At 39.4% G+C, this 57,671-nt stretch carries 41 protein-coding genes, 3 tRNA genes, 2 pseudogenes and 1 other annotated feature (2 of these 47 only partly in view); of the genes and pseudogenes, 2 read left to right on the top strand and 44 right to left on the bottom strand.

The genetic code is table 11. The annotated features are described in order from the left end of the window. The 14 genes and pseudogenes from ACFSGI_RS06225 to ACFSGI_RS06160 all read right to left on the bottom strand — a co-directional run. A protein-coding gene (locus ACFSGI_RS06225; RefSeq protein WP_204823306.1) for a uracil-DNA glycosylase crosses the window boundary here: on the bottom strand, positions 1 to 388 show its 5' portion. It extends 284 nt beyond the left edge of the window; only the first 388 of its 672 coding nucleotides appear in the window; its start codon is at positions 386 to 388; the stop codon falls past the left edge of the window. A 271-nt stretch (positions 389 to 659) separates the two neighbouring features. After that, a complete protein-coding gene (locus ACFSGI_RS06220) occupies positions 660 to 4,625 on the bottom strand; it encodes a GH32 C-terminal domain-containing protein (RefSeq protein ID WP_204823305.1) in 3,966 nt (1,321 codons plus the stop codon). Between the two features lie 31 nt (positions 4,626 to 4,656). Further along, positions 4,657 to 6,933: a GH32 C-terminal domain-containing protein gene (locus ACFSGI_RS06215; RefSeq protein ID WP_204823304.1), complete on the bottom strand. Its 2,277-nt coding sequence runs from the start codon at positions 6,931 to 6,933 to the stop codon at positions 4,657 to 4,659. Beyond that, positions 6,930 to 9,386: a PfkB family carbohydrate kinase gene (locus ACFSGI_RS06210; protein ID WP_204823303.1), complete on the bottom strand. Its 2,457-nt coding sequence runs from the start codon at positions 9,384 to 9,386 to the stop codon at positions 6,930 to 6,932. Before ACFSGI_RS06210 ends, ACFSGI_RS06215 begins: the two co-directional genes overlap by 4 nt. A gap of 24 nt (positions 9,387 to 9,410) precedes the next feature. Then, positions 9,411 to 11,033, bottom strand: a pseudogene (locus ACFSGI_RS06205) (ABC transporter substrate-binding protein). Positions 11,034 to 11,135: 102 nt separating this feature from the next. Further along, positions 11,136 to 12,032 (bottom strand): carbohydrate ABC transporter permease, encoded by an 897-nt coding sequence (locus ACFSGI_RS06200; RefSeq protein WP_204823302.1) that lies wholly within the window; start codon positions 12,030 to 12,032, stop codon positions 11,136 to 11,138. A gap of 13 nt (positions 12,033 to 12,045) precedes the next feature. Beyond that, on the bottom strand, positions 12,046 to 12,999 hold the full coding sequence (locus ACFSGI_RS06195) for an ABC transporter permease (protein ID WP_204823301.1): 954 nt from the start codon (positions 12,997 to 12,999) through the stop codon (positions 12,046 to 12,048). A 172-nt stretch (positions 13,000 to 13,171) separates the two neighbouring features. Next, positions 13,172 to 14,140: a LacI family DNA-binding transcriptional regulator gene (locus ACFSGI_RS06190; RefSeq protein ID WP_204823300.1), complete on the bottom strand. Its 969-nt coding sequence runs from the start codon at positions 14,138 to 14,140 to the stop codon at positions 13,172 to 13,174. A gap of 171 nt (positions 14,141 to 14,311) precedes the next feature. Beyond that, entirely contained in the window at positions 14,312 to 16,990 is a 2,679-nt protein-coding gene (locus ACFSGI_RS06185; protein WP_379283931.1) for a glycoside hydrolase family 2 protein, read from the bottom strand. A gap of 37 nt (positions 16,991 to 17,027) precedes the next feature. Next, the gene (locus ACFSGI_RS06180; RefSeq protein WP_204823298.1) at positions 17,028 to 17,855 is read right to left on the bottom strand and encodes a carbohydrate ABC transporter permease; all 828 of its coding nucleotides are present in this window, start codon (positions 17,853 to 17,855) and stop codon (positions 17,028 to 17,030) included. 6 nt (positions 17,856 to 17,861) lie between these two features. Continuing rightward, positions 17,862 to 18,746 carry a carbohydrate ABC transporter permease gene (locus ACFSGI_RS06175; protein ID WP_204823297.1) on the bottom strand — a complete coding sequence of 295 codons (885 nt, stop codon included), beginning with the start codon at positions 18,744 to 18,746 and terminating at the stop codon, positions 17,862 to 17,864. Between the two features lie 131 nt (positions 18,747 to 18,877). Continuing rightward, positions 18,878 to 20,128 (bottom strand): ABC transporter substrate-binding protein, encoded by a 1,251-nt coding sequence (locus ACFSGI_RS06170; RefSeq protein ID WP_379282709.1) that lies wholly within the window; start codon positions 20,126 to 20,128, stop codon positions 18,878 to 18,880. Between the two features lie 288 nt (positions 20,129 to 20,416). Further along, complete coding sequence (locus ACFSGI_RS06165) at positions 20,417 to 21,463, bottom strand: LacI family DNA-binding transcriptional regulator (RefSeq protein ID WP_204823296.1); 1,047 nt, start codon at positions 21,461 to 21,463, stop codon at positions 20,417 to 20,419. A gap of 240 nt (positions 21,464 to 21,703) precedes the next feature. After that, entirely contained in the window at positions 21,704 to 23,098 is a 1,395-nt protein-coding gene (locus tag ACFSGI_RS06160) for a glycosyl hydrolase (RefSeq protein WP_204823295.1), read from the bottom strand. A 766-nt stretch (positions 23,099 to 23,864) separates the two neighbouring features. Between ACFSGI_RS06160 and ACFSGI_RS06155 the strand changes: the two genes are divergently transcribed. Then, positions 23,865 to 24,587, top strand: a complete 723-nt coding sequence (locus ACFSGI_RS06155) for an SGNH/GDSL hydrolase family protein (RefSeq protein WP_204823294.1) — start codon at positions 23,865 to 23,867, stop codon at positions 24,585 to 24,587. Positions 24,588 to 24,674: 87 nt separating this feature from the next. Here the strand turns inward: ACFSGI_RS06155 and ACFSGI_RS06150 are convergent. The 3 genes from ACFSGI_RS06150 to ACFSGI_RS06140 all read right to left on the bottom strand — a co-directional run bounded on the left by ACFSGI_RS06150 (position 24,675) and on the right by ACFSGI_RS06140 (position 26,365). Next, positions 24,675 to 24,760, bottom strand: a tRNA-Leu gene (locus tag ACFSGI_RS06150). Between the two features lie 94 nt (positions 24,761 to 24,854). Continuing rightward, positions 24,855 to 24,940, bottom strand: a tRNA-Leu gene (locus ACFSGI_RS06145). A 153-nt stretch (positions 24,941 to 25,093) separates the two neighbouring features. Next, the gene (locus ACFSGI_RS06140; RefSeq protein ID WP_204823293.1) at positions 25,094 to 26,365 is read right to left on the bottom strand and encodes a GAF domain-containing sensor histidine kinase; all 1,272 of its coding nucleotides are present in this window, start codon (positions 26,363 to 26,365) and stop codon (positions 25,094 to 25,096) included. A 293-nt stretch (positions 26,366 to 26,658) separates the two neighbouring features. Between ACFSGI_RS06140 and ACFSGI_RS06135 the strand changes: the two genes are divergently transcribed. After that, a complete protein-coding gene (locus ACFSGI_RS06135; protein WP_204823292.1) occupies positions 26,659 to 26,859 on the top strand; it encodes a hypothetical protein in 201 nt (66 codons plus the stop codon). 181 nt (positions 26,860 to 27,040) lie between these two features. Here the strand turns inward: ACFSGI_RS06135 and ACFSGI_RS06130 are convergent. The 27 genes and pseudogenes from ACFSGI_RS06130 to ACFSGI_RS06000 form a co-directional block, all read right to left on the bottom strand. After that, positions 27,041 to 27,114, bottom strand: a tRNA-Ile gene (locus tag ACFSGI_RS06130). A 256-nt stretch (positions 27,115 to 27,370) separates the two neighbouring features. Further along, positions 27,371 to 28,012, bottom strand: coding sequence for an orotate phosphoribosyltransferase (pyrE, locus tag ACFSGI_RS06125; RefSeq protein WP_204823291.1), 642 nt, complete (start codon positions 28,010 to 28,012; stop codon positions 27,371 to 27,373). After that, positions 27,999 to 28,748, bottom strand: coding sequence for an orotidine-5'-phosphate decarboxylase (gene pyrF, locus ACFSGI_RS06120; protein WP_379282705.1), 750 nt, complete (start codon positions 28,746 to 28,748; stop codon positions 27,999 to 28,001). The genes pyrE and pyrF overlap by 14 nt, the downstream gene beginning before the upstream one ends. Positions 28,749 to 28,894: 146 nt before the next feature. After that, positions 28,895 to 32,194, bottom strand: coding sequence for a carbamoyl-phosphate synthase large subunit (gene carB, locus ACFSGI_RS06115; protein WP_204823290.1), 3,300 nt, complete (start codon positions 32,192 to 32,194; stop codon positions 28,895 to 28,897). Position 32,195: 1 nt separating this feature from the next. After that, positions 32,196 to 33,326 carry a glutamine-hydrolyzing carbamoyl-phosphate synthase small subunit gene (carA, locus tag ACFSGI_RS06110; protein WP_204823289.1) on the bottom strand — a complete coding sequence of 377 codons (1,131 nt, stop codon included), beginning with the start codon at positions 33,324 to 33,326 and terminating at the stop codon, positions 32,196 to 32,198. A gap of 73 nt (positions 33,327 to 33,399) precedes the next feature. Continuing rightward, positions 33,400 to 34,725, bottom strand: a complete 1,326-nt coding sequence (locus ACFSGI_RS06105) for a dihydroorotase (RefSeq protein WP_204823288.1) — start codon at positions 34,723 to 34,725, stop codon at positions 33,400 to 33,402. Positions 34,726 to 34,764: 39 nt separating this feature from the next. Then, on the bottom strand, positions 34,765 to 35,670 hold the full coding sequence (locus ACFSGI_RS06100) for an aspartate carbamoyltransferase catalytic subunit (RefSeq protein ID WP_465264550.1): 906 nt from the start codon (positions 35,668 to 35,670) through the stop codon (positions 34,765 to 34,767). 2 nt (positions 35,671 to 35,672) lie between these two features. After that, the gene (pyrR, locus tag ACFSGI_RS06095; protein WP_204823286.1) at positions 35,673 to 36,236 is read right to left on the bottom strand and encodes a bifunctional pyr operon transcriptional regulator/uracil phosphoribosyltransferase PyrR; all 564 of its coding nucleotides are present in this window, start codon (positions 36,234 to 36,236) and stop codon (positions 35,673 to 35,675) included. A gap of 594 nt (positions 36,237 to 36,830) precedes the next feature. Further along, complete coding sequence (locus ACFSGI_RS06090) at positions 36,831 to 37,742, bottom strand: RluA family pseudouridine synthase (protein WP_204824919.1); 912 nt, start codon at positions 37,740 to 37,742, stop codon at positions 36,831 to 36,833. Between the two features lie 128 nt (positions 37,743 to 37,870). Beyond that, a complete protein-coding gene (gene lspA / locus ACFSGI_RS06085; protein ID WP_204823285.1) occupies positions 37,871 to 38,362 on the bottom strand; it encodes a signal peptidase II in 492 nt (163 codons plus the stop codon). Between the two features lie 217 nt (positions 38,363 to 38,579). Further along, positions 38,580 to 41,675, bottom strand: coding sequence for an isoleucine--tRNA ligase (ileS, locus tag ACFSGI_RS06080; RefSeq protein WP_204823284.1), 3,096 nt, complete (start codon positions 41,673 to 41,675; stop codon positions 38,580 to 38,582). Positions 41,676 to 41,756: 81 nt separating this feature from the next. Continuing rightward, positions 41,757 to 42,059: a binding site (T-box leader), on the bottom strand. A 201-nt stretch (positions 42,060 to 42,260) separates the two neighbouring features. Next, positions 42,261 to 42,764: pseudogene (locus tag ACFSGI_RS06075) on the bottom strand (DivIVA domain-containing protein); the annotation flags it as partial. 158 nt (positions 42,765 to 42,922) lie between these two features. Continuing rightward, entirely contained in the window at positions 42,923 to 43,705 is a 783-nt protein-coding gene (locus ACFSGI_RS06070; protein ID WP_204823283.1) for a YlmH family RNA-binding protein, read from the bottom strand. A gap of 66 nt (positions 43,706 to 43,771) precedes the next feature. Beyond that, positions 43,772 to 44,044 (bottom strand): YggT family protein, encoded by a 273-nt coding sequence (locus ACFSGI_RS06065; protein WP_371748221.1) that lies wholly within the window; start codon positions 44,042 to 44,044, stop codon positions 43,772 to 43,774. A 4-nt stretch (positions 44,045 to 44,048) separates the two neighbouring features. Next, on the bottom strand, positions 44,049 to 44,498 hold the full coding sequence (locus ACFSGI_RS06060; protein ID WP_204823282.1) for a cell division protein SepF: 450 nt from the start codon (positions 44,496 to 44,498) through the stop codon (positions 44,049 to 44,051). 2 nt (positions 44,499 to 44,500) lie between these two features. After that, positions 44,501 to 45,190: a YggS family pyridoxal phosphate-dependent enzyme gene (locus ACFSGI_RS06055; RefSeq protein WP_204823281.1), complete on the bottom strand. Its 690-nt coding sequence runs from the start codon at positions 45,188 to 45,190 to the stop codon at positions 44,501 to 44,503. A 7-nt stretch (positions 45,191 to 45,197) separates the two neighbouring features. Continuing rightward, positions 45,198 to 46,043 (bottom strand): peptidoglycan editing factor PgeF, encoded by an 846-nt coding sequence (gene pgeF, locus ACFSGI_RS06050; protein ID WP_204823280.1) that lies wholly within the window; start codon positions 46,041 to 46,043, stop codon positions 45,198 to 45,200. Positions 46,044 to 46,255: 212 nt separating this feature from the next. Then, positions 46,256 to 47,401 (bottom strand): cell division protein FtsZ, encoded by a 1,146-nt coding sequence (gene ftsZ, locus ACFSGI_RS06045; protein WP_204823279.1) that lies wholly within the window; start codon positions 47,399 to 47,401, stop codon positions 46,256 to 46,258. A 63-nt stretch (positions 47,402 to 47,464) separates the two neighbouring features. Continuing rightward, complete coding sequence (gene ftsA, locus ACFSGI_RS06040; RefSeq protein WP_204823278.1) at positions 47,465 to 48,721, bottom strand: cell division protein FtsA; 1,257 nt, start codon at positions 48,719 to 48,721, stop codon at positions 47,465 to 47,467. A 366-nt stretch (positions 48,722 to 49,087) separates the two neighbouring features. Continuing rightward, a complete protein-coding gene (locus ACFSGI_RS06035; RefSeq protein ID WP_204823277.1) occupies positions 49,088 to 49,873 on the bottom strand; it encodes a cell division protein FtsQ/DivIB in 786 nt (261 codons plus the stop codon). A gap of 160 nt (positions 49,874 to 50,033) precedes the next feature. Continuing rightward, positions 50,034 to 50,939, bottom strand: a complete 906-nt coding sequence (gene murB / locus ACFSGI_RS06030) for a UDP-N-acetylmuramate dehydrogenase (RefSeq protein ID WP_204823276.1) — start codon at positions 50,937 to 50,939, stop codon at positions 50,034 to 50,036. A gap of 18 nt (positions 50,940 to 50,957) precedes the next feature. Next, positions 50,958 to 52,079: an undecaprenyldiphospho-muramoylpentapeptide beta-N-acetylglucosaminyltransferase gene (gene murG, locus ACFSGI_RS06025; protein ID WP_204823275.1), complete on the bottom strand. Its 1,122-nt coding sequence runs from the start codon at positions 52,077 to 52,079 to the stop codon at positions 50,958 to 50,960. A gap of 111 nt (positions 52,080 to 52,190) precedes the next feature. Continuing rightward, the gene (gene murD, locus ACFSGI_RS06020; RefSeq protein ID WP_204823274.1) at positions 52,191 to 53,669 is read right to left on the bottom strand and encodes a UDP-N-acetylmuramoyl-L-alanine--D-glutamate ligase; all 1,479 of its coding nucleotides are present in this window, start codon (positions 53,667 to 53,669) and stop codon (positions 52,191 to 52,193) included. 3 nt (positions 53,670 to 53,672) lie between these two features. Next, positions 53,673 to 54,641 carry a phospho-N-acetylmuramoyl-pentapeptide-transferase gene (mraY, locus tag ACFSGI_RS06015; RefSeq protein ID WP_204823273.1) on the bottom strand — a complete coding sequence of 323 codons (969 nt, stop codon included), beginning with the start codon at positions 54,639 to 54,641 and terminating at the stop codon, positions 53,673 to 53,675. A gap of 6 nt (positions 54,642 to 54,647) precedes the next feature. Further along, positions 54,648 to 56,054, bottom strand: a complete 1,407-nt coding sequence (locus ACFSGI_RS06010) for a UDP-N-acetylmuramoyl-tripeptide--D-alanyl-D-alanine ligase (protein WP_379283928.1) — start codon at positions 56,052 to 56,054, stop codon at positions 54,648 to 54,650. Then, positions 56,054 to 57,541, bottom strand: coding sequence for a UDP-N-acetylmuramoyl-L-alanyl-D-glutamate--2,6-diaminopimelate ligase (locus tag ACFSGI_RS06005; protein ID WP_204823271.1), 1,488 nt, complete (start codon positions 57,539 to 57,541; stop codon positions 56,054 to 56,056). Before ACFSGI_RS06005 ends, ACFSGI_RS06010 begins: the two co-directional genes overlap by 1 nt. 111 nt (positions 57,542 to 57,652) lie before the next feature. After that, positions 57,653 to 57,671, bottom strand: the end of a protein-coding gene (locus ACFSGI_RS06000; protein ID WP_204823270.1) for a penicillin-binding transpeptidase domain-containing protein. The gene runs 2,456 nt beyond the window's last position; 19 of the gene's 2,475 nt are visible here — the last part of the coding sequence; its start codon lies off the right edge, out of view; its stop codon occupies positions 57,653 to 57,655.

The following is a 57,671-nucleotide window of genomic DNA, read 5'->3' as shown; positions in this document are numbered from 1 at the left end:
GCTTAGATTCTCTTACGGTTAATGCTGTATTAAGCAACAGAACACCTTCTTTGCCCCATTGTACAAGCGAGCCATGATTCGGTGTCGGTACATCGATATCTTCTTTTAATTCTATGTAGATATTGCGTAAAGATGGCGGTACTCGTACTCCTGGCATTACTGAAAAGCTTAATCCTTCGGCTTGCCCTGCGCCATGATATGGATCTTGTCCCAAAATTACAGCTTTCACATCCGCGTATGGCGTTAATCGGAAAGCTTGAAAAAGTAAATCACGTGGCGGATAGACGACAGCTTCTTCATATTCTTGATCTAACCATGTCATTAACTGTTGAAAATAAGGCTTTTCTATTTCTTCTTTGAGCACTTCATCCCAATCATTACCGAACATATACAACATCCTTTCTTATCAATTGATTGTAGTTTGACAAAAAAAGGACCAACCCATTATTCATGAGTCAGTCCTTTGTACGATAGGTGTACTTCTATAAACACGTATACCTACTTGAATGCTAAGGATCTCACCGTTCACCTATAAGCAACATTTATAATAGAAAGTAAATGATACTATGCGTCTGTATTATAGCGTATTCTAGGTTCTAAAGGCAAGAATCTAGAGCATCTATTATAGGGAATGAATGGATTCTATCCTTTGTATCTTTCTATTTGCGAACAGGTACATTAAAGTCATCGACATTAATATGTCCGAATCCTCCTGTAGATTGATCTACTACTTTAATGTAGAGTTCTTCTCCCAGATAAGCAGAGGCATCCCAAATCTTTCTTTGATACTCTTCATAATTAGTAGCTGTTTCTTTAAATAACTCTTTGCCATCCGATGCTCGAACAAGTGCTACATATAACTTATCGATATCACGACCTCCACTGAGCAAGAAATTAATATGTCCATTTCCACCGAGGATAAACGGTTGTGATTGTAGCGTACCTGTTAAGCTATCTCCTCCAGCTTGTTCATTGAATCCCCATAAATGGTATCCACCCGGGATTTTGTGTGAAGGATTGAAATAAATCGTATCCCAGAAAAACTTTTGATCGGTAACATGTACATTTTGGAAAGCATTCCCTTCGGTAATCCATCCTGTAAGATCACCTGTAGCAAAATCGTGATTAGGCAAGTCTTTAATATTGGTGTATTTCGTATTATCCCAATCAGCGGGTACATCTACAGGTGCGGCAGGTTCACCTGTCAAAGCATTCATATTCCACACTTCCATCGACTTCACCTGAATATCTTGATCTGCCCAGACTTGTAATCCAAGCGAATCATATCTACCGACATAGACGCGAGTTGTCAGCTTTTTCTTATCGTTGGCAAAAGCTTCAATAACCGAACGATCTAGGAAAATATGCAACTTCAGATTTTCTCCGTCAAGGTCTACATATCCACCCTGAATGCCATCGACACGTACATCAGGATCTACACTACTTTTATTGCGATCAACATTAAAAGTTCCATTGGTTTTATCATAATAAATTAATGTTTCCTCTTCACCTTTATCTGAGCGTCTGACTTTCAGTCCAAACTTCTGAGATTGTTTAGGATCGATTTCCATAACGATTTCTAACGTATCGCCTTTGACTGCTTGAATCGCTTGATTAGCGGCTTGTAGATTTTTATTTTTAAAATCTACTATTTTTGCTCCTCGTAGACTCTCTAACTCTTCTATCGGCTTAATCTGTAATTGATCCTGACTATCCAAACTTAGCGAAATCGGTAATGCTAAATTATGAGCCCAGCCTGCTTGATATTCGGCTTGTGGTGTTCTTACATTTTGCACCATCGAATAAATCACTGTTCTACCGTCTGGTGTGACCATACCACTTTCAGCCGTTAAATAGCCATCACCTACATCCAGCTTAGAAGGCGCTTCTTGATCCGGTATAAATTTGAAATGTTCTCGATCCCATGTGCCGATCCAGTAAAAGACTTCAACATCTCGTTGTACATCATTCGCCGGAGCAACATGTTCTGGTTTTTCATGTGGATTAATCATAAAAATATATTTTTCTTTGCCTGCACTATTTTTACCTATTGGTAGTAATACAGGTAATTCCCATACGGTACCCAGTTCAGGATATAGGGTTCGATCACTTTCATATAAAGGACCTTTGTACTCCCAGTTATACATATCGTCTGATACATAGACCAATGCTGTACCACTGCTAAAATCCTGCATACCGGACGTGACTAATTGATACCACTTATCGGTTTCTTGGTCATACCATACAAAAGGATCACGAAATTCATTCGGAATCCCTTTACCGTTCTGTTCAGTCATCGGTGTAGGATGCTTCACCCATTTTTCCAAATTAGGATCGTCTAGATTTGCAGGTTTAGCTAGAGCTGTACGTTGATTAGGAGATAATGAATCATTTCCAGCTGTATAAAATAAAACCGGATTACCTTCGCGATCATACGCTGCGCTTCCAGACCATGTACCATCAGGATCGAGACTGCCTGCTTCTGGCGCAAGTGCAGGTCTTACATTTTCCCAATGCACCATATCATCACTGACCCAATGTCCCCAATGAATCTGATGCCAGAAAGGCTCTTGCGGATTGTGTTGATAAAATAAATGATATTTTCCGTTAAAATAAATCGGTGCATGTGCTTCATTCATCCAATTTTGTGGCGGCATCGCATGATATTGTGGACGATGCTGATCTCCATCAAACACAGCAGGATCTTCATCAATATCACCATTTGGAATAGTTGGAATATTGCCTCCATGTAGAGCTTTCACATTTTCATATTCGGCTAGAATCTCTTGAGAAGTAAGGGCTTTGTTGTATAGCTTCAATTCATCAATGAGCCCGCTAAACATATTAAACGAAAATAAACCTGCTAGCTCTACTGGATTGTTATTTTTGCCAATAATTAAATCTGCGGAAGAAGGAGTGATCGGCACATCAACAGGTGTTGCCTGAGAAGCTACTTGCTGACCGTTCAAGTACAACTTAATCACACCTTCTGCTTTGTCAAAAGTAGCCGTTACATAATTCCATTTGTATTTTTCAAGCGGGTGATCTTTAACCCATACTTGAATCCACTGACCACCGATTCCTAACTGCATCGACCATGTGCCATGTCGATACATTCCCAGTGCAAAACCTTCTGCTTTATCCGGGTTAGACTGATTGACAATCGTAGATAGCTTGTTGCCATCTCCCCATTCATAGCTACGTGGAGCTACCCAAGCTTCGATCGTGAGTGCATCATTGACAGGAACAGTGTCTTTGGCTTTAATTTCAATATCATTTGAATATCCGTCAAATAGCAAGGCTCCACCTTTTACTCCACGTGAAGTCCATCTAGGATCTTTGGAATCCATATATCTGGCATTGTTAAATACATAGTTCACATCATGTTCGATATTAGTAACTTTTTCTAATGCTTTCTTGCCTGTACCCTCATCAAAATCCATATCAAAAATAGTACCTATATTGTTGGCTTGAAAAGCATCCACCGCAATACTAGCTTGATCGGATTGATCGATAATTTTCAGATACAGTTGCTTATTGTAGTATTGCTTGAGTTGCCACGAGATCTTCTGATTGGCACTGACGGTATCTGTCTTTTTCAGTAGCATGTCTGTTTGTGCATCATATAGTGCAACATAAGCATCCTCTGGATGGACGATATCCAGAATTGTAAAGTTTATGATGCCTGTTCCTTGAAATTGGAATGTACTGGAAGTTAATGAACCTATTCCTTCCAGAGAAGATTTGGCATAATACTGCCCTTCTTTACCTGCTTGAGATTCATCGGTCACTTGAAAAGGAGTACCGTCTACTGTCCAACCTTCAACATTGCCTGTCTCAAAGCTACGATTTTTAATTTCACCGGGAATACTGGCAACTGGAGTCATATTTTCTGCTACTATGCCTTGTTGAGGAGCTGTGGTATATAGCGTTTTGAAATCATCTGCGAAGAGTAATCCCCAATCCGAGGTTGCGTGATCGACAATCTCAATATATAGATTTTTCCCTATATACTTGGACAAATCTGCTTTATACTGCTCCATATTTGCAAGTCTTAATCCTTGATTGGGATTAGGAAATCCAGATTCATTAAAAGCAGAATTGCCGTATTTGGCTACAGAATTGCCTGTATCCGCATCAATAATGTTTACATAGGCTTCATTATTATGCTTACCTCCGCCCAATCTAAACGTAATCCAACCTGTTCCACCAAGCTCGAACGTACTTGAACGAAGTGTACCTGTAGCGGATTCATCATATTTCCAACCATTTAGATGATAAGAGCCTTCTTGATTGTATGGAATTTGTTCAGCCCACCATGTGGTTTCATTCGATACACTGTTATTACCAAATGCGTTACCTTCAACCACAGTCCAGCCGGTAAGATCTCCTGTCTCAAAGCCTGAATTGGTAATCTCATAGACAGACTGTGTAACAGATAATAGAGGATTTTGATACACTGCATCTGTCACCGATGATTGGATGTCTTTCTGCGAAATCGACATATCACTGATCGTAGATGTAGGTGCTGCTGCCGCTGATAATTCAGGAGCGATACATTGAAGAATCATAATCGGAATAATCAATTTGGAAATCCAAGATTGTCTACTCTTGATATTGTTCATTAAAGAGCCTCCTTTATGATATAAAGCGCTTCTACCAAATCGATTGCATATCCCATACTTCCATCGATATCACTTCTAACTCTCCATCGCTCCAAAGTTCCAGTTCCAACGCATCTGTTCGGCTAGGATATACTCGGGTCGTTAAGCTTTTCAACCCGTTGGCATACGCTTCGATCATAGAACCATCCAGATAGATATGAAGCTTCAACGGATCATCATGAATGTCTAACGTCCCACCTTGGATACCTTTACAGACCTCTTGAGGATTCAGTGTTGATTTGGTGCGATCAACTAACAACTGAGCATCATTTCGATCGTAATATAACAATGTTTCTTCTGCGCGATCCGGTGTACAGCGCACTTTAATCCCTATTTTCTGAGCTGTACTGGATTGCAGTTCGACCTGAATCTCAAGTCGGTCACCTTGAACAGACGTGAGAATATCATTAGCTTCATGTAACGACTTTTTTTTGAACGATACATGTTTTGTTCCACGCAGGGATTGCAGTTCTTGAATAGGTTCTATGCCTAACCGTCCATCTTCTCTCAAATAGATGCTTAGTGGCAACCCTGCATTGTGTGCCCAACCTGCTTGATATTCGAGTTCGGAAGTGCGATCGCCCTGCGCAATCGTGAAAATAATTTTCCGATTGGTTTTGGGATCAACCATTCCGCTCGGCCCTGTAAAATGAAAGTCTCCTACATCGATTAATTGAGGTTCTTCTTGATCCGGTATAAATGACAATTGATGCTTATCCCATTGCCCGATCCAATAGAACACTTCAACATCTGCACCTTCTCCGACAGGGCTAACTAACAAAATATGCTTTTGCTGACCCTTTTGATCGATTCCTAAAGGGAGAAATACAGGTAACTCCCAGATCGGCCCAAGATAAGGATATTTCTGAAGATCAGGTTGATAAAAGATACCTTTGTACGTCCAATCCAGCATATTTTCGGAAGAGAATGTAAGTGCTACTCCGCCTACATCTTCAATACCTGAGCCTACCAAAGCCAACCACCGATCATCTTCTTTCCATACAAAAGGATCGCGAAAATCTCCAAATGCGCCTATTCCATCAGGTTGCATTATCAAAGGCTCTGGATATTTAGTCCATTGCACAAGATCAGAATCGTGATCTTGCAAATAAGTGCTTTGTGCCAGAGCTACACTTTGATTGGGAGAAAGACTGTTATTAGCTGCTGTAAAGAACAAAACAGGTAGCCCATTTGCATCATAAGTGGCGCTTCCAGACCAGATGCCATCAGGGGAAAGATGATCATTTTCAGGTGCTAGCGCTATAGGGAGATCGCGCCAGTGCACAAGATCATTACTCACCCAGTGTCCCCAATGAATATGATAAAAGAACGGCCCTAAAGGGTTATGTTGATAAAATAAATGATATTGCCCGTTAAAATAAATTGGTGCATGTGGTTCATTCATCCAATGAGCAGGTGGACTAGCATGATACTGTGGTCGATGTCGATCTTGTAATAATGGTGTTCGATCAAGCTTGATCTCGTCATATGGCAACTGTGGATGTGTCCCTTCAGGCATAATATTTAATAAATGTTGATAAGAAGCAGTAATCTGCTCTGTAGTCAGTGCTTGATTGTATATTTTGAGTTCATCAAGAATGCCACTGAACATTTGCAACTGGAACACGTCAGCAAGTACACTGCTATGATTATTTTTACCAATAAGCAGCTCTGTATCATCCGCTTGAACAAGCCGAGAGCCTATAGGTACGTTAGTACAAGCTATTTCACTACCATTCAAATACAATTTGAGTTGTCCCTGATCTCCGTCAAGTACAGCATGGATACAAGACCATGTATTTTTGGGAAGTTCATATCCAGCAGGAGCCCAGACTTCTTTCCACTCTCCTGTATCCAGTCCCACTTGAAAAGACCATGATCCATGTCGGGACATTCCTAGCAAATAGCCTTGTTGTCGCTCCATATGATGACGATTGATGATAGCTGTTAGCTTGCCTTCGTTACCCCAATCATAAGAGCGTGGTGCTACCCATACTGCTATCGTAAGTGTAGAGAAAGAGTCTACTTCACTACCTATACTGTTCTTATCCAATGTATGAGCAATATAGGTTGAATATCCATCGAATAAAAGCCCGCTTCCGACAACACCGTTTCTCCACTGTGGATCATGTTGTTGCAACTCTGATGAACGAAATACATCATGTATAGGATCTTGAACTTGAGAAATATGCTCTACAGTGCTTGATCCTTGACCTTCATCAAAGCCCCAATACATTATCAATCCAAGATCTTCTGCCAGATGACTCATGTATCTGACCCCCGGACGGTAGCATCTTGTATCGCTATCGATTTCAGCGTATGCAATTGAAGCGAATGTATTGTTGCCTGACCTGATTTCGTACTGATCTCGATAGAATCAAGTGGAGCATCAGGAAAAATCTGATCGGTGAGTGCGACAATACCTTGATTGGCATACACTTCTATCGAATTACGATCTACCCAAAGATGCAGATGTAATTGTCCATTTTCTATTGCTAAATTAGCACCATGTTTAACAGCAAATAAAGGGTGAAAATCTGTGATTCCTGAACGAGAACGGTCGATAAATAACCACTGTTGTACAGGATCGTAACCAACAATCACTTCACTTTGTTGCGAAGATTTGAGAATAATATGAACTTCATCTTGCAAGCGCACATCAATCTCTACATCTATTTCGATCAGATCGCTATGAGTAGGCTCTGCAAAAGGAGTTGCAGGAGTAATACAGACATTTTCCCAATATCGAGATTGTTCACGTAACTGTTGTACTTCTTGTACAGGCATTTGTATTAATGTTGTATGTCCGTTGTTAGAAGTTAAAGATAAGGCGCGCGGTAGAGTCATAGCCCCCCTCCACAGATCTGTAGGTGTATTATTGGCATATTTCCAATTACTCATCCAGCCGATAATCACCCGGCGTCCATCCTGTTCAGGGATATCTGACCAGGTCACACCTGCATAGTTATCTCTACCGTAATCTAGCCACATAATATGATCTTGAGGATGATCATTGGTAAAAGTATGACCGTCAAAATCTCCTACAAAATATTGTGTTCGTGATCCTTCAGGACATTCAGGATGATCTCCTATACTTATAATCAGCACCCACTTGGAATACCCGGTATCATCTACAGGTAATTCAAATAGATCAGGACATTCCCATACGCCATCATGTGAACCTTGACCTTCACCAAATGTTCCGGTGAACGACCAGTCTAATAAATTGCGAGATGTATACAATCGTGCATGATCGCCTGCAACAATCACCATAATCCAGTGAGCACTTTGCGAATGCCAGAATACTTTAGGATCTCGAAAATCAATTAATTCTTTTTCAGTGATAACAGGATTTCCAGCGTACTTGTGCCATGTATGCCCTTGATCACTACTGTAAGCCAGACTCTGACGTTGGCGGGGTTGATCGGTATCTGGATCAGTATCCGCATGAGTAAATATAGCGATTAATCCATGAGAATCTTCAAATAATCCGCTACTATTATTCCAATCTACAACACAGCAACCTGAAAAAATCGCTCCATGTTCATCTGGAAATAAAGCAACCGGCATATGTTGCCACTGGATAAGGTCTTTGCTAACAGCATGTCCCCAGTGCATAGGGCCCCATATTGTACTGTACGGATGATATTGATAAAAAAGATGATACATGCCTTCATAATATACTAATCCATTAGGATCATTCGCCCAGTTAGCAGCAGGTGCAAAATGAAAACCTGGTCTGAATACATCGGTTGTATGCTGTTGATTTAACTTTATAAATTGTTCAATCTCGTCTATTGTTGGCATCGCTTCAAGGGCCCCTTTTCGTGTAGTCACTAATGCGCCTCCAGCGTTGGCAAAAGTAAGCATACTTATCATTTGTTGCGTTGTTACATGTTCCAAAGCATATTCACTCTTTAGAATGTGATATAACAAGCAACCTAGAAAAGCATCACCAGCGCCTGTAGTATCGATAGTGTCAACTTGAAAACCCTCTACATATCCTTCAAGATGAGCTAGGCGATAATAACAACCTTTTTCAGCTAAAGTCACTACGATCAATGAAATGCCAAATTGCTGTTGTAACTCTAACGAACCTTTTTCAATATCATTGGTGTTGCATATAAAATAAAGTTCTTCTTCTGATATTTTCAAAATATCCGCATAATTCATTCCCCACAATATCTGCTGTCTGGCTTCTTCTTCACTTTCCCATAAAGACATTCGTAGATTCGGATCAAATGAAAGAAGTACTCCTGCTTCTTTGGCTTGGATAACGGCAGTCTGAGTCGCCCTACGTGCAGGTTCATGAGTCAACGATAATGAACCAAAATGCAGTACTTTACACTGTTGAATCCGCTCCAGTGAAATATCTTCTACTTTCAAAAAAGTATCCGCCCCTGGCTTGCGAAAAAAGCTAAAAGATCGATCGCCTTGATCATCTAAATGAACAAAAGCAAGCGTTGTACTCGCTTCGTCTGTAAAAGAGACTTCAGATACATCCACTCCAACATCTAACAATCGTCGATGTAGTAACGAACCAAATGGATCACCTCCTACTTTACTGATTAATCCAGTACTGACTCCAAGACGGGACAGTGCAGTCACGACATTAGCAGGCGCACCTCCAGGATGGCACTCAAAAAGTTCATTATGTTCGGCTGTACGTCCAGCCGGGGTAAAATCGATAAGCAATTCTCCAATAGCAATAACATCAAGCACAGTTGTTCTCCACCTATTCTCTATTTATTTTGTAAGATTGGCATTATAACGATCAAGTCCAGTCTGATAGATTGCCATCAATTCATTCAGACCCATTTTTTCTAATGTTTTTAAATAATCATTCCACTCTTCATCGGTCACGCCATCTACAATAAATCGTCCTCTTTTGGTATTAACGTATCTCATCAATTCAGGCTCTATTCTGTTGATCTTGTCCAATTCTTCGGCTGCAAAAAAGATATTCGGGTATTTCTCTTTTTCCATATAAGGGACATAGTATTTTTCCAAATCTTTAGCACGATTCTGAGCACGAGGCTCCATATCTACCACTTTTCCAAAATCGTCAGCAGTGATCACACCTGGCCCCCCTGATCCCGGAGTTACCTTTTGACGATACTCTCCTGCCGATGCTCCTTCTGGAAGTGGAAGGTTAACCAATTTGCCAGTGCTGTCTTTTTTAAATATGATCCCTAATGGCCCCCAGTGAATTTGCGCAGCCATATACGGTTCATATTGTTGATCAATCCAACGCATCGTCACTTCGGGATTACTGTTAACACTAGTAATAGCAAAAGCTCCACGCCCTGGCCCGCCACCGTTAGCACGTCCAATCAATTGATCTCCTTATGGGCCTTTTAGTGGAGAAAGAAGAACGTAATCTTTGGCACGTTCTGTTCCAACCACTTCTTCAGCTTCCCACCAGATATAAGATCCAAGCGTCTCATCTATCGTTTTGCCTTTAGACAAATACTGTGCGGCATCTTGAGTAAACGATTCTGGGTCTATCAAACCTTGCTTGTACCATTTTTCATGAAAATACGTTAGCGCTTCTTTGTATTGAGGTTGAGTCGCTGTAAAAATCACTTGTCCATTACGAACCACCCGGTGTTCTAGATTATCAGGAAGCCCAAATGCTCCAAAAAGACCTGCAATATCCATACACCATTGCATATGCATAAAACTTAACGGGATTTCATCAGACTTACCGTTTCCATTAGGATCTTGTGTTTTGAAAGCCAATAAAGCTGCCGTATATTCATCTAACGTTTGCGGAACAGGCAGCCCTAATTGATCTAGCCACGATTTATTAATCACATGAAAAAAAGGATTGATTTCCAGATTGTTTTCTTCCCAGGAAGGTAATCCGTAGATATGCCCATCTGTGGCTGTAATGGCTAACTTGATATCAGGACGACGCTTCAACAATGCTTTCAAATTAGGCGCATATTGATCGATCAAATCTTCCAACGGAATAATTGTGCCGTCTTTTCCATAATTGATTAACTCATAATCGGTAAATCCTGCGGCATAAAAAGCATCCGGCAAATCTCCACTAGCAATCAGCAAATTTTTCTTTTCTGTATAATCGGTATCTGGGATATTCTCCCAATCGATTTTGACATGCGTTTTCTTTTCCAGACCTTTGAAAATGTCCATTTCTGAAAATTCTGGAGCCAAAGCAGACTTTGGAGCTACCATTTTCAGTGTTACCGTTTCATCTACAATAGGCAGACCGGTTTGACGAAAAGCTACTTTTTTACTGGGATCGCTACCTTGATTGTTAGAACTATTATCGTTGGAACATGCACTTAATACTAACGCTGCACTTATTATCCAAATAGCGGAACTTTTGAATACAGATTGCACGATATTTAACCTCCTTATACTTTCCAACAGCTATAATCTCGTACCCCTTTTTTTGAAAATAGAGAGATCTGAAATAATAGCTTCTTTTCAACTGTCGTTAACTTAGCCTTTGATTGAGCCGATCATGACACCTTTGACAAAGTACTTTTGCAAGAATGGATATAACATCAGTAAAGGTAGGCTTGATACCATAATCACGCCGTATTTAATCAATTCGGTCACCCGCATTTTCGCTGCATAAGATTCGACATCTATCATCATGCCCGAGTTGACCTGATTTTGAATAAGAATATTACGAAGTACTAATTGCAACGGGTATTTTTTATCATCACTCAAATAAATCAAAGCATCAAAGAAACCATTCCAAAAGCCAACTACATGATACAGCACCATAACCGCTAAAATAGATTTGGATAAAGGAAGCACAATACTCCAAAAAAATCGAGTATTGGAACAACCATCGATAGAAGCCGCTTCCCACATTTCATCCGGGATCGATGATTGAAAAAACGTTCTGACGATAATAACGTTAAATACACCACCTGCTCCTGGAAGAATAAGCGCCCACATCGTGTTCAACAGATGCAGATCTTTAATTAGTAAGTAGGTAGGAATTAACCCTCCACTAAAAAACATAGTGATGAGCAAAAACCACATAATTAAAGACTTTCCAGCAAGATTTTTACGAGCTAAAGGATAAGCTGCAAATACGGTAACCGCAACTCCGATCAGTGTTCCGAGTGTGGCATACAAAATCGAATTGGCGTATCCAATCCATATGGAAGAATCATTAAAAATCCGAGCATACCCATCTAAAGTAAATCCTTTAGGAAATAACCAAATCTCACCCGAGTAGATATAATTCGGATCACTGAATGAAGCGACCAGTACAAAATACAATGGATATAATACAAGCAACATAATAAAGGTCAGTAGAATATAATTGATAATGTCAAACCACATATCTCCACGACTTTTACGCTTTAGCAATAAATTCAAAATAAACTCCTCCCTACCAGAGACTGGTTTCTGTCATTTTTTTGGCAATTCGATTGACTGTAACAATCAGAACAATATTAATCAGTGAGTTAAACAAACCTACTGCTGTTGAAAAGCTATATTGTGCTTTCTGAATCCCCATTTCGTACACATAAGTCGGAATAATATTGGAGGTAGCATAATTGAGATCACTTTGCATCAGGAATGCTTTTTCAAAACCTATGCTCATGATATTACCGAGTGCGAGAATCAATAAGATCACTATCGTTGGCAAAATACTTGGAATATCGACGTACCATACACGTTTCCATTTGCTTGCACCATCCATCGTTGCGGCTTCATGAAGTTCAGGATTAACACCGGCCAGTGCAGCCAGATAAATGATAGTGGCGAACCCTGTTTCTTGCCAGATACCTGATAATATATAGAGTGGACGGAACCATTCTTCATCTGCCATAAATAGAATGGGTTCTCCTCCAAACAGAGTGATTACATGATTCACCATTCCACTATTGGGAGACAGAAAAACGTTAAGCATACCGATCAGCACAACCGTAGATATAAAATGCGGTGCATAAATGACTGTCTGTACAAATTTTTTGTACGTTTTTCCTAGCATCTGATTCAACATGATTGCAATAATGATAGGAGCAGGAAATCCGAATAATAAAGATAAAAAGCTAAGTGAGAGCGTATTCATAATAACTGTCCAGAAATTATAGGAATTAAAAAAATCGATAAAGTGTTTAAATCCTACCCATTCACTTCCCCAGATTCCACGACTCGGTGAGAAATCTTTAAAAGCAATTTGTACGCCATACATAGGATAATATTTAAATAGAAGATAAATAATAATGATCGGTAGTAAAAACAAATACAGCTCATAATCACGCTTGAAGCGACTCCATCTTTTGGCTTTGACTTTAGTTGGTTTTTTGACCTGGCTAGTTATCGAATCCACTCTCATTCTCCCTTTCATTTCAAGCATTTTTGAAACGTTTCCAATTTGATCTAAATAAAATATTCATGTGTATTTTTACTTGTAATATTATTTTTGAAACGTTTCCAACTTTTAATAAAAAACAGCAAGTACTCCTTATTACACAGTATGTACTGAAGTTTTTTGATCTAAAAAAAGATCATGTCGTTTCCCCTTGTTTGAATATCACTGGAATACGGTATACTTGCTGATCCAAAGAAACACCTTCCATTTTGCGATACAGAAGCTTTATACTCATACGCGCCATTTCTTCTACCGGCTGCCTGATCGTGGATAATATAGGATGAAAATAAGGGCTATCTTGAATACCATCATAACCGATCACTTTCACATCTTCAGGAACCGAAATACCCTGTTTGGTCGCTCTATCAATATAATTCGCTGCTAACATATCTGTAATCGCAAACACACCATCGATATCAGGATATGTACCAAAAAACTCATCAAAATAAGCTTGATCGTCTATGATAGGGTCTGCTTTTTCATAAATACTATAATCGACTCCTAATGCTTCTGCTTCATCGATAAATCCTTTTCTTCGATTCATCGTTTCACTAGATACAGAAGTAATACTCCCCATAAAAGCTGGCTTGCGTGCTCCTGCTTTGACCAGTTCTCTCAAAGCTAAGCGTCCTCCTTCATAATTATCGGAAGTGACACAGGTGATCTTTTTATTGAAATGGCGATCAATACTTACAATCGGGATATCATTACTGACACTACTTTCAATATCGTTATACGTTATGCCTACAATACCGGCGACTTTGTTTTGTCGTAACATATCCAAATAATACAGTTCTTTTTCCGGTTTCCCACCGCTATTGCATAACATCAATTTGAATCCTTCTTGATCCAATTCATCTTCAATATAATAAGCTAATTCAGAAAAGAAAGGATTCCAAATACTTGGAAGCAATAAGGCGACCATTTTGGATTTTTGCATTTTGAAATTACGAGCGACTTCATTTGGAAAATAATTAAGCTCTTGGATAGCTTCTTCTACTTTTCGACGTGTGATCGGTTTGACAGCTCCAGAGTTGTTAATGACTCGAGAAACTGTTCCTACAGCAACGCCGGCTAGCATAGCTACATCTTTAATGCTTGTCATTTAACACCTCCGACCTTTCTTATGGAATTTATAATAGCACCAAATTGGAAACGTTTCAATACTTTTTTGGAAACGTTTCATTTTAAAAGTAAATCAAATAAAAAGGACTTACTCTTTGTGCAAGAGTCAGCCCTTTTATCCTGTAGATTAATTGATTTATCTTATATACATCTAGCTATTCAATTCCGGTTGTCGTTCATTGATATTGATATGTTGTTGAAAAGCGGTAAATACAATCTCAGGTAATATCTCTTTATCTGTTATAGGGTACTTGTTATTCTCTACCGATAAAGATTCTGCTGAAAATAATGGTGCTTCTTGACGACAACAAGTCACTGTAAGTTGTTTGGATTCACCCGGGAAAAGAGTAAAATAAGACTCACTTGCTGTTATCCAAAAACGATCATTGGATTCATACGGATAGATATGCAAAGCTACACTATCTCCTTGATTAGTTACTTTATATTCTCTATTCCATAATGTATAAGCGATACCATCAGATAACGAAGTACGCCACTCTTGATTGACTTCTACCTGTAAATGAGAAACACCTTTTTGAAGCGTAGGTGCATAGATCAACTGTTGTTTTGTTGAAAAAGTATACATATTATCGGCAATAGACTGCTCTCCACATACCGACTGCAAACGGATATAAAATAATTCATCTTCTGTCTGCGGAATTGTACAGCGGAACAAAGCAGGTGTTATCACTTGGTTAGAATCCGTTGTTCCAACAATATGACGTTCTTGCAAAATCTGACCTTTGCTGTTCAGCAACTGTATATCCACTTGAAACGGTTGATCTTGATCGTGACTGACAATACGTAAAGGAAACGCAACAACCTCACCTGCTTGATAATGCAGACTGCGATAATCAATACTTGCTCGAAAAGGAGCATATGCTTCTTTCACCCAATAGTACGCCATTTTTGCTTCATTATAATAATCCACTAGATTGGTACAGGTGACATTAGGCCAAGGTTCATTTAATTGCCAGACCAGACTACCGCTATTGTTAAATTGACGGCTTCGATTAGCATCCAAAATAAAGCGCAATCCTTCCGCTTGAATCCATTGACTACAATCTACAAACGATTCCAATGTGTCGAGCGAACCGAACAATTCGATATCTCGACTATACGTATCCCACCATTCTCCATGATGTCGCCAGACCAGACTATCTTCCATCGAAGTCGGTTGTCGATAAGGTTCGCTCAGGAATTTATGTAGACTGCGAATAGGGCTTAACCCATCTACGCCGAACTCACTATGAAATAAATGATCGGCTTCTCCATATAATACATAATGCTGAGGATTACCTTCATATTTCCAGTGACCATGCACATCATGGCTAACCCCTTTTTCATGGGTAATATATTGAACCGGCCCTGAAGCAGACGTTGGCAAAAACATTCGTTGCGGATCGTACTGCTGTACCAATTGCTGAAGCAATGCTAGATTATGATCATCATAGCTGGAAGGAATATTAGGCGCACTCATTAATTCATTCCCCCCGCTCCAGATGGTAAGGCTGGTATGATTACGGCGACGCTTGAGTGCAGAGATAGCATTACGTTGTAATAAATCCAAAAATTCAGGTTGTTGCGAAGGTGTATTATCGATCCCTGAACTCGATTGAATAAATTCTTGCCAGATCATAATGCCGTGGATATCGCATAATTCATACAATATACTTTTTTCAATAATGCCTCCGCCCCAGATACGCAACATATTCATATTGGCTTCTTTAGCAAGATGAATCAGCCATTCATACCGACGATCGCTTACATTTCCATATAGATGATCCAATGGAGTAATATTGGCACCACGAATATAGATATTCCGTCTATTGAGCCGAACAGTATATGGCAAAGCTTCGCTTGGACTTCCTTCATTAGATACATACTCTAATTGCCGTATTCCTGTACGAGATCGATGTAGATCGCACAAGAGATTCTGTTGAATCAATTTCATTTCGACCGTATATAAAGGTTGGTCACCATATCCATTGGGATACCATAATTGTGGATTAGCAATTACATTTTGAATAGTAAATGTTGGCTCATTCGCTGTTACATCATATTGTAATTGAACGACTTGCGTTCCAACCGGATCGAAAATAGATATTTCGATATGAGCAGGATATTCAGTTGTACCATGTTGCTTGATCTCTCCAGCCACCTGAATCCAGCCTTCATTTTGCTCCGTTAAGCCTGTCTGCACATGGATATCTTGTAATGAATAATGTTGATAGGATTTGAGTACAATATCATCCCAAATACCGATATTAATCAAACGAGTAGAAAAATCCCATTTGTAATTGAATCGACTTTTTTGAGTAAAAGTCGCTGACGTTTTACCGATTTGCCCCATCTCATCCGGTGGATGCTTGAGTACAATTAATAGTTCCACCTGTTCACTTTGTTGCAATTGCTGGGTAATATCGAATACCGCAGGCTCATACATGCCGATATGTTCGCCAAGATATTGTCCATTCCAGTAAATAAGTGCTTCATAATCTAATCCCTGACAGATCAACTCGGTAGCTACTGTATCTGTTGTATGGGGATACACATCTTTCCATTCAAAACAAGTTCGATACACCCACCAGCGATTCTCGATCCACTCACATTGTAGGCTATTCATATCTTGATACGGATTATCAATCCACCCTGCCCGGCATAGATCATAATGAACACCTCCAGGTACAGTCGCTGGCATCCATTCTGTAACTCCCATCAATTCGTTTCCAATTTCCATACTTGTGCCTTTGATCGGAACCCACGGCCAGAACCCTTTAAGTTCCCATGTCATCTGGCTTAACGAATATTCGCGATCCGATGTATACATACTTGCCAATAGAATCGTTCCCTCCTTTGCTAGCTACTTATCCTTTGACTGCTCCACTGGTAACTCCTGAAAAAATATACTTTTGTAAAAATAAATACAACAAAATCGTCGGAATCATAATAATCAGAATAGCCGCGCAAATATTGGTCCATTGTGCTTGATTATTTCCTGCAAACCGCATAATTGCTGTTGAGACTACAACCAAATCTTGCTTGGGCATATACAAAAATGGAATATATAATTCATTGTAAATATTGATCGTTTTCAAAATAATCAAAGTCGCTGTTGCCGGGCCTAGTAACGGTAAAATAATACTGCGATAAATCCGCAATAGACTGGCTCCATCCATCATGGCACTTTCATCTAATTCATACGGAATATTTTTGATAAATTGCAAATAGATATAAATCTGAATGACATCCGCTCCTACAAATAACAGAATCGGCGCATACAGAGTGTTATAAATACCCATCGCTTGAATAATCGAAAACGTGACTACCTGGGTTGTAATCGTCGGAATAATAGTCGCGATTAGAAAAGCACCAATGACCAGCTTTTTGCCTCTAAATTGTATTCGTCCTACAGCATAAGCTACCATCGTACCGAGTATAATATTGCCAAGCAGGGCGATAATGATAATCAGAAATGTATTGAAAAAAGCATGTAGAATATCTGCACGATCTATCACATTGGCGAAATTTTCGAAATTCAAAAAACTAGCCGGTAAGGAGAATGGATTACTGCCTTCATCTTCTTTTTTGAATGCATTTACGAATACCACATACAAAGGAAACAAAACCGTCAATGTTCCTACGATCAAAATGATATATTTCAGCATATGCACAATATCAAACTTTCGAGTCATAAGCAGTCAATCTCCTTTCCGATTAATAACTAGATTTTGTATAACCAAAATAATCGCTGTAAATAAAAGCAGAACTACACTCATCGCTGAAGCTAGACCGTAGTTGTTAAATTGGAACGCTGTCTCAATCGTTTTGAACAAAAACGTTTCACTTGCTCCAGCAGGGCCACCTTTGGTTAGTACAAATGGTAGATCAAATACAGCCAAAGCTCCGCTAAGCGTAAGGAACATATTTAACGAGATAATAGGTGTCAGATTAGGAATCGTGAGCGACCATAACATTTGAAAACGACTGGCTCCATCTATGCGAGCAGCTTCATACATATCTCCGGGAATCGATTGCAGAGCCCCTAGATAAATGACCATATTGTAGCCCATAAAGCGCCAAAATCCGATTGAAGCCAGGGCATAATTGACCAGTGAAGCATTCCCTAACCAACTTTGCTGCCATGATTCTAGTCCAACAAGACCAAGCAATCCATTTAACGATCCATTAGTCGTATCAAACACATATTGAAACATAAAAGCTACAGCCACAGCATTCATAATAAAAGGAAGAAACAACATCACTCTAAAAAAATTACGTCCTCGCAATTTAGAATTGAGAATAACAGCGAATACGATTGCTACTATATTTTGAATAATCCCGATCAATACATATGGAATCTGATGAAGAAATACACCAAACAAATCAGGATTCGTAAAAATTTCAATATAATTGCCCAGTCCAAGCCATTCTTTGACCGGACTGATTCCGTCCCAACTGGTAAAACTCAAGTAGACCAAGCGCATCGCTGGATAATACGTAAAAATAGCTAATAATGCTAAAGGTAATAACAAAAACGAAATCAATATTAATTTGCGTTGTAATGGATATGAAATATGACTCATCGTTCCACTTCATTCCCTTTCTGTAACAGCTTCATTCAGCAAAGCAAGATCGCTTTAATCAAATGATCTGCTTTGCTGATCTTTTCTTATCTGTTCTAGTGTGATCACAAATAGACTTCTGTATCGTGTTGTTAATTACCTAATGATTTTTTGGCATTAGCCCATGCCGCATTATATTTATCGATAATCGTTTGCGGATCAGGTGCTAGTACAAATTCTTGCACAAATGCTTCTTTTGTAATTTGTGCTTTATTTACGATAGCAGTGACTTTAGGATCATCAGATACTGCTTCTATATATTTTGGTTTGAAGCTATTAAATTCAGTAAGTTGTTCAACAGCCGGCTTTTTGTCTTTTAATACAGGAATAAATCCAGCAAAGTCATCAAATCCTGAATCTTCTAGCATCCACTTTACAAAAGCTTTGGCTGTTGCAGGATGTTCGCTATTTTTGTTCACACCGTATGCCCAGTCCGGTGCTAATGTCACATTGTGCTTACCAGAGTTATCGTAAGGGAATGGGAAATATCCGATATTGCTGGAATCAGTGCCACTTTCAATAACTTGTGGAATCGCCCAGTTACCGATCACATACATAGCAAATTTGCCGCTAGCAATATCTTTTTTGGACTGTTCCCAGTTGGTAGAGTTGATATCTGGTTCTAAATAACCTTTTTCATACATATTGCGAATAATGCCCATCGATTGACCATATGGATTATCTAATTGATAAGGAGCATCACTTTCAAGTCGTTTGTTATTGAGATTCGCATCACCTGCTATAGCTGTTGGAATCTCAGACGACCACGGATATAATGTCCACTGATCTTTAAAGTTGGAGGCCAATGCGACTTTACCTGCGGCTTTGAGCTTATCTGCCGCTGCATAAAACTCGTCCAGTGTTTGCGGAACAGCAGTAATACCTGCATCGGCGAACGCTTTTTTGTTGTATAAAATACCTGTTGTAGTTGCGCCTACTGAAATCCCATACACTTTGTTTTCATATGATTTGTAGTCTTTAAAATAAATACGGTCGTTTAATCCGAGATCATCTAATGGAGTGAAATATTTGGGGAGGTCTGAATTAGGAATAGTCGGAATCAATACCACATCAGGAAATTCGCCAGAGCCAACACGAATTTTAGTCGTTTTGTCTAGATCAGTGACCGCTTCAAATTCGACATGAGCATCTGGATATTTTTCGTTAAAACGTTTGGCATAATCATCATATTTTTCGCCAACCATATCTGTCCGATTGGTTAAAAAAGTAATCGTGCCACTAATTTCATTTTTGTCTGCTGGTGTACTCTGACTTCCACCACAGGCTGTCAACAATAACGAAAATATACACATGAGCAGTACAGACAAATATATCTTTTTCACTTTAAAGCCCCCTAATATTGATATCGCTTACATCCAAACATTAACATAATTAAACTTTTATTTCAACAATATAATTATATTTAATTCAACATTATATAATTTTTGAAAAGTATATGATGTAGATGTATAGCAAAAAGACACTCAGCGCACAAGTAGTGCTTGCGAAGTGTCTTTTACAATATATTTGGGTTTCACTATTTCTGTAATCGATATCTATATGTTTGCCTGTACTATATAACTTTGGTGGTTTAGCAATATCATTTGTTGCATACTACACTTTGCTTCTATTTACTGCTTAGGTGCTGTAATCGATGCCCGTTCAATCAATTGTGTAGACATTAGTATATGTTCGGGAGTCACCTCGGGATTTTCGATGCGGCGCATTAACATCTGTACTGCACGCATACCAATATCATTTTTAGGTACACGAACTGTAGTTAATTTGGGGTTCATCAATTCTGTTAATGTTAAATCGTCAAATCCGATAATCGATACATCTTGCGGACAATTTACATCCCATTTCGATAATAAACTAAGTGTCTCTAAAGCTACCACATCATTTCCGCAAAATAGTCCGGTTAAAGCTTGATCTGAGGTTGTTTGCGTTTTCAATGTATCTGAAAATTCACCTGTAATATACATACCTGTACCACTTACACCGATACCGGCAATAAATGTAGCTTGAATTTGTTCATCATTTTTTTCATTAAAATCACGAATCGCTTCACGAAATCCGCGGCTACGTTCACGAAAGCTCCATGAAGCATCTGGATCACCTACAAACCCTACTTTCCGATGACCTTGTGCAAACAAATAATTAGTCGCTTGATAAGCACCTAGAAAGTTATTTGCCAGAATATGATCGATCGAAGGATCTAATAAATTAGCATCTAACATTACAAATGGAAAATCAATTGAACGTAACATTTCGATATAATTATCCGGTAAATGCCCCATCACTATCGCTCCATCTGCTTTACGATCATAGATGCTAGACGGCAATCCTTCTTTGGGGAACAAACTAATATCTATTGTTGATAAAATCATACTAAATTGATGATTGGTTAATTCAGCTTCGACGCCTTGCATCACTTTGCCCCAGTATTCAATATCATCCAAGTATGCTCTAGGCATAAGAACGACAATATTACCAGTTTGAGTATCGGAAACTTTTTTGCGAACCGGCTTAATCCGGTAACCCATTTCTTCAGCAGTTTGCCATATTTTTTCTCTTGTACCTTCATTTACAGCAGGATCATTCGATAACGCTTTGGAGACAAGTGCTTTAGAGACTTTCAATTCATCTGCAATCACTTGTAGCGTAATTTTTTTCATAGAGCTGATAATCCCCCTTTTGTTATATCGTCTATCTGTATTTAGATTCACTTGACTTAACAATAAAGCTTTATTCAACAAATTTCAACTCTAATACTTTCTCTATATGTAGACCAAAAAATCCAAACAGTCACCAAGAGATTTCTCTTAGCTCACTGTTTGGATTCTTTATCTTAGACGCTCTTATTTATGATCGGGTACATATTGTGCAATACCTGTCGTCTATCTTTTATTGCATCATTACTTTAACTTGGGTAACTCATCGCGTGTAATCACATTGGAAGCATTATAGACAGTCTGGATCTGTGCATTGCTATTTTTTTCAAAAGTTAGTTCTGCCCAGCTCATAGCAAATGTCCATTTGGGTTGAGCAGCCAACTGGCTAGGCGTTGGTAGTACATCACATTCGCCAATTGCTATCGGCTTGCCATTTGCTACACTCAAAGCGGTATTGTATTTCTGCGTAGTGAATCCGTCTGGATTGTATACATCCAAAGCAAAGATATCCCAGTACGCACTACCTGGATTGTATACATTCCAATTCAAGTCTAAATCTTGCATATCCCATACCCATACAAGATTACTCAACCCTTTCGTATTCACAAGATAATCATGGGTTAAGCGATACAACTCAGCCGTACCTGTACTTCCCGGACGACCAGCCCACCAGAATACCCCTTGATTCATTTCATGAAATGGACGGAACAATACAGTGACTTTGTTATCTTCTAAATACTGAAGATACTGTGCATAGTTGTCCAAGCGAGCTTTCCACGCTTTATTTAGTGTACCTCCGTTAGTTGTTAAGTCTTTCCACTGAGCATCACTTAAATGACTGACTACTCCACCTTCCCAATTACCTGCATCAGCTTGCGTAGGCGGGGTAACATGCATCATCACCTGTACTATTGCTCCATTATCCCACTGCTTTTTGGCTTCATAAATCATATTCCAACGGTTATTGACATCGTTCGCTGAAAATAATAAATCCCCACTCCATAACCCTGGATATTTACCTGTAATACTTTTTACTTTTTCTGTCTGTACAGCCGGGGTAGCATTCGGTTCACGATTGTGCATGCCGATGACTGTTTGTTTGCCACTAATACTTTTAATATAATCAAGGACTCCTGTAGCCGCTTGGGGATCACTGCCGTATATTTCAAATTCATATAAAGAATAGCCATACGTAGTCGCCCGTTGAAAAGCATACATTTTCACATATCTAGCTGTAGTCGATGGAAACGTAATCGTATTCGTTCCTCCTGTATTGCTATAGTTCGAATACGCTGTTGTCCAGTTCACATTATCGGTAGATGTCTGAATCTGAAATTGCTTCGCATATGCCGCTTCCCAGCGTAAAATAACACTGGATACTGATTGTGCCGCTCCCAAATCAACAATGTAATATTGTGTATCCGCAGTTGTAGATGCCCAGCGTGTCGACGTATTACCATCTACAGCATTAGACGCTATATTGCTACCTGCTTCAGTTGAAGAAACCGTTACTGGTTTGCCCTGTGCCAAATTAACACCCGCTGCTTCCAGTTGAGACGACAAAGAAACAGCTACACCTCCAAACACCAAACTGAACATTACTAGAACAAGCAACAAAGTACGACTTATTTTCACCATCATATTGCCTCCTTTATCAAGTTCAGTGTTTTCTATCTACTCCTATCCTGTAACTAACGATGTGTAACATACATTCACAATTGATAGAGATACTAAAGAGAATATTATACTAGGTTCTACCACCTCCTTAATTATTTTAATTAATATAATTATATTTTTAAAATAATTTGAATTTTGTTTATTATACATATCATACATAATTTAAATATAAAAATATATATATTTTTAGTATTATCTGGAATAAATTTTCACAAAAAAAGATCACCCTATAGAGGATGATCTTTCTAGCTATTATAAAGTTATGTATATAAGTATAAGTATCGAGTTTGCTGTTCTTTTATGAAGGCTATGTATTGCAAATTATAATAATTACTTGTTAGCGAGAGAACGCTCTATATTGATTCTACAACGACAAAAGAAGTAAAGGGTATAAAATATTATTTAAGCATGTATATGATGGTTAGAAGGTTCGGTGAGAGCTTTCTATATCATTATCGATTAACGTCTAAAGATTGCCCTAATCCAAATCGTGATTATCCCAAAACGATAAAAGATAGGTGTAATTTTGTCGAGACTCATATTCTGACTCTAATTCTAATTATATACCTATACTATGAATACTTATTACATCATAAGAAATTCAGAGTTAGATCATATATTACAGTACATTTTACATTGTTTTATTCTAAGTATATGCTTGTCTTTAGTACTATCCAATAATAAAGATATAAATAAATCATCACCCCTTCAAAGGAGCAGATAAATCATGAATCCAGAGCAAATGAAGAAACTGATGCAAGATGAGGATGTACAAGCAGTAATTCAAACGATGATGATGAATAACTTTAGTGAACAAAAGAAAAGTACACATCAAAAGTATAAACAACTTAATCAGTTTATAACGAAAGAACAAATTTTATTTGTAGGTTCTTCTTTAATGGAATGGTTCCCTAGCAATGAAATGCAACTGAATCTTAATTTACAGAAGATCATCTACAATCGAGGCATTGCAGGAAGTACAACGGCTGATCTTCTTGAAGTGATAGAAGATTGTATTTTTGCACTTGCTCCATCCAAAATATTTATTAATATCGGCTCAAATGATATTGGATCTATCGGACCTAATGGCTACCAAAAAGAAGTCCTTCTTACCAATTACAATACAATCATGGATCAAATCAAAGAACGATTACCTCAATGCGAAGTCTATGTAATGGCATACTACCCTGTGAATGGAGAAGCTGATTTCGGACTTGATCCTTCAATGAAAGCGGAGATGTTCGCTACACGTACTCGATCTAATATTGAGGAAGCTAATACTGCTATTGAAGAACTAGCTAGTCAACACCATTTTCACTTTATTAATGTAAATGCAGGATTAGCAGATGAGCATGGCAATTTAAAAGAAGAATTTTCGACTGATGGGATTCATATGTGGCCTAATGCTTATGCAGTTATTTTAGAAAACCTCAAACCGTATCTTTCGTAACATAAAAATAATAAAAAAGATCGCTTTACTCTCTATATTACATAAGAGCAAAGCGATCTTTTTTTGTATCATCTGTACATCTCATAATGCCGAGAACCGGAATCGAACCGGTACGGTAGTCACCTACCGCAGGATTTTAAGTCCTGTGCGTCTGCCAGTTCCGCCACCCCGGCACAGTAACCCTGCTTGAAGCTAAGGATTATACATGTGCTTCTTGTCTTTATGTACTGCTTGTATTACGTTATACTTATATCAAAAATATAAGTATGCCGAGGACCGGAATCGAACCGGTACGGTAGTCACCTACCGCAGGATTTTAAGTCCTGTGCGTCTGCCAGTTCCGCCACCCCGGCACATGTTGAGATGAATAAATTCATCTTCATGCCTGCTGACGATGTCACTTGCTGTGATTGTTTCGCCAACATTTAAGATCATACCATGCTAGATATCTAACTGTCAACACTTTGGATTCGATTTTATTTTTAGTTAATCAAACAGTCGATTTTCTAAGATATAATATCTATATTTTCAACAGAAATGTACTGCGGTAGTAATAAATTAAAACGAATAATCGTTCCATCTTGTCCACTGTTCATTTCAAATTCTCCATTCATCAAATGGATTAATTTTCGACTGATCGCTAGATTCAGACCGATACTACCGTATTGCTGATACCATGATATATCGTTAGCTTCTTTTAGCGAATCAAATAATTGTTCTAACGTTGTGATATCTACTGTCATATGAGAATTGTGTACAGTAATATCCAGTGATACATTGTTATCAGAATCAATTACAACTGTTGATGCTGCTAATGTTAATTGCCCTACTGAATTGAAACGCAACGCATTAAGTGTATTGATCAATATTTGTCTCAAACGTAACGCATCACCGTAAATCAATGGAAGTTCGCTTTGGTCTGTATTCATGTTCAATATAATTGGATTCTCGTCCAAAGGTGTACCCAGTGAAGTAACCACTTCGTTAATCGTATGCATCAGATCAAAAGGTTCTTGATCAATCTTCGTAGCTCCTTCTTCCATATGACTAAAACTCAAAATATCTTCTACCAAATTCAGCATCGACTGATTGCTGGATTCAATAATATCCATATAGACCTGTTGCTGTGGATCTATTTCTGAATCCATCATCAGATCCGCTACACCTACAATGTTGGTCATCGGTGTACGAATTTCATGTCCCATAATCGCTAAAAGGTTACGATTCACTTGTGCAGAGTTTTCTGCTTTTAGACGGGCTTGTTCTAGTTCGATTTCTTTTTGCTTCAGATCATTTACCATTTTCTCTAGCTCTACTACATATGCCAAAAAGATCGTCATCGTTTCTAACGTTTGGATATCAGCTTCACTGAATTTGTACGTATTGCGATCCAATGCACAAATCGTTCCATAAATACTACCATCTCGCAAACGTACCGGTAATCCTATAAAAGAACCACCACCAATAGAACGTGTCACGTCCATATGGCGTGTTAATTCATTTTCATTGGTATTCTCGATAATTAAAGGCTTATTTTGTTGAGGATTGGCATGATTAATAACTAGACTACAATAACTTAATTCCAGAGGAAGTATACTTCCTTCTTCTACAAGATGTTCATCACGGTTATAAGCTCGCATAATTACGTTATTTAAACCATCATTGCTAGCGATAAAAATAGTATTGATATGGATAAGTCCACCTATGATTTTGATAATATGGTCTGCCGCATCACCTACATTTTGATATAAAATGTTACTGATTGAAGAAGTATTCATTATGAACTCCACCGTCTTTCATTAAGAAAATATCAAGCATAGTTCTATATACCCAAATTACACTTAAATGTATTATATATTAAATTTAAAATAATGTATTGTGAATTTTTGTACTTTTTTCTGCTTATACAATATGTTTGTATACACATATCAAATCAGATAAAGTTTATATTTGTGATTCATCTGACGTCACAATGGTTTATTTCGATAACATAGCCTTTATATTTATTTACAAATAAGTTCAATATCTATGATGTCGAAAATAGCTAGATAGACGAAAGGATGACTTCATAATGAGTAAACCGGATGAGTACAAAAACCATGAAGAACGCGGAGCAGGTGTAGATCCTATACCAGATCCAGACTCTAATAAAAATCAATCAGCAGAAAATCTGTTAGAAGAAGCAGTCAGCGAATCGGTAGACAAAGTGAAAGATGATTTCAGCAAAGATTCTAAAAAAGACTCCTCTTCTAAAGATTCTTCTCATCAATAAAAATACTTCTGATTCTTTTGAACTACTTGATCAGGGATAAAGCTTGGAGGTAATACGCTATGAAATTTATTCTAATTGTCGTGATTGTTGTGCTGTTAGTTATGTTATTTATGCGACGTAGAAAAAGATAAACTAATATTTATAAAAAAAGACCCTTACAGATGTAAGGGTCTTTTTCTAATGGGCCCAGAGGGACTCGAACCCCCGACCAACCGGTTATGAGCCGGTAGCTCTAACCAACTGAGCTATAGGCCCGCATCTCCAAAAGAACGATTTCAATTGGAATGTAATATAAACAGCGACTCAATTAATATACCGTATTTCACTATTTCACGTCAAGTTAATTTTCTGCCTGTTCTATAGAAACACTTACTGCAATTTATCATTATCCTTTTTTATTTTATAACATATGTATTTTTGATCAAAACATAAGGATACACTGTAAAAGTATACCCTTATATTTATACAAATGTGTTTATTCTAGTTGGCGACTACTGGAATCTAGCTCTATTTATTTTCCAAAAGCAGATGGATCTTCACGCCATGAACGCAATAGTTCCAAATCTTCTGCTGGAATTTTGCCCAATTCTACTGCTTTATCGATTAATGCACCGTAGTTAGAGAGGGTCTGTAATGGTAAGTTTGCTTCTGCAAATGCTTGTGTAGCTTTATCTAATTGATAACTAAAAATCGCTAGTACTGCTAATGGATCAGCCCCTACTTCGCGCACAGCTTCTGCCGCTTTGATCGAACTGCCTCCTGTTGAAATCAAATCTTCGATTACAATCACTTTTTGCCCAGACTGAATGACTCCTTCGATCTGATTGTGTTTACCATGTCCTTTGGCTTTATCGCGAATATAAGCCATTGGTAAATCTAACTTTTGCGCTACCCAGGCAGCATGAGGAATACCTGCGGTTGCTGTGCCTGCGATGACTTCTGTATCTGGATATTGTTCACGAATAATCATAGCAAACGCATCTGCTATCTGATCACGTATGTACGGATAGGACATTGTCAGACGGTTATCGCAATAAATAGGTGATTTGATACCGGATGTCCATGTAAAAGGCTCCTGTGGACTTAAAGCTACTGCTTCAATCTGTAGTAATGCAGATGCAATATGAGCTGGAATCTCTTCAATCGTTAACATGTAAACTCATCTCCTCTATAATCTGTTCTGTCGCTTCTCTAGGATCATGTGCCCCGGTAATTGGACGACCTACTACCAAATAGTCACTCCCACCAGCTATCGCTTGTCCTGGCGTTAATATACGTGTCTGATCACCTATATCACTACCAGCCGGACGTACACCCGGAGTAATAGTAGCAAATGATGTTCCGCATGCTTGCTGAATCATCGACACTTCTAACGGAGAGCAGACTACTCCACCCAGACCGCTTTGCTGTGCCAAGCGTGCATAATGAACAACAGCATATTCCACTGTTCCCTGAATACCGATTTCCTGATTCATGACTTGCTGTGATGTACTGGTTAACTGAGTCACTGCAATTAACAAAGGGCGTTGTAAGCTAGTATCTGCTGTTAGTGCAGACTCCATTCCTTCTACTGCCGCTTCCATCATTTTGCGACCACCTGACGCATGCACATTAAAAAGATCGACTCCCAGTCTGGTGATGCTATGAGCTCCACCTTTAACAGTATTCGGAATATCATGCATTTTCAAATCTAAAAAAACCGAGTATCCTTTTGATTTTAACTCACGAATAAAATCAGGTCCTGCGCTATAAAATAATTGCATGCCTACTTTGAGTGTACATGGGATACCTTGAAGATGTTCGATAATTACTCGTGCTTCTTCTACATTAGGATAATCAAGCGCTACAATCAAGCGCTTAGCTATCGCTGGAGAGATCGAATGTGTCAACTGTTGTACCTCCTTGAAAATCATACTTATTATAGCTACGAATATATGACTATACGTTGTATACAAACCGATTATACGCACACAAATGACGGCGGACACTAGAATGATCCGCCGTACTTTAGTTTTGTGTGAGGTGGTCATTACTTTTAGCTCAGAATAGTTTCCTGATCTTCCAGTTGACCGACTACGATATTGTTAACAACATCTTTTGTAGGATTTGCAGTTACAGTGTTCGTCAAAGACGGCATAGCGTAAGAAGAGAAGTTAATCGTATCTAGCATTGTTAACAAAGCTTCGACCGTATCAAGTGATGTCATACATACCACACCATTTTCTACAGCTTCACGGCGGATACGGAATCCGTCACGAGCAGGCGTTTTCCCTTTAGTAAAGGTATTGACTACAAAGTTGGCTTGTCCACTGCGGATAAGATCCAGAATGTTCGGCACACCTTCTGTTAACTTATGAATTACTGTTACTTTGATTCCTGCTTCTTCTAATGCTTTTGCTGTACCACTGGTAGCAATAATTTTGTATCCTAGACGGTAAAATCCTTTTAACAAGCGAACAGCTTCTGGCTTGTCTTTGTCTGCTACCGTTGCAATCAAGGCTCCAGTTGCTGGAATTTTCATCCCTGCACCGATTAAGCCTTTGTATAGAGCTTTAGCATACAATAGATCGCGTCCCATGACTTCACCTGTCGATTTCATTTCAGGGCCTAATGTAGGCTCTACGCGGCGTAATTTAGCAAAAGAGAACACTGGCACTTTGACCGAGATATATTCGCTTTCTTTCCACAATCCTTCGCTATATCCCAAATCTTTGAGCTTAATGCCTAGAATCGCTTGTGTAGCAATCTTCGCCATTGGAATATCAGTTACTTTACTCAAGAAAGGCACTGTGCGTGAAGAACGTGGGTTCACTTCAATCACATAGACTTCATTTTGGAAAATAACGAATTGGATATTCACCAAGCCGACAGTTTTTAGTTCTTTCGCTGTGCGGATCGTGATATCGACTACTTTTTGCTTCAATTCTTCAGACAGATGTTGTGGAGGATACACTGCAATCGAGTCACCGGAGTGAACGCCTGCGCGTTCGATATGTTCCATAATGCCCGGTACAACGACTGTTTCGCCATCACAGATCGCATCAACTTCCACTTCTTTACCTAGCATATAACGGTCAATCAATACTGGATGCTCAGGATTTACTTTGACTGCTTCTGCCATATAGAGCAATAGTTCTTCATCCGAGTATACAATTTCCATTGCACGTCCACCAAGTACATAAGAAGGACGAACCAGTACCGGATAACCTAATTTTTGCGCTGTTTCTACCGCTTCATCTATCGATAGTACTGTGCTACCTTCAGGCTGAGAAATATTCAAGCGAGACAGTAAAGCTTCGAACTTTTTGCGGTCTTCTGCTTCATCAATACTTGCCAAGCTAGTTCCTAGAATCTTAACACCTGCTTTGCTTAATGGAGCTGCAAGGTTAATCGCTGTTTGTCCACCGAACTGTACAATAACTCCGATCGGATTTTCCTGTTCGATAACATTCATTACATCTTCAAAAAACAATGGTTCAAAGTATAAACGGTCTGATGTATTAAAATCGGTCGAAACCGTTTCAGGGTTGTTGTTAATAATGACTGCTTCATACCCAGACTCTTGAATAGCCCATACTGCATGCACAGTTGAATAATCGAACTCGATCCCTTGACCAATACGGATTGGCCCCGAACCAAGCACCACGATTTTTTCTTTAGGGCTTTCGATCACTTCATTTTCAGTCTCAAAGGTAGAGTAATAATACGGTGTAGTCGCTTCAAATTCTGCGGCACAAGTATCTACCATTTTGAATACAGGCATCATATTATTTTCTTTACGATATGCACGAATATGATGTTCGTTATTAAATGGATCTTCTGGGTGATTGATACTGCGCAGTTCCGCAATCGAACGATCTGTAAATCCAAGACGTTTCGCCATATACAATGTATCATCACTCAATGTATCTTCTGATGAAAGTACAGACTCATACGCGACAATACGTTCAATTTTGTCTAGGAACCACCAGTCGATATTGGTGAGTTGTTGAATCTGCTCCAAGCTATAGCCGCGACGGAATGCTTCTGCGACCAAGAATAGACGCTCATCATCTGCTTTGATTAGACGCTCATCTAATACACTATCTTCGATATGCTCTGCATCTTTTAGATGGATACGATGAACACCGATTTCAAGCGAGCGTACTGCTTTGTGAATTGCTTCTTCAAATGTACGGCCAATCGCCATCACTTCGCCTGTTGCTTTCATCTGTGTACCTAATTTACGGTTAGCACTGATAAATTTATCAAATGGCCAGCGCGGGATTTTAGCAACGATATAATCTAGTGTTGGTTCAAAGCAAGCGTATGTTTGTCCTGTTACAGGATTGACGATTTCATCTAACGTATAACCCATTGCAATCTTCGCTGCCATTTTCGCAATCGGATAGCCTGTTGCTTTGGAAGCAAGTGCAGACGAGCGACTTACACGCGGATTTACTTCGATCACATAGTATTGGTAACTTTGCGGATCAAGGGCAAACTGTACGTTACATCCACCTTCAATATTTAGAGCGCGAATAATTTTAAGAGATGCAGAGCGTAGCATTTGATATTCACGATCAGAAAGGGTCTGACTAGGTGCAACTACGATACTATCACCGGTATGCACACCTACTGGATCAAAGTTCTCCATGTTGCAGACTACGATACAGTTATCATTAGCATCGCGCATAACTTCATACTCGACTTCTTTCATCCCTGCGATACTTTTCTCTACCAGACATTGTCCGATCGGGCTATAACGAATACCCGCTTGTACCGTTTCACGTAATTCTTCTTCATTGATACAGATACCACCACCTGTACCTCCCAATGTATAAGCAGGACGAACAATGATTGGATATCCGATTTCATTTGCAAATACTAATGATTCTTCAAGTGTAGTTACAATCACACTATCAGGAACAGGTTGATCCAATTCACGCATCAAGTCGCGGAACAGATCACGATCTTCCGCTTTTTCGATCGATTCTAATTGAGTTCCTAGTAACTTCACATTTTCGCTTTCCAGTACACCTGCACGTGCTAATTCTACAGCCATATTCAAGCCTGTTTGTCCACCCAATGTAGGCAGTAGACCATCAGGACGTTCTTGGCGAATAATTTGAGTCACAAATTCAAGTGTGATTGGCTCGATATAGACTTTATCTGCCATGTTGGTATCTGTCATGATTGTTGCAGGGTTGCTGTTGATGAGTACAACTTCTACCCCTTCTTCTTTCAATGCCTGACAAGCTTGCGTACCTGCATAGTCAAATTCAGCAGCTTGACCGATAACAATAGGTCCGGAACCAATTACAAGTATTTTTTTAAGTTCATTATTTTTGGGCATATCAGTTAGCTCCTTTCACAGCAGCCATCATTTCGGCTTGACGCGTTTTTTGAGGATGTTGTGCTTTATATTCACGAATCATCGTTAGAAATTGATCGAATAGATAGCCATTATCAAAAGGCCCTGGTGCTGCTTCTGGATGATATTGTACAGAAAATGCTGGATAAGTCTTATGCTTTAATCCTTCTATCGTTTTATCATTGTTATTGATATGAGTAACTTCAAGTTCTGTTCCTTCAATAGAAGATTCTTTCACTGTATATCCATGATTTTGCGATGTAATATAGCAACGTCCTGTTTGCAAATCTTTGACAGGATGGTTACCACCACGATGTCCGAATTTCAATTTGTCTGTATCTGCTCCGCAAGCCAAAGCGAACAACTGGTGTCCTAGACAAATACCGAAGATTGGATATTCGCCAAGTAATTCTTCAATCACTTTTACCGCAGCAGGTACATCTTTGGGATCTCCTGGCCCGTTAGATAATTGAATACCGTCTGGATGTAAGCGGCGAATCTGTTCTGCTGTCGTATCTTGAGGTACGACCACAACATCACAACCGCGTTGAGATAACTCACGTACAATCCCTGTTTTTGCGCCGTAATCGATAAGTACGATACGCTCTTTGGGTCCAGGACTTGTATAAATATGAGAAGTAGAAGTATGACTTACCTGATTGGTAGCCGATACGCTACTATTTAGACGCTCCATCAATTCTTCAGTCGATAACGAACCGCTTGTCAAAATGCCTCTCATCGTTCCTTGATGACGAATACGACGTGTTAACATGCGTGTATCTATATCGCTGATTCCGATAATGCCATGTTCACGTAGCAATTCATCAATTGTGTATTGAGCACGCCAGTTACTAGGTACAGGCTCATGTCTACGAACAACGAATCCATTAATATACGGACGAACCGATTCAAAGTCATCACGATTAATACCATAATTTCCGATCAGCGGATAAGTCATTGTTACGATCTGTCCACAGTACGAAGGATCAGACAGTACCTCCTGGTAACCGGTGATTCCGGTATTGAATACAACTTCTCCAGTGGTTTCGCCTTCTGCTCCGAAACTACGGCCTGTAAATAATGTTCCGTCCTCTAATAACAATTTTGCCTGCATCCCGTTTCACTCCTCTATCTATCTTAAAAGTTAGTTATAATCAAATGAATATTTATATCACTTTTCGGTATATTTATGCTTTAGAAGCCGTAGCTTCCTGCGACCAAACGACTTGACCGTCTACGATCGTTGTCTGTGGCCAACCTTGTAATGTCCAGTTGGTAAATGGGGTATTTTTTCCTTTTGTTGCAAATGTAGCTGGATCAACTGTTTGCTTTGTTTCCAGATCGATTAATGTGATATCTGCTGGAGCACCTTGCTCTAAGCGTCCTGTTGCTAAGCGGAATACTTTAGCTGGATCAGATGTCATTCGATCTACAAGCATTTGTAATGACCAGCGTCCTGTTTGAACAAATTTGGTATATAACAATGGAAATGCTGTTTCAAATCCAACGATTCCAAACGGTGCTAATTCCATTCCTTTTGCTTTTTCTTCTTCACTATGAGGCGCATGATCAGTCACAATGATATCGATTGTTCTATCTTCTACTGCTTGAATACAAGCTTCTACATCGCGTGGTGTACGTAGAGGTGGATTCATTTTCCAGTTGGCATCCATACCGGGAATATCTTCATCGGATAAGATCAAATGATGCGGGCATACCTCTGCGGTTACTTTGATCCCAATCGATTTGGCTAAGCGAATCAAGCGAATCGATTGTTCTGTACTTACATGACACACATGATAATGAACACCTGTTGCTTCAGCGAGCAAAATGTCGCGTCCTACGTGGATTGCTTCAGATTCGTTCGGAATCCCTTTCAGACCATGTTTGCGAGCAAATTCTCCTTCACTTACTGATGCTCCAACCACCAATGAATCATCTTCACAGTGTGCAATAACCGGCATATCCATCGAAGCGGCAAGTGCCATAGCATTTTTCATCATTTGTGCATTTTGTACGCCTACTCCGTCATCCGTGAATCCGATAGCACCCGCTTGTTTGAGCGCTGCGAAATCTGTTAATTCGCGTCCTAACTCGTTGACTGTAATAGCTGCGTAAGGAAGAACTTTGACACTCCCTGCTTCTGCCGCTTTGTCCAGTACCAATTTTACTACATCGGCATTGTCTGTAACCGGTCGTGTATTTGGCATACAAGCGATAGTGGTAAATCCACCTTTGGCTGCTGAAGCAGTTCCGGTTGCTATCGTTTCTTTGTGCTCAAAACCAGGCTCTCGTAAGTGTACATGCATATCGATCAATCCGGGAGTCACTAACTTGCCTGTAGCGTCGATCTCTGTGACTTCTTTACCTGATCCATACTGTTCAAGCAAGTCTGATGTGCTTTGCTCTCCTGCAAAAATGTGTGCGATTTGGCTATCTTCTACCCATATATGTTTGATTTCCAGCTCGTTATTTCCGTTCAATACGTTTGCGTTTTTGATAAAAAGTGTCATTGTTAACCTCCGAAATTGTATTGTTGATTATCGTAGTGCTTAGTTACGTAAGGCTCTTTCAATAACAGCCATCCGAATCGGTACACCATTTTGCATTTGTGGGAAAATTTTTGATTTAGGACTTTCCACCAGTGCATCATCGATCTCAACATTACGATTGACTGGAGCCGGGTGCATAATAATGGCATGTTGTTTCATCCGGGCAGCTCTTTCTTCGGTCAATCCATATTGCAGGCGATATTCTTCTGCTGACTTGAGTATGCCTACAGCATGGCGTTCCAATTGCACTCTTAACATCATCACTACATCTGCTTGTAACGCTTCTTCCATACTGATATAAGAAACCTCTCCGATATCATCAGCACGCATATTGTCTGGTGCACAGAAGCTTACTTTTGCACCCATTGTCTGTAAAGCCCAGAGATTTGAGCGTGCTACACGACTATGCAAAATGTCACCTACAATCGCTACATGCAGACCTTTTAACTCGCCAAATTCTTGACGCATCGTGTACAGATCAAGCAATCCTTGTGTCGGATGCTCATTGTTGCCATCACCGGCATTGATAAGCGGTACATTTACTTTTTCAGCTAATTCTTGCAATACTCCTGAAGGTTTCAAGCGAATGATTCCTGCATCAATTCCCATACTTTCCAGTGTACGAACAGTATCGTAAATCGATTCGCCTTTTTCTACGCTTGATACTGCGGAAGTGAAGTTAAGCACTTCTGCGCCCAAGCGCTTTTCAGCCATTTCAAAAGAAAAACGTGTACGTGTACTATTCTCAAAAAACATATTCGCGACAAAGCGTGATTGTAAAACAGATACTTGCTTCTCTGTATGTGCATCCCAGTAAGCAGCGCGATCTAGTATTGAAACTAACTCCGGTTGACTCATACCTTTGAGACCGAGCAGACTGCGTTGTTTGACTGTAGTGTTTGTCATAATCATGCAGTCACCTCACGATGTTGCATAATATTCACTTGGTCGCTACCATCGATTTCACTTAGTCTTACTTCGATTTCTTCGAGCTTAGATGTCGGTACGTTTTTGCCAATATAATCCGGTCGAATCGGAAGTTCACGATGTCCGCGATCAGCTAGGACTGCTAATTGAATCATTTCTGGTCTTCCACAATCCATCAGCGCATCCATAGCCGCTCTAATAGTTCTACCTGTGTACAGTACATCATCGAACAAAATAATTTTTTTGTTACGAATCGTTAGATTAGCAGGTGTTAGCATCGTACTACTATTTATACCTGTAGAACGTCCATTGTCTTGATCATCACGATATCCGGTAATATCCAGCTCACCGAAAGGAACAGGTTTACCTTCAATTTCTTGAATACGTTCTGCGATCCGTTGTGCGAGATAAATACCTCGTGTACGAATCCCGATCAAAATACAATCTTCAATTCCTTTATTTTTCTCCAAAATCTCATGTGCAATACGTGTAAGTGCGCGGCGGATTGCTGTCTCATCCATGATAATGCGAGTCTCTGTATTCATTATCGTTAGCCTCCTCAGGTTCTGTACACCCTGGGCCCCGTGGTCAACATCATAACGCGTGTCTGGTTCATCCTATTTTCTGACTCTATTGCTCGTTCTTCGGTCAGGGTATAAAAAAGACTCCCTGCCCTAAAACGGCAAGGAGTCTGTAGTCATAGACACACGTCATGACAGTCATACTCAGACGCACTGTAGTATGCACCACTCCACACAGAGGGTGTCCTACAGTGAACATCGTTCACGTTACCTTGCCAGTCTCACGGGACTGAATTAAAGGTGCTTATTCATCTGAAATGAATTATGACAGAAACAACAGTGACTGTCAACTGCACAACTTACCGTGGGATGATGAAGAAATGGTTATATAGTTGTAAAAGAATAGTTATACTTTGTTTCAATAATCATAATTATACAATATATACGAATAAATATCCACAATTATAAGTAAATATATCATTTTAATCATTTTTTATTCATAAATTATTCATCATACTCTTTTAACGATTATAAAGTGATTTCTGTTTTTACATATTTATAGATACAAAAAAGAAGCCAATCTGATGATCAGACTGACTTCCGAAATAGATATATTTATTAACGATTACGTAGGGATAATAATACTTGTTCCAGATCATCTGGTATCGGCGCTTGAAACTCTAAATATTCACCTGTAGTAGGATGAATAAAACCGAGTACAGCCGCATGAAGTGCTTGTCCGTCCAGTGTAGAAGCTTTGGCTCTTACACGTCCATACATAGGATCAGCAACCAACGGATGATCAATAAATTTCATATGCACACGTATTTGGTGAGTACGTCCTGTTTCCAGACGAAGTTCTACCAATGTAAAATCACCAAAACGTTCTGTCACGACAAAATGAGTAACAGCATGCTTACTGTTCTTTTCTGTAACGGTAAACATTTTACGATTCTGTGGAGAGCGACCAATAGGTGCATCAATCGTACCTTGATCATGTTCGATATTACCATGAACCAGTGCAATATATTTACGAGTAACGGTATGATTTTTGAGCTGTTCCGATAATGAAGCATGAGCTTTATCATTTTTGGCAGCCATCAATAATCCTGTTGTATCTTTATCGATACGGTGCACAATACCTGGACGCACTTCGCCATTAATACCGGATAAGTCTTTGCAATGATACATCAAAGCATTAACCATCGTATCGGAAGAATGACCTACTGCAGGATGGACAACCATACCACGAGGCTTATTAATGACAATTACATCTGAATCTTCATAGACGATATCAAGCGGAATATCCTGTGCTTCGATTGCTACAGTAGCCAAACTTGGAAGTTGAACGATAATCTGTTCATTTTCCAGCAATTTATGATTAGCTTTGATAACTTTGCCATCTACTGTTACTAAGCCATCGGTTATCCATTGTTGTACTTGAGAACGTGAAAATCCTTCTGGCAATAAATCTGTAATATATTTATCGATACGTGTTTTAGCATCTTCTACAGCAATCGTCCATTCCATTACTTGAACAGAACCGATTTCTGTCTCATCTTCGCCTGTTTCTTCCGCATGTTCTAGATCAGGTAATTCTTGCTCTACCCAGTCCTTATCTTGAATTCCATTCAACTCTGATTTGTCTTGCTTACTCACTAAACATTCTCCTCTTCATGACCGGCAGTTTGTTTCTTCTGACGGCTCATATCCAGCAGTGCGTCTATAATAATCAATGCAACCCCAACGACAATACAAGAATCAGCTACATTGAAAATCGGAAACGTATAACTGCCAAAGTTAAATTGTAAAAAGTCCACCACTTCACCCATACGTGCGCGATCAATAAAATTACCAATCGCTCCACCCAAAACAAGTGATAAAGCAACAGGCAATAATTTATCCGGTTGTGATTTCACTTTTTGGATATACCATATAATCGCAACAACGACTATTAACGTAATCACGACAAAAAACCAACGTTGATTTTGCAAAATACCAAAAGCAGCGCCTTGATTACGGTGGGAAGTAATCAAAAAGAAATTGCCGATCACTGAAATCTGATCTCCTCGTTCCATTCCAGTAGCGATCCAGTATTTGGTTAACTGATCTACAATAATCGCTATAATTGCAATCACATAATATATCACAATAATCCTCCACCCTATTGATATCTCATCCATATGCTTAGTACGACAACCTCACTAAACATAGCTTTGTTTATTGTAGCACAGCCTAGAATCAGCCGTCTATTGAGAACCTTTATAATAAAAAAACATGAGTATCATCTCACTACTATCAAAGTAGATCTATGATACCCATGCTTATATTAGATCAGATATCTCTATTACTTGATCTTAGCTTTTGTTACGAAATACGGATACCTACATTTTGTCCCATCAATTCCACTTGCTCCATACCTTCTTCATTAGCAAATGCCACCTCGTTAACCAGTACATTTTCACGAAGTACATGATCAAATGTTTGGATGGCTTGACGAAGATCATCGTTTACAGACAACGTTAAATTCACGTATTTTTCGATAGGTAGATCTAGTTTTTTACGATAGTCTTGAACAGCACGTACAATCTCACGTACCCATCCTTCTTGCTCAAGTTCAGGTGTTACATCTGTATTGAGTGCAACTGTTAGACCATACCCTGAAGCTGAAGCAAAACCAGACTTCGCTTTTTTCTCAACTAATAATTCTTCATTCGTCACTTGTAGTTCTTCACCTTCTGGAGAAAGAATATGCAAGAATCCATCTTCCACCACTTTGCGTGTTTCTTCTACAGACATACCTTTGAAGAAGTTTTGCAAGAAGCCTACGTTTTTGCCGTATTTTTTACCGGCTACTTTAAGGTTTAATTTAAGCGTAAAGTCTACAAATCCAGAATCATCGGTTTCGGTATGGATACCTTTCACGTTGATCTCGTCTTTGATGATAGCTTCATAGCTGGTCAAATCAAAATCTCTGTCGAGCGAAACGATCAATTCAGATAACGGTTGACGTGTTTTGAGACCTGTTTCATTACGTACATTACGCGCTAGTTCTACAATACGACGAGCTGTTTCCATATCGCGCTCTAGCTCAAGATCGATCAAATCTTCATTAGCAATAGGATAATCATCCATATGCACACTTTCACCACTGCTAAGGTTGAGATAGATATCTTCTGCTAACATCGGTGTGAATGGTGCAATCAGCTTAGCTGTTGTTAATAACACTTCTGTTAATGTACGGTAAGCATCTAATTTATCTTCGGTTAGACCACTACCCCAGAAACGGTCACGTGAACGACGGATATACCAGTTACTCAACTCATCTACAAAAGCTTCGATCGCTTTGGAAGCATTTAAGAAATCATTTACAGCAAGTCCTTTTTCCACTTGTTTGATTAAGCTGTTCAGACGAGATAGAATCCAACGATCTAATTTATGCTCTGACGGTTGGAAAGGATGTTCTGCTGGATCGAATCCATCAATCGTTGCATACAATGTCATAAAGGCATGTGTATTCACAAGTGTATCCACCATTTTGGATTTCGCTTCACCGACAATACCTTTCGAGAAACGTTTACTGTTCCACGGTGCACTATCCGATAACAATGCCCAACGGAACGCATCTGTTCCATATTCATCGATAACTTCCCACGGATCAATCACGTTACCTTTAGACTTGGACATTTTCTGTCCTTGTTCATCTAATACATGCCCTGTAGCCATAACTGCTTTGTAAGGTGCTTTGCCTGTGATTAGTGTAGATACAGCAAGTAGACTGTAGAACCAACCACGAGTCTGATCGATACCTTCACAGATCATATCTGCCGGGAATTGCTCCTGGAATGTGTCTTGATTTTCAAAAGGATAATGTTGTTGTGCAAATGGCATCGAACCACTATCAAACCATACATCAATGACTTCTGGTGTACGGAACATCTCATATTTACCACATGAACTGCGTACTTTGATATCATCTACATATGGTTTGTGTAGTTCGATATTTTCAGGCACATCACCAATTGCACGCTCGCGGAGTTCAGCGATACTATGTGGTGCAAATTGTTCGCCTGTTTCTGCACATACCCACACGTTAAGCGGTGTACCCCAATAACGATCACGACTGATATTCCAGTCCACTAAATCTTCCAAAAATTTACCAAAACGTCCATCACGGATATGACCTGGATACCAGTCAACTTCTTTATTGTTAGCGATCAATTGTTCTTTGACAGCTGTTGTCTGGATAAACCAGCTATCCATTGCATAGTATAAAAGTGGTGTATCACAACGCCAGCAGAATGGATACGTATGCTCATATCTTTCTTTGCTGAACAAACGATCTTTTTCAGATAACAAACGTACGATATCGATATCGCAATCTTTAACAAAACGTCCTGCAAAATCTGTCACTTCTGCTACAAATTTACCTTCTAGATCCACCATATTCACAAAGCTGATTCCATTTTCACGACATACACGATAATCATCTTCACCATGAGCTGGCGCCATATGAACAATACCTGTACCACTTGCATCGGTAACAAAGTCTGCTCCTAGAATGATATTCGCTTTTTCTGCTGTAAAATAGTTAAATGGCGGAGCATACGTTTTGCCAACTAATTCTGCACCTTTTAATGTGCTAAGCACTTCATATTCGCCTTTGCCATCTTTCATTACATCGTCTACTAGATTTTTGGCAACGATATAGACACTTCCATCTTGACTCACACGTACATAATCCATATCAGGATTAACCGCTAACGCTACATGAGAAGGTAATGTCCAAGGTGTAGTTGTCCAAGCCAGTACATATTCACCACTGTCATCAAGTTTGAATTTGGCTGTTGCGCTCAAATCTTTGACATCTTTATATCCTTGAGCAACTTCATGAGAACTCAGTGTGGTCTGACAATCAGGACAATACGGGCTTACGCGGTGTCCACGATACAATAGTCCTTTATCATGGATCGTGGCAAGATTGTTCCATACACTTTCAATATAGTTATTTTCAAGTGTTACATACGGATGATCCATATCTGTCCAATATCCAATCCCAGATGTAAGATCACGCCATTGTTGCTCATATTCGAATACACTTGCTTTACATTCTTGAATAAATTTCTCTACACCGTACTCTTCGATTTCATGTTTGTGAGAGATTCCTAATTTTTTCTGAACACCTAGTTCAACAGGAAGACCATGTGTATCCCATCCTGCTTTACGAACAACACGGTATCCTTTCATTGTCTGGTAACGACCTACAAAGTCCTTGATTACGCGTCCTAAAACGTGACCGATATGAGGCTTACCATTTGCTGTTGGTGGACCTTCATAAAAAACAAAATTAGGCTTGCCTTCCCGATTCTGAATCGAACGTTGGAATGTATTTTCCTCATTCCATTTATTTAAAATCCGTAAATCACGTGTACGTGCTTTTTCTTTGACATCGACTCTTTGCATAATTTTGTCATCCTTCCCCATCTATTAATATAGAATGCACTTCAACTATCCCGTATAAAAACATCAAAAAACCCCATCCCAGAAAGGGACGAGGTTGCTCGCGTTACCACCCTTGTTTCACTTCGACCCTTAATTGTAAAATACAAAACGAAAATCAGTACAGATACTGTTCTCGCGTTATATAAAGGTGAAGTGACACCTTAGATCCGCACAAATGATGCGGTGCCTCTGTAACGGTTGGCACTCCGGCTCGGCTTACTACATTATGGTTCAGCCTTGCTTCTCCAGGGGGATATTCTATCATACGATGTTCATTGGCTTGCACCAACCGCCAACTCTCTGTGAACACAATGTATGATGTACTGACCCTATCAATGAATGTTGATGTTCATATTTATATTCGTTTACACGAACGGATTGAAATAAAGTTATAAAATATTTATAGCGCTTTAGACTATAAATGTCAACTTAGAACCTGTAATCTTAGTACAAATCACCTGAACTATGCTGTTCTTCATTGTCGCGATCTCGTTCACGATCTCTGTCTCTATCGCGGTCACGGTCGCGATCTTCCAGACGATCTCTTTCACGATCACGTTCGTTACTTGTGCGTTGAAGTTCACGCGTTTGATTTTCCAAAGCATCCCATCCGTCTTGGCTGAGTAACTCTAATTGAGCTTCTACTAGCGTACGGAAACGTGTGCGATAAATAGAAGCTTGTTTTTTAAGTTCTTCTACTTCCATCGACACTTTGCGAGATTTGGATAAAGACTCATTGATAATACGATCCGCATTTTTCTCGGATTCTTTAATAATCAATTGAGCTTCTTTTTTGGCATTGTTACGAACTTCATCTGCCGCTTCTTGAGCAACAATAATCGTTTTGCTCAAAGTATCTTCCAGATTAGCAAAATGATCCAGACGTTCTTGAATAGACATCAACTGACTTTGCAGTTCTTTGTTTTCACGAATCGCCCCTTCATAATCTTTGATCACTTGATCTAGAAATTCGTTTACTTCGTCTTCGTCATAACCACGCAAACGACGCGAGAATTCCTTATTATGTATATCCAGCGGGGTTAATGGCATGTTGGACACCTCCTGTAATGTTTAGGCCGTTGAATTGCCTCGTTATTGCTATGATACTTCATTTCGACGGATAAGGATATATCCCTGCTAAAGACGTTAAAAAATAAATAAATTTGCTCTATATTCATGATTTAAATAGCAACTTAATCTATTCTTTATCAAACAAATTTACCTACTTTGACTCGGTATCTTCCTTTTTTTGTAATCCCATCCATTTCTAATACTTTAAAGCGGCCTAACCCCTGAATAGAAATCATATCGCCTTGTTGCAAAGCATGAGAAGGATTTTCTTCGACTTTCCAATTTACACGACAACGCCCTGCTTTGATTGGCACCAATATTTTACTACGGCTTAATCGGTATACATCACTGGCTATCCCATCTAAGCGTAAAGAAGCTACCGTTAGCTCCATCGATTGCAATTCTGGAGTAGCTACCTGTAATTCAGCAATTGGTAAAATCTCAGTCATCACATGTAAGCGATGAACTTGCGTTAAATTTAGATGCAAATAAGAAGCAATCTCAGACGATACCACCGTATGACAACCATCCGCCAACGCGTGGATATCTCCAATTTTACCTCGCTTGATACCGAGTCCCAAAATAGACCCCATATAATCGCCATGTTCCAAATCAGCGAATTTACGCCCTTCTGGCGTGATCGATAATACTGATAAATTCATATCTTCGTTATCCAAATCCATATAATCCGGCGCAATGAGAGCACGTTTACGTTCTGAATGTTCTGATCCTCCATCCAAACGAATATGCACATCTAGATTACGAGCAGCGAGAATATTCAGAATATAAGCTTGACGTGGATCTAAAAAATCGGTCAGCTTTAGCTCATGATAACGGGCTGCGTTATCGATCCACTCCGCAGCCCGTTCCACAAACTCTCGCTCATCTGGATGAAAATGATGATAAATATTGCTTTGCATGATGTTGTTCATACCTTTCATATTTAGAGCAAGTGTAATTGATTGTTTGTTACAAGATAATAAAAATTAATAAATAAGACTTCTTAACAAGAAGATTAATCCGCTAAATGCTAATTGTAATACGAACAAAGCTACAATCGGAGATATATCAATTGCTCCCATAATCGGTGGTATAAAGCGACGGAAAGGAGCAAGATAAGGTTCTACTAATCGTGCCAAAATTTGCCCGAAAGAACTTTCACGTGCACTAGGCAACCAGGACAGCAAAATATAAATAATAATCATATACGTGTAGATTCGATATAGAGCATTTAAAACTGCAAAAGCCGTTTCCAAAATTGCGTCACCTCATCTTGTTATATTCGTAATCTTCGCCTAAAATTTCAGCGATAGTGCCTTCAATTTCGACGGTATCCGGTGTACACAGAAAAATGTTGCCCCCGATTTTTGAAATACTGCCTCCAAGTGCATAGACGGTACCGCTCATAAAATCAATAATACGTGTCGCTTGATCGATACGAACACGCTGTAAATTGACGATAACGGATCGGTGAGATCGCAAATGGTCTGCAATATCTTGAGCTTCATCATAACTGCGTGGCTCATTCAAAATCACTTTTACATTTTTCTGAGAATGAATACTCACTACATTGCTGGCTCTATTGTTCTTACGTAATTCTGTGCCAGAGGTTTCACGAGGTTCTTCATCATCATCCATAATCTGTTCACGCTCAACAATTTCCTCTTCTTCTTGAAGTCCTAAGAAGTTCATAAAGCGATTCATTACACCCATCGTTAATCCTCCTCTTTACCTACTAATATGGAACCAAGTCGCACAAATGTTGCGCCTTCTTGAATAGCAATTTCAAAATCACCCGACATGCCCATAGACAAATGTGTAAGTGGATTTGTAGTTAATCCACGATTATTGATATTATCTTTTAATTCACGAAGTCCTCGAAATACAGGACGTGTCATTTCTGCATCATCGACTTCTGGAGCCATTGTCATCAAACCAACTACTTCTAGATTGGAGAATGAGGCTATACTTTCAAAAAATGAATCGACTTGTTCCGGTGGTAACCCGTATTTGGATTCTTCACCAGAGATATTAACTTGTACTAATACTTTAACACGAATATCCATAGAACTTGCTTTTTTTTGTATTTCTTTTGCCAGTGATAAGCGATCTAACGAATGAATATATTCAAACTTGCCAATCACATCTTTGACTTTATTGGTTTGCAAGTGACCGATAAAATGCCACACACCGCGTTCATGTAATTGATTCCATTTATCTTCAGCATTTTGCCAACGATTTTCCCCTAGATGTAATAAGCCTGCATCTAGCACTTCAGCCGTTTTGGCAACAGAAACGTATTTAGTTACAGCGACCAACTGAATATCTTCACGTTTGCGTCCACTTCGTTCACATACTTGATGTATTCGTTCTTCTACTTGCTCTATTCGTTCTTGTAATCCCAACTGTCTTTCACTCCGTTTCTATACCTATCCAACTCGCCATTCTGCCGGTTGTTCCTCCGTCAGCTCGATACGAGAAAAAAAGATCGTGGTTACGGTAAGTACACCAATTACTCATTTCGATATGGTTCGCAGATATTCCTGCAAAAATCATGAATTGTCGATTTAATTGTTTGAGGTCTAGCCAGGTTTTACCATTATCACCCGGACGGGCATAAAGAGGTTGTTCACCATTACCCATTAACTTACTTTTCCAAACGTTTACCGCATCCATTACTTTATTATCCACTTCATAACTTTCACCACCGATAGAAGGACCAATCGCAGTATGGATATCAGATATAACACTTCCATATTGCGTTCTCATCGCTTCGATCATTTCGCCTGCAATGTTAGCGACTGTCCCTTTCCAACCTGCATGAGCAAGCCCTACGACTTGTTTTACCGGGTCTATAAAGTAAAGTGGTACGCAGTCTGCATAAAATGAAGTTAATAAGATACCTGGTATATTAGTGATTAATCCATCGGTATTTTGAAAAGCACTTTCTCGATCTAACCATCCTTTGCCTGCATGTTCGGCTGTAACGATCTCTATATGATTACTATGTACCTGTTCACCAGATACCCAGTGAGTATAATCAAACTTTAATTCATCGCATAATAGTTTGCGATTTTGCAATACATCTTCCGGCTGATCTTCCACATGGTATGCCAAATTAAACGAATCATAGGGCGCTTGACTGACTCCGCCTTTACGTCCGGTGAATCCTGCTGTGATTTTATGACTATATGCCGAAGTATCTAACTCAAATAATTCAGGTCCGCTATTTATCGTACGACTTATAAACTTTTCCATCTATACACCCCATATTAAAACCAGATATTTTGACTAAAATGATGACTTTATTTTACTTGGATCATCCTATTATTCAACGTTTCACGTATCTTTTCAACTTACACTTCTTTGAAGATGATAAATGTATATTGAGCTAAAAAGGTATTCAAATGAAAAAGACCTGTTTTCCGCAGAAAACAAGCCCTCTCGCATTGTTATTATATCACCGTTACCTAATCGTTTTTGTGACGAGAACGATTGCGTAGGAATGTTGGAATATCCAACTGATCTCCGCTCGGTTGTGTTGTATTTGTATTGTTGTACGGACGTGATGTCGGCGCTTTGTCTTCTACATTGGTTGGTGCAGGTGTAGATTCATCGACAGGCTGAGACGGACGACGTACTGGTGGCAATGGTTGTGCCGGTTTGTGTTCAAATCCTGTTGCGATAACAGTGACTTTGATCTCTTCTTTGAGGTCTTCATCAATAATCGCACCGAAGATCATATTTACTTCTGGATCAGAAGCTGAAATAACGATCTCTGCTGCTTCATTGACTTCATACAACGAAAGATTGTTACCACCAGTGATATTCATAATCACACCACGTGCGCCTTCGATTGAAGTTTCAAGTAGTGGACTCATAATCGCTTTACGTGCTGCTTCTGCTGCACGATTTTCCCCTGTAGCTTCACCAATACCCATCAAAGCTGAACCACGTTCAGTCATGATTGTTTTTACATCGGCAAAGTCAAGGTTGATTAGTCCTGGTACAGCAATTAGATCAGAGATACCTTGTACAGCTTGACGCAATACATTATCTGCTTCGCGGAAAGCTTCTAACATAGGTGTCTTTTTATCTACAATTTCAAGCAAGCGATCATTAGGAATAACGATCAATGTATCTACTTTTTCTTTCAAACCTTCGATACCTAGCTCTGCTTGTGAAAAACGCTTACGTCCTTCAAATGTAAATGGACGTGTTACCACACCTACTGTTAATGCGCCACATTCTCTAGCGATTTCAGCAATAACTGGTGCTGCACCTGTTCCTGTTCCGCCACCCATACCAGCAGTAACGAACACCATATCTGCACCTTTAAGAGTACTCATGATCAGGTCACGAGATTCTTCAGCCGCTTTTTTACCTACATCTGGATTAGCTCCTGCACCCAAACCACGTGTCAGTTTATCACCGATTTGCAATTTGTGTTCAGATTTAGCTAAATGCAATGCTTGAGCATCTGTATTAACTGTTATAAATTCCACGCCTTGAACACCATTCTCAATCATACGGTTAACAGCATTACTTCCGCCGCCACCTACACCGATGACTTTGATCTGGGCTAGGCTTTCCATTTCGAAATCAAATTCTAACATACTTTCCCATCTCCCCCTCGTTGTCCATGAATAGCTTGTTCCAATGTAATATTGAACTCTAGCTTATATAAACTCACTGAACATATTTTTTAACCGTTCAATCAAGCCCGGCTTGGCACTGCTTTCCGGGGTCGAGGTTGTTTTGTTACGTGCTGGTGCTTTTTTGTTAGCTCCAGCCGTGCTTCCACCACCACGGATATTGCGGATGACATTGTACAAAATGCCTACCCCGCTTGTATAAGCAGGATCACGTACACCAATATAATCAGGAACTGCTATTCTTACAGAAGCTGCCAGTTCTTCGCGAGCCACTTCCAAAACGCCCGGCATTGAAACTGTTCCTCCTGTCAGTATATAACCACCAGCAAGCTCTTGATAACCGAGTCTTGTGACTTCTTGACGAATCAGTTGAAAAATTTCTTGTACACGAGGCTCAATAATGGCTGCTAAATCTTGCTGTGTAAATTCTTTGTCTACGTTACTGCCAATACGCATAACTTTGAATACCACATCAGATGCAGCGTCATCGATCAAAGCACAACCATATTTCAGTTTTACTTTTTCAGCGTGCTCTGTTAATGTGCGTAATCCATAAGCGATATCGTTAGTTACAAATTCTCCACCAATCGGTAAAGTCGATGTCGCTTTGAGCGAACCTTCTTCAAAAATCGCAATGGTAGATGAACCTGCACCAATATCGACTAGAATCGATCCCATAGACTTTTCATCTTTAGACAAAGCCAATTGGCCTGCACCTAATGAAATCAATACGAGATCTTTGATACGCAAATCTGCTTTTTCTACACAACGAAGAAGATTATGGATAGAAGTTTTGGCACCTGTAATAATAGTCGCTTCTACTTCTAGACGAACACCAATCATTCCGCGCGGGTCTTGTATTCCTTCTAACCCATCTACCACGTATTGTTTAGCAACAACGTCAATAATTTCCCGTTCTGGTGGCAGAGCGATTACTTCTGCCGCTTTTAATACACGTTCGATATCTTCTTCACCAATCTCACGATCTTCATTGGATACGGCAACTACTCCGTGGCTCGTTTGAAGTCCGATATGATTGCCTGAAATACCAACGATAACTTCAGATATCTGAATGCCGACCATACGCTCAGCATGATCAACAGCACTACGGATGGATTGCACAGTTTGATCAATATCTACGATCGCGCCTTTGCGAATTCCTTCCGAGTCGGCAGATCCAACTCCAATAATATTAAAGGTTCCATTGTTGATTTCCCCGATAATAGCACGAACTTTGGATGTACCGATGTCCAAACTAACAATGATGTCATTGTTGCTCAAGCCCTAGGCACCTCCCGCTATCCTGTAATAAAAACGGTGTATTCGAATATTTTAGAATCACACCATTATGTGTTGGAAATTGAATTTCCGAAATAAATTGTTTCCCAAAATTGCTCTCTACATTAATATTCAACATTATCGATGCTTTCCCTCTTTTTTCTCCAAACTTTTTGAACACTGGTTTGCATTATAAAAAGGTTGAAGAAAAAACGATCAGGTAGGCTATTTTCACCGTAAATTTTTAAAAGTTTACAAAACTTTAATATCTACAACTTTCATTCTAGCATCTTTCGGTCATTGCAGAAAGTATTGTATCTATATGATTTTACAAAACGTTCGCATTTCCTGATAACAAAAGGCTAAATCTTACGGTGCAACTTCCTGATCTGCTACATCTTCCGGGTTGAAAGGCGTATAGGCATCTGCTTCAAGCATCGTAATTACACCTGGCGGCTGAGTCTCTATGACCTGATTCAAATACTCTACTTTATCTGCCAAAAGTGACACACTTGTGATCACTTCAAAGCGAGAACGTGTATAGATTTTGATCCGGTCTGGAAACGAAGGCGTTGGTGAAGGGCTAATCTCCGAAATATCAGAAGACAACTCATTAGGAATCGTTCCTAACACTTTGCATAATTGTACTTTCTGAGCTTCGAAATCAGACCATCCTGTCAGCACCGGCTTTTCAACAGCTACTCCGCGTGTATCAGCTCTTACCAAAGCTCCACTTTGCAAAATAGCTGTAAGTTCTCCTGAATCTTGCAGTTCATAAGCGACTACAGGATATTCTTTTATGGTCACATCAATTTGACCTGGAAAATGCTTGATTACTTCTGCATCTTGTATCGAACTGATCGTTAATAATCGTTTTTCGATAGTTGTCGCAGATATACCAAAAAAGGCATTTCCTTTCGCCAAGCCACTTACATTTAACAAATCGGTTTTGGCTGTAAACGTATTTCCTTTAAACGTGATCTGAGATATTTTACCGATAGGCGAAAACCAAAATACGATTCCGATTACGACTAAAAGGATCAGCGACAATAAAATAATCAATCGCGTTTTACGAGTTATTTTTGAGTTAAAGGAAGGTCTCCGATTGCCAGCCGGTTTGTTATTTGGAATAACAGTTAATTTTTGCTTTACCATAGCGATCTCCACAAATCTTTTTTAGGTTTTATTCAATATAGTCTTGTTGTACCAACTGAATTCAGTCATCCACTTGTCTGAAATAAAGTCTTTGTCATTATATCATGCAGAATGCTGAATACCTAAATGTGCTTTGGCTACGGTTTGATACGGTTCAGTTTTACTTTTCACCCATCAGATATACTTCAGGTTGAAGTTGTACGCCAAACTGTTTAGATACTTCTTGTTGCACATGTGATATCAATGCTAATACATCTGCTGCGGTACTTTGTCCCACATTTACAATAAAGTTCGCATGTTGAGTTGATATTTCAGCTCCACCAATCCGATATCCTTTGAGTCCTGCTGATTCGATTAAGCGAGCAGAATGATCCCCAGGTGGATTGCGGAACACACTTCCTGCTGAAGGTTGCTGTAACGGTTGTGTAATCCGTCTACGATCTTTATGTTTATTCATTTCAGCCATAATGGTATCGCGATCACCTGTTTTCATTTGAAAAGAGGCTTCAACTACGATTCCAGGTTGTTCTTGCAAAATCGAATGACGGTAAGCATACTGCATATCTTCTACGCTGTAGGTCACGATTTGTCCATCATGAAGAACAATTCGAGCAGACTGCAAAATCTTCGATGTATCTGATCCATGAGCTCCTGCGTTCATATAGACAGCGCCGCCTACAGATCCCGGAATACCACCCGCAAATTCAAGACCAGACAATCCTTTTTTAGCAGCTAACACACAAAGTTTGACGACAGAATGTGCACCACCTGCGATAATTCGATCTTCATCAAATGTAGCATAATCAAAACCTTCGCCTAATTTGATAACTACTCCACGAATACCTTTGTCTGCGACTAACAGATTAGAACCTCGTCCCAACTGTGTCCACTGAATATTATGTTCATGCAAACTAGTCATCAGTGTACTTAGCTCATCTTGATTGCCAGGTATCACCAGTACATCAGCAGGCCCACCAATTCTCCATGTTGTATATTTTGCTAACGGTTCATTGATAAGAACTTGACCGACAGCATGCTGGGATAATAAATCCATCCACTGCTGCATTTTGTTAACTTCCCCCTTCTAGCGGGACAGAACACCTGACAAACGCTTCATTTCTTCAACAATCAAAAATGCAGATTGAGGTGTACCCAAGCTTGTTGCTGCTTTGGACATGTTCTGTCTAACCTCTTCATCACTCATTACTTTATCTATTCGAGCTAACAGTGATTCCCCTGTCAATTCACGCTCTAATAATACTTCTGCTGCGCCTGCTTTTTGTAATGCCCAAGCATTAGCTTCCTGATGATTATTTGTAACATTAGGTGACGGTATTAGTATAGATGGCGTACCTAATGAAGTGACCTCAGCCAATGAAGAAGCACCTGCACGACCAACTAACAATGAAGTCGCCGCTAGAACTTCTGGCATATTCGGAATATACGGAAGTACATGAAGATAATAAGGAAAAGATCCTACAGCATCTCGAATACGTTCGCGAATTTCTTCGTAATATATTTCGCCTGTTACAAATACATAATGTACAGCAGAATTATTTTGTTTGAGCAAAGGAGCAATTTGAACCATTGCTTCTACAAGTGCTCTCGCACCCCGACTACCTCCTACAACCAATACAATCTGTGCATCAGCAGGTAGACCTAAGGAAGCAAGTCCGCGCTCACGATTTGCATTTTGTACCATAGTCGCCCGCGGATTCCCTGTAAACATCACATGCTTAGAACGCGGAAAACGGTTCACTGAATCTTGAAAACTGACAGCTACTGTACTTGCATATCCACTCAAAAATTGATTCGTTAACCCGGGAATCGCATTTTGTTCATGTACAATCGTTGGTATTTTAAGCTTAGCAGCAGCATATACGACAGGGCCACATACATAGCCACCTGTTCCAATAACCACATCAGGCTTAAATTCTTTAAGTAACTGTTTTGAAGTTTTCACACCCTGAATGAAGCGATTTATCGTTTTGAAATTTTCTAATGAAAATAACTTGCGTCTAAAACCGGTAATATCAATACTTTCAAAAGGGATTTTTTCTTCAGGAACAATTTTATTTTCCAATCCTCTTTTGCCACCGATATACAAAAATTCAGCATCTAATCCTTCAGTCTCACATTGCTGAGCAATCGCAAGGGCTGGATAGATATGGCCACCTGTACCTCCGCCGGTCAATACGACCCGCATGATAAATCACCTCCTTAATTCAAATTTCATTATTTTTATCAATCAGTTAAGTAGCTGAATGATCTATTGTAAAGTAGATATACTGTTTATGCTACTTATTCAAGTAGAACATTATAGTTGATGCACTGCTTCTTTAAAAGCACGACCACGTTCTTCATAAGAGGAGAACATATCCCAGCTTGCACATGCAGGAGATAATAATACAATATTATCCGGTTCAGCAAGCGTTGCTGCTTGTTCTACTGCTTGCTTGATAGCTAAGTCAGCTTGCTCCGATTCTTCGATGATTTTCACTTGTGTAATCCCTGCAAGTTCTGCTACTTTAGCTAATTTGTGACGGGTCTGTCCCAAAACAACTAATGCTTTGACCTGTTGCTGAAATACAGGTAACAAATCCATATAATCAGAACCGCGATCCAGACCACCAGCAATCAGTACAATACCTTTATCTTGAAAAGCAGATAATGCTGTCATCGTTGCTTTGGCGTTCGTTGCTTTGGAATTGTTGTAATACTGAACTTGGTGATGTTCTTGCACATATTCTAAACGATGCTCTACACCTCGGAAATCACGCAATGTATTAGCAAGATCTTGAGGAAGACATCCAGCTGTAATAGCAATCGCACAAGCTGCTAATGCATTTGCAACATTGTAACGACCGGGTATACCCAATTCATGTACAGGTAAAATAGCAACTTCTCCATCTTGATCACAATACATCATTGTGCGCGGTAATTCATCTTCTATTTCTGGAATATATGCAGGAGACACATATAAACCTGCGGATAATGGTGAATGCGCTGATGCAGTTGCTTGGTTTGCTGCTGTGATATAATTGCCCAGGTTCTCTGTGATCGAAAATGGAATCAAAGTACCTGCCTGAATATAAGGCACAAGGCTACGACAATAGCTATCATCCCAATTAATGATTGCTGTATCGTTTTCACCTTGATTTTCAAAAATTTTACGTTTGGAAGAAACATAATCATCCATCGAGCCATGATAATCCAGATGGGTCTCTGCTACATTTAGCAGACAAGCAATTTTCGGATTAAAATCACTTGTTCCTTTTAATTGAAAACTGCTTAATTCAGCTACAATCCAGTTATCTGCATGTGCTCCATATACAGCTTCACATAGCGGAATCCCGATATTACCACCTACGATAGGATGAAGTTGATTAGCTTCCAACATTTTGCCTACCCATGTAGTAGTCGTTGTTTTACCGTTAGATCCTGTAATCCCAATCATAGGCACATCAGAAATACGATATGCTAACTCAACTTCAGTGATTACTTCTATCCCTAGATCAAGTGCTTGCTTAATAGGAGGAGCAGTATAAGGAATGCCCGGGTTTTTGACCATAAGCGTAATTCCTTTATGAATCAAGCCTTCAGGATGCCCTCCACAAATCACTTGAATATCCAACGCTTCTAATTCGGCTGCTTCTGGTGATTGTTCTCTTGGCTTCAAATCGTTAACAGTTACGATTGCTCCCAAGCGATGCAAAGCTTTAGCCGCTTCTACACCACTTCGTGCTAATCCGATTACGATAACTTCTTGTCCACGATATGTCTCAGGATCATTCATCTATTACAACCCCTTGCTCAAATAAATTCCAATCACTGCTAATACTAGACTGACTGCCCAGAATGTAGTTACTACGCGCCATTCCGACCAACCTGATAATTCGAAATGATGATGAATCGGCGCCATTTTAAAAACTCGCTTACCATTTCTTGTTTTGTAGGATACCACTTGTATCACAACAGATAGCAGCTCAATAACAAAAACAGCTCCGATAATCAAAAATAGCAACTCGCTTTTAGTTACAATTGCGATACCACCAATAGCTCCGCCGATACCTAAAGAACCCATATCACCCATAAATACTTTGGCAGGGTGCATATTGAAAATTAAAAATCCGATTACAGCACCAATCATGGCTGCCGCACATACCGCCGCCGCAGGTGAAGTGGCTTGAACAGCTACGACTGCATACGCAGCAAAAGCGATTGCACTTACACCGGACAACAACCCATCTAATCCATCGGTAAAGTTAACCGCATTACTGATCGCCAGTAACATAATTACAATAAATGGATAGTAAAACCAGGGACCCCAATCAAACGAAAATGATGTAGCTGGAATACCTAGTGCTGTGCTATGTCCGCTTTTGAGCAAAATATAACAAACAATCGCAGAAAATAACAACTGTCCAAACAACTTTTGTTTTGCTGTTAATCCAAGTGAACGTTTCAAACCGATTTTGATAAAATCATCCAAAAATCCGACCAAACCGAATCCAAGTGTAGCCACCAATAACACCCAGAAATTCGTATCCACTACAGAAAATTTTACATACGCTAAAGTAAAAGCAATCATAATTATAATACCGCCCATAGTCGGCGTGCCTGCTTTTTTCAAATGACTCTGTGGCCCGTCATCACGTACTTGCTGTCCAAATTTCATACGGCGCAATACCGGAATCAAAAGCGGTGCAGCAATTACTGCTAATACAAATGAAACTGCTGCTGTTAAAAATAATATTCGAAAATCCATGTCGTTTTACTCCTCCAGCGCCTCTGCGTTACTTGTTGAATCAGGCATCAGCGCCTGTACGACTTCTTCTAACTTCATCCCGCGCGATGCTTTAAACAAAATAGCATCTTTGTCTTGTGCAATCTCTAATAAGTCGTTGATCAATTCTTGCTTAGAAAGATAAGAACGAATTTGAGAAGGTTCTAATACTTTAGCTGCTCCTTCTGCGATCTGTTGTCCAAGCCTACCATAGGTGAATAATAGATCAGCTTGTCCATCGATATATCTTCCTACTTCCTGATGATATATGGCTTCTTCTTCGCCCAACTCTAACATATCACCAAGCACAGCAATTTTACGATGATATCCTTTAAGATTACCTAATACATCTATAGCTGCTTTCATCGATGTAGGGCTTGCATTATAAGCATCGTTTAACAAAGTGATTCCATGACGACCTTGAATAATCTCAATTCTCATCCCTGTCAGTTGTAGCTTGGATAAGCCTTGACGAATCTGTTCAGCAGTAACCTCATAATGTTGAGCTACTGTTATCGCTGCTAAAGCATTGGTCACATTATGCATACCTAGCAAAGGCAAAGTCCATACTTCATCGGATTCACTATTTGTTGTAAAAACAGTATTTGTACCCTGAAACATTACACCTGTTGGATATACATTGTTTGTATGATCCAGTCCAAATGTTATTTTACGCATTTCTTTTTGCTGAAATGCTGGTTCCGCCAAAATTTGTTTTAATAAAGGTTCATCACCCAAATAGATAAGCAAGCCTTCTGGACGCAATCCACTTACAATTTCTAATTTAGCGCGCGCAATTTCTTCCCGACTGCCCAACTGCTGAAGATGAGATTCACCAATATTGGTAATAATCGTTGTTTCTGGGTGAGCAATAGTAGATAATAATTCAATTTCTCCACGTCCACTCATACCCATTTCCAAGATCAAGATTTCTATCTGTGCAGGCATTGCTAATATTGTCAAAGGCAGTCCAATATGATTATTGAAATTACCTTCTGTTTTGTGTACCTGATATGCTTCTGCTAGCAAAGCATAAACGATATCTTTTGTTGTTGTTTTACCGTTAGAACCTGTAATACCAACTACTTTTACCCCTGTTTGTTGAACATACGCTTCAGCAAGCTGTTGCAGTGCTTGTAGAGTATCCTGAACAATTACTATATTTCCAGATGGTGGCGTCCCATGATCATGTTGCCACAACGAAGCTACAGCTCCTTCAGTTAACGCTGATGATACAAATTGATGTCCATCGAACTTTTCGCCAACAATAGGAATAAATAATCCGCCTTGAACCAATTGACGGGAATTTATACTAACGCCTTCCAAACGAGTATCTGCTGAACCTTGAAGCTGTCCACCACATATATCGGCTATTTGACCGAGTGTTGTATTTATCACTTGTAAAGACCCCTTATCGCTTCTTTAGCTACCAAACGATCATCAAAATCTAACGTCTGTTGACCAATAATCTGATACGTCTCATGACCTTTGCCCGCAATCAATACTACATCTCCTGGCTTCGCCATTTCAACCGCTTTTTCAATCGCTTGTCTGCGATCAACAATACATTCGTATTTGTCTGTAGCAACCTGTTGTTCTTCTAGTCCTTTTTGAATATCTGTAAGAATAGCGGCTGGATCTTCTGTACGCGGATTATCTGAAGTGATAAATACATAATCACTGTACTTAGCAGCAATCTGTCCCATTAAAGGCCGTTTGGTACGATCACGATCACCACCACAACCAAAGACAGTGATAATATTTCCTTCTGCAAATTCATTGATAGTACGCAATACATTTTCCAATCCATCCGGGGTATGAGCGTAATCTACGATCACAGCAAAAGGTTGACCTCCATCTACAGACTCTACACGCCCATCTACACCAGCAATCTGTTCAAGACTAGACTTTATGTGTTCTAACGGAATATTCTCAATAAGAGCAGCTGTAATCGCTGCTAATGCATTATAAACATTAAATTTACCAACCATTTTTAGTGTGATCTCTGTATTGCCTTTAAAAGTATCCACTTGGAACGTCGTGCCTTGCGATGTAATTCTGATCTGTGAAGCATGTACATCAGCAGGATGATCGACTCCATATGTAATCACATCTGCAGCCGTAATTTTACGGAAATATTCAGCAGCAGGATCGTCGTTGTTCAAAACAGCATATTTACGCTTTGTAGGATCTATTTCGTAACGGTTCCCCAAACGTGCAAAAAACAGCCCTTTGGCTGCAATGTACTCTTCCATCGTCTCATGATAATCCAGATGGTCTTGACTTATATTTGTAAAAATAGCTGTACGGTAATCTGTCCCTTTCACTCTTCCTTGCTCTAAAGCGTGAGAAGACACTTCCATCACACAACTTTTCACATCTGATTGCACCATTTCATGTAACAAACGTTGTAATTCTAACGCTTCAGGTGTGGTACGAGGCATAGGCGTTGCTGTGCCGTTATATCGCATCTCGATAGTGCCAATCAATCCTGTATTAATATGTGCATCATTCATAATACGCTCAATCAGATAAGAAGTTGTGGTTTTGCCATTTGTTCCTGTAATTCCGATCATATTTAACGTTCTACTTGGATATTCAAAAAAATGATCAGATAATACAGCCATCGCATGACGACAACTACTAACGATCAATTGCGGAATATCTAATTCAAGTTGACGTTCTACTACTAATGCACTAGCACCTTTCTGAATAGCTTGAGCGGCATAATCATGTCCATCTACTGTAAAACCAGGCAGACAGATAAACAGATCACCCGATTTCACTTGGCGAGAATCAATCTCCATACCAGATATTTTTGTGTGAACATCACCGAGCACTTGAGATGTGATCAGCAGATGTGCTGCTTCTGACAAAAGCATAGTTTTACCTCTTTTCTAAATATTAATAACGATACCCGACATATAGCAGACAAAAGATAGAGCCAGTTTCACTCTATCTTTTCTGATTATGCCGGGTGATCGTAAATTACATTAATTCGTAGGCGCACCT

This window comes from Paenibacillus nicotianae (assembly GCF_042681745.1).
In the GTDB taxonomy this organism is placed as follows: domain Bacteria; phylum Bacillota; class Bacilli; order Paenibacillales; family Paenibacillaceae; genus Saccharibacillus; species Saccharibacillus nicotianae.
Note: the sequence above shows the minus strand (reverse complement) of the source record. Positions and strands in the feature narration are given on the sequence as shown.

Coding starts and splice junctions, on each gene's coding strand:
- carA (WP_204823289.1), bottom strand. CDS start 33,326: ATGCAGGCAAAATTGTTATTAGAGGACGGAACATTATTTACAGGCCGT.
- ftsZ (WP_204823279.1), bottom strand. CDS start 47,401: ATGTTAGAATTTGATTTCGAAATGGAAAGCCTAGCCCAGATCAAAGTC.
- ACFSGI_RS06175 (WP_204823297.1), bottom strand. CDS start 18,746: ATGAGTCATATTTCATATCCATTACAACGCAAATTAATATTGATTTCG.
- ACFSGI_RS06100 (WP_465264550.1), bottom strand. CDS start 35,670: ATGACAAACACTACAGTCAAACAACGCAGTCTGCTCGGTCTCAAAGGT.
- ACFSGI_RS06180 (WP_204823298.1), bottom strand. CDS start 17,855: ATGACTCGAAAGTTTGATATTGTGCATATGCTGAAATATATCATTTTG.
- ACFSGI_RS06215 (WP_204823304.1), bottom strand. CDS start 6,933: ATGAGTCATCTGGCAGAAGATCTTGGATTGATAATGTATTGGGGCTTT.
- ACFSGI_RS06165 (WP_204823296.1), bottom strand. CDS start 21,463: ATGAAAAAAATTACGCTACAAGTGATTGCAGATGAATTGAAAGTCTCT.
- ileS (WP_204823284.1), bottom strand. CDS start 41,675: ATGCAAAGAGTCGATGTCAAAGAAAAAGCACGTACACGTGATTTACGG.
- ACFSGI_RS06185 (WP_379283931.1), bottom strand. CDS start 16,990: ATGTATACATCGGATCGCGAATATTCGTTAAGCCAGATGACATGGGAA.
- ACFSGI_RS06220 (WP_204823305.1), bottom strand. CDS start 4,625: ATGAACAATATCAAGAGTAGACAATCTTGGATTTCCAAATTGATTATT.
- ACFSGI_RS06105 (WP_204823288.1), bottom strand. CDS start 34,725: ATGACACTTTTTATCAAAAACGCAAACGTATTGAACGGAAATAACGAG.
- ACFSGI_RS06090 (WP_204824919.1), bottom strand. CDS start 37,742: ATGGAATGGACGATTGCTGTAGAAGATGCTAAAACACGTATCGATAAA.
- ACFSGI_RS06060 (WP_204823282.1), bottom strand. CDS start 44,498: ATGGGTGTAATGAATCGCTTTATGAACTTCTTAGGACTTCAAGAAGAA.
- ACFSGI_RS06160 (WP_204823295.1), bottom strand. CDS start 23,098: ATGGTGAAAATAAGTCGTACTTTGTTGCTTGTTCTAGTAATGTTCAGT.
- mraY (WP_204823273.1), bottom strand. CDS start 54,641: ATGGATTTTCGAATATTATTTTTAACAGCAGCAGTTTCATTTGTATTA.
- ACFSGI_RS06035 (WP_204823277.1), bottom strand. CDS start 49,873: ATGGTAAAGCAAAAATTAACTGTTATTCCAAATAACAAACCGGCTGGC.
- murB (WP_204823276.1), bottom strand. CDS start 50,939: ATGCAGCAGTGGATGGATTTATTATCCCAGCATGCTGTCGGTCAAGTT.
- pyrE (WP_204823291.1), bottom strand. CDS start 28,012: ATGTTAACGATTGAAGAGATTCCAGCTCATATTGCATCTGCATTACTA.
- ACFSGI_RS06195 (WP_204823301.1), bottom strand. CDS start 12,999: ATGAGAGTGGATTCGATAACTAGCCAGGTCAAAAAACCAACTAAAGTC.
- ACFSGI_RS06190 (WP_204823300.1), bottom strand. CDS start 14,140: ATGACAAGCATTAAAGATGTAGCTATGCTAGCCGGCGTTGCTGTAGGA.
- ACFSGI_RS06005 (WP_204823271.1), bottom strand. CDS start 57,541: ATGCTTTTGTCAGAAGCAGCACATCTGCTGATCACATCTCAAGTGCTC.
- pyrR (WP_204823286.1), bottom strand. CDS start 36,236: ATGAATACAGAGACTCGCATTATCATGGATGAGACAGCAATCCGCCGC.
- ACFSGI_RS06140 (WP_204823293.1), bottom strand. CDS start 26,365: ATGAATACTTCTTCAATCAGTAACATTTTATATCAAAATGTAGGTGAT.
- ACFSGI_RS06135 (WP_204823292.1), top strand. CDS start 26,659: ATGAGTAAACCGGATGAGTACAAAAACCATGAAGAACGCGGAGCAGGT.
- ACFSGI_RS06155 (WP_204823294.1), top strand. CDS start 23,865: ATGAATCCAGAGCAAATGAAGAAACTGATGCAAGATGAGGATGTACAA.
- murG (WP_204823275.1), bottom strand. CDS start 52,079: ATGCGGGTCGTATTGACCGGCGGAGGTACAGGTGGCCATATCTATCCA.
- ACFSGI_RS06070 (WP_204823283.1), bottom strand. CDS start 43,705: ATGCAAAGCAATATTTATCATCATTTTCATCCAGATGAGCGAGAGTTT.
- pgeF (WP_204823280.1), bottom strand. CDS start 46,043: ATGGAAAAGTTTATAAGTCGTACGATAAATAGCGGACCTGAATTATTT.
- carB (WP_204823290.1), bottom strand. CDS start 32,194: ATGCCCAAAAATAATGAACTTAAAAAAATACTTGTAATTGGTTCCGGA.
- murD (WP_204823274.1), bottom strand. CDS start 53,669: ATGAATGATCCTGAGACATATCGTGGACAAGAAGTTATCGTAATCGGA.